General features: G+C 47.0%; 42 protein-coding genes (1 of these 42 cut by a window edge). 34 read left to right on the top strand and 8 right to left on the bottom strand.

Going from position 1 to position 42,730, the window contains the following annotated elements:
- The 3 genes from U4956_RS14135 to U4956_RS14145 form a co-directional block, all read right to left on the bottom strand.
- On the bottom strand, nucleotides 1-16 hold the beginning of the coding sequence (locus U4956_RS14135; protein ID WP_323091366.1) for an ATP-grasp domain-containing protein. The gene continues 1,181 nt to the left of window position 1, outside the view; only the first 16 of its 1,197 coding nucleotides appear in the window; it begins with the start codon at nucleotides 14-16; its stop codon lies off the left edge, out of view.
- Between the two features lie 104 nt (nucleotides 17-120).
- Nucleotides 121-654 carry an NUDIX hydrolase gene (locus U4956_RS14140; protein WP_323091367.1) on the bottom strand — a complete coding sequence of 178 codons (534 nt, stop codon included), beginning with the start codon at nucleotides 652-654 and terminating at the stop codon, nucleotides 121-123.
- Nucleotides 655-999: 345 nt separating this feature from the next.
- Nucleotides 1,000-1,725 carry an N-acetylmuramoyl-L-alanine amidase gene (locus tag U4956_RS14145; RefSeq protein WP_323091368.1) on the bottom strand — a complete coding sequence of 242 codons (726 nt, stop codon included), beginning with the start codon at nucleotides 1,723-1,725 and terminating at the stop codon, nucleotides 1,000-1,002.
- Between the two features lie 807 nt (nucleotides 1,726-2,532).
- On the opposite strand from U4956_RS14145, the gene U4956_RS14150 reads away from it, so the two are divergent.
- From U4956_RS14150 to amrS, 11 genes are all read left to right on the top strand, one after another.
- A complete protein-coding gene (locus tag U4956_RS14150; RefSeq protein ID WP_323091369.1) occupies nucleotides 2,533-3,297 on the top strand; it encodes a segregation and condensation protein A in 765 nt (254 codons plus the stop codon).
- Nucleotides 3,246-3,935, top strand: a complete 690-nt coding sequence (gene scpB, locus U4956_RS14155) for an SMC-Scp complex subunit ScpB (RefSeq protein ID WP_323091370.1) — start codon at nucleotides 3,246-3,248, stop codon at nucleotides 3,933-3,935. The genes U4956_RS14150 and scpB overlap by 52 nt, the downstream gene beginning before the upstream one ends.
- A 544-nt stretch (nucleotides 3,936-4,479) precedes the next feature.
- Nucleotides 4,480-5,208 (top strand): pseudouridine synthase, encoded by a 729-nt coding sequence (locus U4956_RS14160; RefSeq protein WP_323091514.1) that lies wholly within the window; start codon nucleotides 4,480-4,482, stop codon nucleotides 5,206-5,208.
- Entirely contained in the window at nucleotides 5,205-5,984 is a 780-nt protein-coding gene (locus tag U4956_RS14165; RefSeq protein ID WP_323091371.1) for an RsmE family RNA methyltransferase, read from the top strand. The genes U4956_RS14160 and U4956_RS14165 overlap by 4 nt, the downstream gene beginning before the upstream one ends.
- Nucleotides 5,985-6,414: 430 nt before the next feature.
- Nucleotides 6,415-7,731, top strand: a complete 1,317-nt coding sequence (gene mtaB, locus U4956_RS14170) for a tRNA (N(6)-L-threonylcarbamoyladenosine(37)-C(2))-methylthiotransferase MtaB (protein WP_323091372.1) — start codon at nucleotides 6,415-6,417, stop codon at nucleotides 7,729-7,731.
- On the top strand, nucleotides 7,709-9,184 hold the full coding sequence (locus tag U4956_RS14175; RefSeq protein ID WP_323091373.1) for a UDP-N-acetylmuramoyl-L-alanyl-D-glutamate--2,6-diaminopimelate ligase: 1,476 nt from the start codon (nucleotides 7,709-7,711) through the stop codon (nucleotides 9,182-9,184). The genes mtaB and U4956_RS14175 overlap by 23 nt, the downstream gene beginning before the upstream one ends.
- A gap of 326 nt (nucleotides 9,185-9,510) precedes the next feature.
- A complete protein-coding gene (locus U4956_RS14180; RefSeq protein ID WP_323091374.1) occupies nucleotides 9,511-10,053 on the top strand; it encodes a hypothetical protein in 543 nt (180 codons plus the stop codon).
- A gap of 327 nt (nucleotides 10,054-10,380) precedes the next feature.
- On the top strand, nucleotides 10,381-10,560 hold the full coding sequence (rpsU, locus tag U4956_RS14185) for a 30S ribosomal protein S21 (RefSeq protein WP_323091375.1): 180 nt from the start codon (nucleotides 10,381-10,383) through the stop codon (nucleotides 10,558-10,560).
- Between the two features lie 215 nt (nucleotides 10,561-10,775).
- Nucleotides 10,776-11,732 (top strand): PhoH family protein, encoded by a 957-nt coding sequence (locus U4956_RS14190; protein ID WP_323091377.1) that lies wholly within the window; start codon nucleotides 10,776-10,778, stop codon nucleotides 11,730-11,732.
- Between the two features lie 161 nt (nucleotides 11,733-11,893).
- Nucleotides 11,894-13,294, top strand: a complete 1,401-nt coding sequence (gene amrA, locus U4956_RS14195; protein ID WP_323091378.1) for an AmmeMemoRadiSam system protein A — start codon at nucleotides 11,894-11,896, stop codon at nucleotides 13,292-13,294.
- Nucleotides 13,284-14,099, top strand: coding sequence for an AmmeMemoRadiSam system radical SAM enzyme (gene amrS, locus U4956_RS14200; protein ID WP_323091379.1), 816 nt, complete (start codon nucleotides 13,284-13,286; stop codon nucleotides 14,097-14,099). The genes amrA and amrS overlap by 11 nt, the downstream gene beginning before the upstream one ends.
- A 200-nt stretch (nucleotides 14,100-14,299) precedes the next feature.
- On the opposite strand, the gene U4956_RS14205 is transcribed toward amrS, so the two are convergent.
- On the bottom strand, nucleotides 14,300-15,271 hold the full coding sequence (locus U4956_RS14205) for a hypothetical protein (protein ID WP_323091380.1): 972 nt from the start codon (nucleotides 15,269-15,271) through the stop codon (nucleotides 14,300-14,302).
- A gap of 661 nt (nucleotides 15,272-15,932) precedes the next feature.
- Complete coding sequence (locus U4956_RS14210; RefSeq protein ID WP_323091382.1) at nucleotides 15,933-16,358, bottom strand: Spx/MgsR family RNA polymerase-binding regulatory protein; 426 nt, start codon at nucleotides 16,356-16,358, stop codon at nucleotides 15,933-15,935.
- A gap of 430 nt (nucleotides 16,359-16,788) precedes the next feature.
- On the opposite strand from U4956_RS14210, the gene U4956_RS14215 reads away from it, so the two are divergent.
- The gene (locus U4956_RS14215) at nucleotides 16,789-17,511 is read left to right on the top strand and encodes a YebC/PmpR family DNA-binding transcriptional regulator (RefSeq protein WP_323091383.1); all 723 of its coding nucleotides are present in this window, start codon (nucleotides 16,789-16,791) and stop codon (nucleotides 17,509-17,511) included.
- Between the two features lie 271 nt (nucleotides 17,512-17,782).
- Here the strand turns inward: U4956_RS14215 and U4956_RS14220 are convergent, their stop codons facing one another.
- Nucleotides 17,783-18,577, bottom strand: a complete 795-nt coding sequence (locus tag U4956_RS14220; RefSeq protein ID WP_323091384.1) for a tRNA lysidine(34) synthetase — start codon at nucleotides 18,575-18,577, stop codon at nucleotides 17,783-17,785.
- Nucleotides 18,578-18,956: 379 nt separating this feature from the next.
- Here U4956_RS14220 and glmS point away from each other — a divergent pair, with 379 nt between their 5' ends.
- From glmS to U4956_RS14330, 22 genes are all read left to right on the top strand, one after another.
- The gene (gene glmS / locus U4956_RS14225; RefSeq protein ID WP_323091385.1) at nucleotides 18,957-20,795 is read left to right on the top strand and encodes a glutamine--fructose-6-phosphate transaminase (isomerizing); all 1,839 of its coding nucleotides are present in this window, start codon (nucleotides 18,957-18,959) and stop codon (nucleotides 20,793-20,795) included.
- 223 nt (nucleotides 20,796-21,018) lie between these two features.
- The gene (gene truB / locus U4956_RS14230) at nucleotides 21,019-21,843 is read left to right on the top strand and encodes a tRNA pseudouridine(55) synthase TruB (RefSeq protein WP_323091386.1); all 825 of its coding nucleotides are present in this window, start codon (nucleotides 21,019-21,021) and stop codon (nucleotides 21,841-21,843) included.
- Nucleotides 21,844-21,845: 2 nt separating this feature from the next.
- Complete coding sequence (gene ribF, locus U4956_RS14235) at nucleotides 21,846-22,826, top strand: riboflavin biosynthesis protein RibF (RefSeq protein ID WP_323091515.1); 981 nt, start codon at nucleotides 21,846-21,848, stop codon at nucleotides 22,824-22,826.
- A gap of 14 nt (nucleotides 22,827-22,840) precedes the next feature.
- Nucleotides 22,841-23,170: an Asp23/Gls24 family envelope stress response protein gene (locus tag U4956_RS14240; RefSeq protein ID WP_323091388.1), complete on the top strand. Its 330-nt coding sequence runs from the start codon at nucleotides 22,841-22,843 to the stop codon at nucleotides 23,168-23,170.
- Nucleotides 23,171-23,212: 42 nt separating this feature from the next.
- On the top strand, nucleotides 23,213-23,806 hold the full coding sequence (gene nusB, locus U4956_RS14245) for a transcription antitermination factor NusB (RefSeq protein ID WP_323091389.1): 594 nt from the start codon (nucleotides 23,213-23,215) through the stop codon (nucleotides 23,804-23,806).
- Entirely contained in the window at nucleotides 23,793-25,208 is a 1,416-nt protein-coding gene (gene xseA / locus U4956_RS14250) for an exodeoxyribonuclease VII large subunit (protein ID WP_323091392.1), read from the top strand. Before nusB ends, xseA begins: the two co-directional genes overlap by 14 nt.
- Before the next feature lie 347 nt (nucleotides 25,209-25,555).
- Entirely contained in the window at nucleotides 25,556-25,768 is a 213-nt protein-coding gene (xseB, locus tag U4956_RS14255) for an exodeoxyribonuclease VII small subunit (RefSeq protein WP_323091393.1), read from the top strand.
- Nucleotides 25,761-26,615, top strand: a complete 855-nt coding sequence (locus U4956_RS14260) for a farnesyl diphosphate synthase (RefSeq protein ID WP_323091394.1) — start codon at nucleotides 25,761-25,763, stop codon at nucleotides 26,613-26,615. Before xseB ends, U4956_RS14260 begins: the two co-directional genes overlap by 8 nt.
- A 405-nt stretch (nucleotides 26,616-27,020) precedes the next feature.
- Complete coding sequence (dxs, locus tag U4956_RS14265; RefSeq protein WP_323091395.1) at nucleotides 27,021-28,895, top strand: 1-deoxy-D-xylulose-5-phosphate synthase; 1,875 nt, start codon at nucleotides 27,021-27,023, stop codon at nucleotides 28,893-28,895.
- Nucleotides 28,870-29,598 (top strand): TlyA family RNA methyltransferase, encoded by a 729-nt coding sequence (locus tag U4956_RS14270; RefSeq protein ID WP_323091396.1) that lies wholly within the window; start codon nucleotides 28,870-28,872, stop codon nucleotides 29,596-29,598. The genes dxs and U4956_RS14270 overlap by 26 nt, the downstream gene beginning before the upstream one ends.
- Complete coding sequence (locus U4956_RS14275) at nucleotides 29,591-31,231, top strand: DNA repair protein RecN (RefSeq protein ID WP_323091397.1); 1,641 nt, start codon at nucleotides 29,591-29,593, stop codon at nucleotides 31,229-31,231. Before U4956_RS14270 ends, U4956_RS14275 begins: the two co-directional genes overlap by 8 nt.
- A complete protein-coding gene (gene dinB / locus U4956_RS14280; RefSeq protein ID WP_323091398.1) occupies nucleotides 31,224-32,546 on the top strand; it encodes a DNA polymerase IV in 1,323 nt (440 codons plus the stop codon). Before U4956_RS14275 ends, dinB begins: the two co-directional genes overlap by 8 nt.
- Nucleotides 32,536-33,243, top strand: coding sequence for a tRNA1(Val) (adenine(37)-N6)-methyltransferase (locus tag U4956_RS14285; RefSeq protein ID WP_323091399.1), 708 nt, complete (start codon nucleotides 32,536-32,538; stop codon nucleotides 33,241-33,243). Before dinB ends, U4956_RS14285 begins: the two co-directional genes overlap by 11 nt.
- A gap of 134 nt (nucleotides 33,244-33,377) precedes the next feature.
- On the top strand, nucleotides 33,378-34,340 hold the full coding sequence (locus U4956_RS14290) for a tyrosine-type recombinase/integrase (protein WP_323091401.1): 963 nt from the start codon (nucleotides 33,378-33,380) through the stop codon (nucleotides 34,338-34,340).
- Between the two features lie 322 nt (nucleotides 34,341-34,662).
- On the top strand, nucleotides 34,663-35,532 hold the full coding sequence (locus U4956_RS14295) for an Mrp/NBP35 family ATP-binding protein (RefSeq protein ID WP_323091402.1): 870 nt from the start codon (nucleotides 34,663-34,665) through the stop codon (nucleotides 35,530-35,532).
- Nucleotides 35,513-36,043, top strand: a complete 531-nt coding sequence (locus U4956_RS14300) for a tetratricopeptide repeat protein (RefSeq protein ID WP_323091403.1) — start codon at nucleotides 35,513-35,515, stop codon at nucleotides 36,041-36,043. Before U4956_RS14295 ends, U4956_RS14300 begins: the two co-directional genes overlap by 20 nt.
- A gap of 425 nt (nucleotides 36,044-36,468) precedes the next feature.
- A complete protein-coding gene (locus U4956_RS14305) occupies nucleotides 36,469-37,038 on the top strand; it encodes a TetR/AcrR family transcriptional regulator (protein ID WP_323091404.1) in 570 nt (189 codons plus the stop codon).
- Nucleotides 37,028-37,645: a TetR/AcrR family transcriptional regulator gene (locus U4956_RS14310; protein ID WP_323091405.1), complete on the top strand. Its 618-nt coding sequence runs from the start codon at nucleotides 37,028-37,030 to the stop codon at nucleotides 37,643-37,645. The genes U4956_RS14305 and U4956_RS14310 overlap by 11 nt, the downstream gene beginning before the upstream one ends.
- A gap of 245 nt (nucleotides 37,646-37,890) precedes the next feature.
- Nucleotides 37,891-38,406 carry a hypothetical protein gene (locus U4956_RS14315; RefSeq protein WP_323091406.1) on the top strand — a complete coding sequence of 172 codons (516 nt, stop codon included), beginning with the start codon at nucleotides 37,891-37,893 and terminating at the stop codon, nucleotides 38,404-38,406.
- Between the two features lie 25 nt (nucleotides 38,407-38,431).
- Entirely contained in the window at nucleotides 38,432-38,953 is a 522-nt protein-coding gene (locus tag U4956_RS14320) for a DUF3284 domain-containing protein (protein ID WP_323091407.1), read from the top strand.
- 153 nt (nucleotides 38,954-39,106) lie between these two features.
- Nucleotides 39,107-40,456, top strand: a complete 1,350-nt coding sequence (locus U4956_RS14325) for an exonuclease domain-containing protein (RefSeq protein ID WP_323091409.1) — start codon at nucleotides 39,107-39,109, stop codon at nucleotides 40,454-40,456.
- Nucleotides 40,457-40,682: 226 nt separating this feature from the next.
- Nucleotides 40,683-41,687: a tyrosine-type recombinase/integrase gene (locus U4956_RS14330; protein ID WP_323091411.1), complete on the top strand. Its 1,005-nt coding sequence runs from the start codon at nucleotides 40,683-40,685 to the stop codon at nucleotides 41,685-41,687.
- 135 nt (nucleotides 41,688-41,822) lie between these two features.
- On the opposite strand, the gene U4956_RS14335 is transcribed toward U4956_RS14330, so the two are convergent.
- Together U4956_RS14335 and U4956_RS14340 are read right to left on the bottom strand one after the other, a co-directional pair.
- Nucleotides 41,823-42,269 carry a hypothetical protein gene (locus tag U4956_RS14335; protein WP_323091412.1) on the bottom strand — a complete coding sequence of 149 codons (447 nt, stop codon included), beginning with the start codon at nucleotides 42,267-42,269 and terminating at the stop codon, nucleotides 41,823-41,825.
- Nucleotides 42,266-42,730, bottom strand: a 465-nt coding sequence (locus U4956_RS14340; protein WP_323091413.1) for a PIN domain-containing protein, incomplete at its 5' end; no start/stop codon positions are given. The genes U4956_RS14340 and U4956_RS14335, both read right to left, overlap by 4 nt.

A 42,730-nucleotide genomic window follows, 5' to 3' on the forward strand; every position in this document is an offset into this window, starting at 1 on the left:
AAACAAAATTCTCCATTCAGTACACCTTTCTTTGTATTCTTATCTTTCTTCTTATCAAATCAATCAAGATTGATTCCAAAATTCACTGCTTCCTGTTTCTGGCCGAAAACAGGAAGTCTTTTACTTTTCACGTATGGCTTCAAGTTCCTGCAGCTTTGCGTGATAAATGGCCAGAATAGTTTTGCCATCACGAATCTCGCCGCCAGCAATCTTCTGGTACGCTTCTTCGAGATCCATCCAGACCAGCGTGATATCTTCTGTATCATCCATGGCCAGACGGTGTTCTGCCTTGGAAACACCATGCGCCTGATAGACATAAATGACTTCCGAATCGTAGCCTGGAGTTGGCCAGAAGGCTGTGATCAGCGATAAAGATTCGGCTTTGCAGCCGGTTTCTTCATTCAGCTCACGATTGGCAGTGACCATTGGATCTTCACCGGCATCAATCGTTCCCGCCGGGATTTCCAGAGTCTGCACATTGCCGATCCCAGCCCGGGTCTGCCTGACAAGCAAAATCTTGTGATCCACAATCACACTGATGGCAGCCCCCCCGGGATGAATGACCAGGTCGCGCCACATCAGAGCGCCGTTGACCTCCATTTCTTTCTGGACAACGGAAAAAATCTTGCCATCAAAAATTTCTTTGGTACTCATATCCACCTCCGTATCAAATCAATGGGATCTGCCTTTTCTGCCTTTTTGCTGTGGGAGTTTTCTAGTCTGAAAATTGAATGCTTTTGTGCTTTCTTTTTTTGCAGTCATTTCTGACTGAATCCCCCGCCCGGGAAAATCGGCAGGATTGATGCGGCAGCAGTTATGCATCAATGCCTTAAAATCATGCATTCTCGCAAAAATGCCTGAAAAGTATATTTCAAGAATACAAAAATGCCAGTCAAAAAAAAGAAAAAATTCAGTTTGCAAACAAATCAGACGCAAAAAAGAGAAAAGACAGTCCATAAAAACAGCCAGATGAGCTTTTAAGCCAGTCTGGTTTTCTTGCTAGTCAACCGAATTGAGAAATGCCTGGGTAATGGCATTGGCAATCCGGGTCTGGAACTTGGTATCCGAGAGCTTGGAATAGTCGGTCGGATTTGTGATATAGCCAACCTGAAGCAGAATCGAAGGAATCGAAGTGTCTTTCAGGATGGCAAAGGAATCGTAGTGATCTGTATCAATTCCTTCAAAGCGTGAATAGCTGGTCGCCTGAATCTGATCTGCAAGCTCCTTTGTCAGATCATCGAGCTGGGGATTATTCGGCTGGGTAAAGATGGAAAAGCCGCGATGCAGGGAAGAGTCCTGGTTCATCGCAAGCGACAGCACATAGTCCGCCTGATCAGCTTTTGCCTGTTCGAGACGTACGGTTTCGCAATTGTCTTCACTTGAACAGGCTGGGACATCGTCGTACCATCGTGAGTATTCCACCTGGTATCCGGCTTTTTCAAGTGCGCTGCCAATGGTGACGGCCAGCTGCATCAGCAGATCTTTTTCAGACTGCTGGTTATCGATGGTGTAGCCGACATCACTGCCCCCGCGGGCCGGATCAATATAAATCAGCGCTTTGGATCTGGAACGGGGTGTTTCCACATCCTCGTTGGTCTGAAGCGGTTCGTCTGGATTGTAGACCGGAACCTTATCTTCTTTGGCCATCGGCTGTCCACCCAGATTGGGTTCAATTACCAGAAGGATGAACAGAGCGGCCAGTAAAAACAGAACAGCACGTTTCATAACGTCTCCTCCTGCTATGGATAAAGACCGAATCGAGGGATCCGGTCACCTAGAATTTTAAACAATCGAAATGCAAGGCGCAAAAAAAGCTCTCTAATTCTGGGAGAATCATGGAAATCTATACTCATCGAAAAACCAGCCCGTTCTGAAAGCGCATAAAATTATGCAAAATCTAAATCGTTGATTTTCGTCCACGCGGGGCTTGAAAATGGTACTCTGAATTCGCGAAGAAAGATCTGCATCAGTCAGCGCTCCAATCCAGCAGTCAGGCTATGCTGGCGGAAAAACCAGAATATCCTGCCAGACAGACTATGGTATTTGTATATCAATAATGAGCAGGCCGTTTGACTGGATTCTTCTTTTACAAAATACCCAAAAGAAATAGACAGAATGGAAACCGGAATGCTTTTCTTTAGGCCGTTTGAAATTTGATCCAGATTCTGCATACAATATTCAAATTGAATTGTTGGGCCTTTAGATTGAAAAATCATACAGATCAATTCATAGGCGAGAAACTCCTGGCCAGAAACCACCCAAAATATTCATTCCGCCTGCCTTCTTTCCAATAAAGAGAAAGAGCCCAGACAGAAAAAAGGGCCAGAAGTTATAGTGCCTGGCAGATCAGAATCAGAAGGCAAAGAAGGAATGGAGAGCCTGCCTGCCAGGAAAGAGCACGGAAAAGCCGGACAGAAATGAATGGACAGAATGTAGCGACAAATCGTACAAAGAGGATTTGACGAATTGAACAGAGATGGAATCCATTGGTGCTGCGAGATTTTATCCATCAAAAAAGAAGGAGGCAGGGACATGGAATTTAATGTATCGCTGGACCAGTTTGAAGGACCATTGGATCTGATGCTTCATCTGGTCCATACCAATAAACTGGATTTATTTGAACTCAAGCTCGATGTTCTTGCCACCCAATACATTGCCTATATCCGTCATGCCCTCAATAAGGGCCTGGATGTGAGCAGTGAATATCTGGTTGAATTTACATCGCTGATGGAATACAAGTCCCGCAAACTTCTGCCCAAAAAGCAGGAAATTGAAATGGATGAAGACTCTTATCAGGAAGATCCGGCCCAGGCAATGGCCAGACGACTGCAGGAATATGAAAAATGCAAACAGGAAGCCGCGATGCTTTCAAAACTTCATGAACTCCGCCAGTCCCAGTTTGACCGGGCTCCGGCCAGCCTGATTGACGAATGGTCGGCCCATCCAGATCCCAGTGTAAAGCTGCATTTAAAAAGTGCTGATTTACAGAAAGCCTTTGAGCGTCTGATGCGCCGTTATGCCATTTTAAAACCCTATGAAACGCAGGTTGAAGTGAAGGAACTGTCCGTGGAAGAGCGGATGGAACAGATTCTAAAGATGGATGTCTTTACGAATACCCCATTTCCATTTGAACAGCTGCTCGAGGATACGAAAACCCTTCATGAAGTCGTCGTGACCTTTCTGGCGATTCTTGAGCTGGTCCATGATGGTCTGGCGGCTGTCTATTGTAGTGAAGAGGAGGAAATATGGATACAGAAAATCTCTTTGAAAAAATCCGACCCATCCTGGAAGGATTGATTTTCACCAGCGGAGAAGAAGGTCTCTCCCTTGTCCAGATTCAGTCGGCTTTTGAAGAATGCACACGTGATGAACTTGGCCAGGCTCTCGAACTTCTTCGAAGAGACTATGTATCTGAATTACGGGGGATTGAGCTGGTCAAATATGGCGGACGTTGGAAATTTGTCGCCAAAGAAAAGGTCTATCCGTATGCCTCACGCCTGTATTCCAAAGCGAAAAGCAGTTCTTTATCCAATGCAGCGATGGAAGTTCTTTCGCTGATTGCGTACCGCCAGCCGATTACCCGCGTTGAAATCGATGAAATTCGCGGCGTATCGAGTGAGCTGATGCTCAAAAAGCTGCAGGCCAGAGATCTGATTGAAACGTGCGGCAATAAAGACACCGTCGGCCGCCCGCTTTTATATCGGGTTTCCAGTGCTTTCTACGATGCTTTTGGGCTCGAAAGCCTGGCTGATCTTCCGGAATGTGATACAGATCCGAAAACGAGTCCGCTTTTTGAACGAGAGGAAGAATCTTCTTCATCCGCTGATGGATCAAATGAGAATGGTGCCCAGTCAGAACAAGATGGCGAACCATTTGAAACTGCTGGCCCTGCCAAAAAGGAACAGGCAGAGAGCAACAAACAAATCAGAGAATAACGAGCAGGCGATCGAAGCCGGGGAATCTGCTGGCCAAGCACTCAATTAGAAATCGTCCCACAGAAAAACCACAGATATTTATACCGCAGACGTCAAAACTTCAGAGATCCAAATTACAGGAAATCAATCAACTCTGCCAAGTTTCTGGATGGATATCCGGCTCAAGCCACTCGATGAAGGGGGTTGGCCAAGAAATCCGTCTTGTCCGGGTTTCTTTTCGGTTTGTTTCTGGCTCTTCTGGTCTAGACAGGTCACAATTTTGCCAGGATAAAGGATAATAGAAGCGCGAGGAAACCAGAGTAGATTCTGGCTTTCCAAAGCGCTGATCGAAATCTGAAGATTAAGTTTTATTTCAAATTTTATTTCGCTGCTGATCTCTGAGAGGTTTTATGCAGAAAGACTGCGAATGGTCAGACCTCTTATTACTGATTCATGGCAGCGCCAATTCTGGATTTCAGGCTTTGTTTTCTGATCGGGAAAATGAGGTCTTAAGCAAAATTAAATCAATCAGACAAATAACAAAAATGGAAAGAGAGGCATGATGATGGAAGAACGTTTACAGAAAGTCATCGCGCAATCTGGAATCTGCTCACGCCGTAAAGCAGAAGAGCTGATTCTGGCTGGAAAAGTGAAAGTCAATGGCAGCACCATTACGACTTTAGGGACCAAGGTCGACAGCCGCGACCGGATCACGGTCAATGGCAAGACCCTGTCCAAAGAAGAAAAAGTCTACTATGTCCTCAATAAGCCAAAAGGTTGTGTCACGACGGTGAAAGATGATAAAGATCGCGACACCGTCATGAACTATGTACCGGCCAATCCCCGTGTGTTCCCGGTCGGACGTCTTGACTACGATACCAGCGGGGTTCTGCTGCTGACCAATGATGGCGAGTTTGCCAATCAGATGATGCACCCGCGCTATCACCTGCCAAAAACGTATGAAATCAACCTGCAGGGCATGTTGACGGAAGACGATGTCAAAAAGCTGCGCAAAGGTTTTACCTATCAGGGAGAAAAATATTCTCCGGCCAAAGTATTCATTAAGAATAAAGACTATGCAAGAGATCGTATGCTGGTGGATCTGACCATTTATGAAGGCCGCAACCATCAGGTCAAAAAAATGATGGAAGCATTAGGCCATGAAGTGCGCAGGCTGAATCGTTCCCGTTTTGGATTTGTAACCGTGGACGATCTGAAACCCGGTCAGGCAAGACGGCTTAAACCATACGATGTTCGTAAATTAGTTGCCATGGCTCAGGAAGAATCCAAGTGAAACAGATTTTTACTGACGAGGAACTCCATGTCGGCAAGATTCTGACGCTCGATGAAAAGACTGCTCATCACCTGTTCCACGTCACCCGCACCACACCAAAAGAGCGCATCCGCATCATTTCCAGAAACGGCCGCGTCTATCATGGCCATGTCCAGGAGCGTCCGCATGTATATGTCAGTGAGGAAACGGACCAGACAAACGATACGCCGCCTGAACTGACTTTATGCGCAGCCTTGATCAAGGCGGACAAATTTGAGTGGATGCTCCAGAAAGCCGCCGAACTGGGCGTTACCCGCATTGTGCCCTTTACCAGTGCAAATACCATCATTGCGCTTGAACCCAAGAAAATTGACAAGAAACTGGCCCGATGGGCCAGCATTCTTGAAGGGGCCTGCCGGCAGTCCAATCGGACCAATCTGGTGACCATTGAAAAGCCAGTCCGCCTGCAGGATCTGAGTCAGTTTCAGTCCGAACTGAATCTCTGTGCCTGGGAAAAAGAAAATGTCAGCCAGCATCTTTGCTGCAGCCTTGACAGGATCGATCATTCAGCAACCTTTGTCATTGGCCCTGAAGGCGGCCTGACGGCTGGCGAAGCGGATTTTCTTGAACAGGAAGGATTTATTCTCTGCTCGCTTGGAAACCGGATTTTAAGAGCTGAAACAGCCGCCTGCTATATGCTGGCCTGTGCAGATTACGCCTGGCATGCCAATCATGGCCTGTGTCAGACAGACCAGAAGCCGGAATCCAGCGAGAATGGAGCTGCATCTTCCAATTAAGATCTCCGTTTTCTTGCCGGATGGACCAAAGGGAAAGGAAGATTTCTTCTTCTGAACTTGTTAATTGACTCGTTTACTTTTGGATGTGTCTTCGTCTTTGCAAAAAAAGGCATCTGGATACCGCTCGTATCCCCATCCTGATCGTTTTTAGGTCAGTGGTGGGGATTTTTCGTTGCTTCTCATGTGAAAATGCGGCAGAGCGTGATAAAACAGTCCTGTATACTCGATTGTTATCACTTTCAGGATGCTGCTCAAAATTATGATCTGTTGTCTTGCCTTCTTTTTCGATAAAATCATCAAAGAGCCAGAACTGTCATCCCTGGAACCAGAATGAATGCATATCTGTTCAACACAGACAGAAAAAACAGCCTGCCTGCTTTTTTCTGTTCGTCTGGGCAGGAAAAGGCCAGACCGGGAAGGAGAGAGAAAAATGAAGAAATTTGAAATTGAAACCCTTGGCTGCAAGGTGAATGAATATGAATCGGCTTTCTACGCTTCCCAGCTTGAAAAAGCCGGATTTGAACGTGCCACAAAAGGGGAGCCGGCTGATGTGCTCATTATCAATACCTGTACTGTGACCAATACTGCCGCGGCCAAATCCCGTCGCCGGATCAATCGGCTTAAACGGGAAAACCCAAATGCTTTTGTCGCTGCCGTGGGCTGTTATACGCAGATGCTTGAGGCTGCAGAGCGTGAAGCTTTGCATGTCGATCTGATTGTTGGTGCTTCGCATAAAGACGAGCTTGCACAAAAAGTTATGGAAGGCATGAATTTGCACACTTCACAGGATCTTGTTGAAGAAAGCCGCGATCTGACGCGTTTTGAGTCGATGCCGATTGGTTTTTTTGAAGGGCAGCACCGTGCATTTTTAAAGATTCAGGATGGATGCAACCAGTATTGTGCCTATTGCCAGATTCCATTGGCCCGCGGCCCGGAAAGAAGCCAGCTGCCACAGGAAGTCGTCAAGAGCGCTCAGATGTTAGCTCAAAACGGCCATCTTGAAATCGTCCTGACTGGCATTCATACCGGCCGCTACCACTTCAGACAGACCAATCTGACCGATCTGCTGAAGATGCTGCTGGAAAACACACCGGAAGATGTGTGCTATCGGTTATCCAGTATTGAGATTACTGAAGTCAGCGATGAGCTGCTTGATCTGATGGAGAAAAATCCCCGGATCCTGCCGCACCTTCATATTCCGATTCAGGCCGGCGATGACAGGACTTTAGCGCGTATGAAACGTCCGTATACTGTTGCCCAGTTTGAAAAACGGCTGGAAGACATCCGAAAACGCATTCCTGATATCTCGATTTCGACCGATGTCATTACCGGCTTTGTCGGCGAAACGGATGATGAATTTGAGACGACAAAGAAAACGCTGTCTGAGTGCAGGTTTTCTTTTCTGCATGTGTTCCCTTATTCGAGAAGAAAGGGAACAGCAGCGGATAAAATGAGCGGATTTGTCGATGGCAATACGGCCAAGGCGCGTACTGATGCTTTACTGGCTCTTTCCAGAGAGCTGCGCCATCAGGACATGGCCCGCTTTGAGAGAAGTCAGATGCTGATTGAGCGCGAGGAGCCCGGTCATGAAAACTGGTACATTGGCTACACAAGCCAATACCATCCAGCCCGGATTTATTCCCCGACTCCCCTTAGCGGCCGAATCAATGTTAGAATGACGGAAAGTGCACAGGAACGATATACAGTCGTTGCAGAGGATCAAGATGAGATTATCAAAAATGTTTAAGAATGTTCCGACTACCAATATTCAGGGACTTTCTTTTGATTCCCGGAAAATAAAACCCGGTGATATGTATTTCTGTATGCCCGGGCTTACCTTTGACGGGCATGATTTTATCGATCAGGCCATCGATAAAGGAGCGATCGCGATCGTTCATTCTAAACCGGTTGAGCACCCAAGGGGCGGAGCGGTGTATATCAAAGTGGATGATACTGTCGATGCTCTCAATCAGGCAGCCCGAATCTTCTATAACCGACCATCGGACCAGCTGCTGATGTATGGGATTACGGGAACGAATGGTAAAAGTACAGTAGCCAATATTATCCGTCACTTTGAGCAGCCCGAAACGCCATGCGGCTATATTGGCACGATTGCGATTGCCTATGGAAACTGCACATTTGCTCCAGATCTTACCACACCCGATACCGTGTTCTTGCAGAAGACCCTGCGCAATATGGTGGATGCCGGCATGCAAGCCTGCGCCATGGAAGTCTCCAGCCATGGCCTTGCCCAGAAACGGGTCGAAGGCATTGATTTTGATTGCGCGGTTTTTACCAACTTTACCTATGACCACCTTGATTTCCATGGCACCATGGAAAATTACTTTGAAGCCAAATCCCGTCTGTTTGCAAAACGTGTCAAAACAGATGGTGTATCCGTTCTGAATGCGGATGACCCAAAATACCAGGAACTCGCTTCTCTTTCTGCGGCTCGCACAGTCAGCTACTCGACCAAACAGGAAGCCGATTACCGGGCAATTAATATCAAGATGGATCAGGGATCCATTTCTTTTGATCTGGTCTATGGAACCAAAACCTATCCAGTGATTTCCAATCTGGTTGGTGAATTCAACTTATATAACCTGTTAGCTGCCATTGCGGCGGTTCATGAAACCAGCTCTCAGCCTTTAGAAGAAATCATTGCCAAAGCCAAGACGATTCCGCAGGTTCCAGGCCGTATGGAACAGATTCATGAAGGCCAGAACTTCAATGTCATTGTTGACTTTGCCCACACTCCAGATGGCATGGAAAAGATGTTCAAATTTGGCCGCATGATTACCAAACCAGGCGGTCAGCTGATCGCTGTTTTTGGATCCGCTGGTAAGCGCGATAAACCAAAACGGAAAGTCTTTGGCGAACTGGCTGAACGCTATTGCGATCAGGTCTACCTGACTGAAGATGATCCGCGCGACGAAAATCCGCAGGACATTGCCCATGAAATCCGTTCGGGGATGAGCACCGTTCGTTCGGTCTTTGTTCCAGAACGCTATGAAGCCATCCGCCAGGCGATTGAATCAGCCAATGAAGGCGATACGGTTCTGCTGCTGGGAAAAGGCGATGAAACCTTCATGTATCATGAAGAAGGCCGGGTTCCCTGGATGGGCGACAATACAGCAGCCAGAGAATGTCTGGACCGTATTCTCAAACCAGAAGACCACCATACATCTTCGGCTTCTTGAACTATTTCTTGAAGTCATGCTGTCGGAGTCAGGTATACGGGAGATTAAAAAAGAAGTCACCTTCTCGGCCATTGAATGACCGAGGATCCTTGCCCAGCAGTCCTGAATCCACGCTGCCTGCGCTTTGATTTTTCTGATGAAAAACGAAGTCAGGCAGCTTTTTCTTTGAAAAAAGGACAGATCAGAGGGCATGGTCATTGAATTTATGATCAGTTGTCCTAAATATGTGGTATAAGAATATTTCTGGAGCATTTTCTTTGGATGGCTTCAGCTTTTGAGTAATTTGTTTTTGTAAGACTGGAAATATCCATCAAGGAGGGATACTCATGGATCGCAAACCAGATCCCGGCCAAGCATCAAGCAGTAAACGGCCGCTCAAAAAGCTCTATATTCTCAGCGGCGCTGCAACAGTCAAGAAAACGGGTGTCTGTGAACAGCTGAAAACAACGCTGGCCAATTCGGTCTATCTTGACGGAAAGTGGTGCTGGAATGCCCACCCCATGGTGGATACGGTTGAAACCCGGTATATGGTTTTGCAGAATATCTGTTTTCTGCTCAACCAGTTTCTGGTCTGTTCAGCCTATGACAATATCGTTTTTGGCTGGGAGTTTGACCAGACGCATACCATTGAAAGCATACTGGGTTCACTCGATAAGCAGGACTGCACGATCCGGCTGATTCATTTAGAAGAAAACAAACAGGTTCTGGCAAGTCCGGCTGCCTCAAAGCAGGAGGATAAAGGTCAGTCTGCTTTTCCTTTCAATGGTTTTTCAGATCCTGATATCCTGCAGGTGATCAGCCTGGATGTTGCCACGATGGATGTCAGTCAGATCGTCCAGCAGATTTTGCAGACGCCTGATCCAGCCTGAATTGAACAGGACTGGATTTTTTAAGGATTATTGTCTAGAATGAGTAACGGTCGCTTTGGGATTTTTTTTGCAAGAGCAGGTCTTGGCAAGAAAATAAATTTGACCCTTGGATTTTTGACTGGCCCAAAAGTGCTTTTGGAACGCTGAATTTTGAAGAAAACCTGCCAGATTCAGACTGTAAATCACTATAAATGCCTGCTCAAAACAGGAATAGAGCGAAAAGTGTCTGCTTGGCCTGTGAAAATCACTTTTTTTTGGATAGAGAGTTGAAATCCTGAGCATGATCAATATAATAGGTATTGTTAATTCGGGAAGGGGGGTTGTAGTATGCCAAAAGTAGTCTTGAAAGAAAATGAACAGCTTGATGATGCACTTCGCAGATTCAAACGTCAGGTTTCACGCAACGGTACCCTTGCTGAGGCTCGTAAAAGAGAATTCTATGTAAAGCCGGGCGTAAAGAAAAAACTGAAATCTGAAGCTGCCCGTAAAGCTAGAAGAGGAAAATAATCTGCTTAACGCAGATTTTTTTTTGCCAGATTTTCGGCTTCCTCCTCCTGATCAGCAAATTAGAATGACCAGACGCTTCATCTTTTCCATCGTACGCCATTGCGGCTAAGATAGAAAGGAACCCTGGCCGATTCTGTTCAATACCATTCGATAGAAATAGATAGACAATCTTCAAAGATAAACTCACGACAGAGACAGTGAAAGGATGAGAAAGAGTGGAATTTTTTCTGGATTGCAGTGAACTTCCATACGAAGTTCTGACCGCTCTTCCTGGCTTTCAGGATGAGCATTTTAAAGTCATTGAAAAGAAGTATCCCGTCCAGCTGTATTTAAGATCTTCGGATCTGCGCCTTGTGTGTGACAGCGAAGCGGTATTTCATAAAGTAGAAAATGTTCTGGATGGCATGGTGCAGGCCATTGCTGCCAATGGAGGCATTGAAAACAGCGAAGTTGAACGATTGTGCCTGGTGGCTGCCAAAGGACAGAATGCAGCAGCAGACTATACTGGTGAGGATCCCGTTGTCCGTACCCGGAATGGCAAGATGATTTATCCAAAAACCGAAAACCAGAAACGGCTGGTCGATTCTTTTCGGAATTCGAAGATCACGTTTGCTTCTGGTGTAGCCGGAACGGGTAAAACCTATCTTGCGGTCGCTTATGCGGTTGACCAGCTCAAAAAGGAGAAGATCAGCAAGATCATCCTGACTAGACCTGCGGTTGAAGCCGGCGAGTCTTTAGGTTTTCTGCCGGGCGATATGAAAGAGAAGGTCGATCCGTATTTAAGGCCGCTCTACGATGCACTCAATGAGATGCTTGGGCAGGAGACGGTGGAACGTTATCAGGAAAAAGAAATCATTGAAATTGCGCCCCTGGCCTTTATGCGCGGGCGTACACTCAATGATGCCGTTGTCATTCTTGATGAAGCGCAGAATACAACCAAATCGCAGATGAAGATGTTTCTGACCCGGATGGGTAAAAACTGCCGCATGATCATCAATGGGGATATTTCCCAGATCGACCTGATTCGCAAAGCGGATTCTGGCCTGATTCATGCCTGCTCCATTTTGCAGGGCATTGAGGGGATTGCCATTCAGTATCTCGACCAGAGCGACGTTGTTCGAAATCCTCTGGTTCAAAAAATTATCGAACGTTATGAGCAGGCCGAAAATTAAGCCTGCTTTTTTGCGCAGGATGAAAATCTGATCTTGAAAACTCTGACTTTCTTTCATTTCGGTGACCGTTGCTTATAAATCCGTTTATGATGAAAGAGAATCGTATGACTCACAACTCACGAACCCGAGTAGAAAACTCGCGTAGGAAAGAGGATGAACGTATGTCAGAAACTACGAATATTCAAGGCGGAATCATGGTCTGCCATCCACCGCTGATTTTACCGAACATCGGCCGCGGGGAAGAAAAGAAAATCGCTGAAATCATAACTGCCTACAAACAGGCAGCAGATGAAATCCGAAAAATGGATCCAGACACCATCGTGATTATCTCTCCCCATGCCCCAAGCTACATGGACTATATCCAGCTGTCCAAACCAGCGGTATCCAAAGGAAACATGGCTCAGTTTCGAGATCCGATGGACGCATTCGTGATTCATAACGACACCGAACTGGTCGATGAAATGGAAAAACTCGCTAAGGCTGAGGATTTTCCAATGGGAACGCTCGGTGTTCAGAATGGCGATCTTGATCATGGAACGATGGTCCCACTCTACTTTATCCAGGATCTGATCCAGGACAAAAAAGTTGTCCGCATGGGCATTGGTGGTCTGAGCAATCTCGATCACTACCATGCTGGAAAGATCCTGGCCAAAGCCGCCAATAAACTTGGCCGGAAAGTGGCCATCATTGCTTCAGGTGACCTGTCTCATTGCCAGAAAGCAGACAGCAGCTATGGCTATAAGCCCTGCGGCCCGGCCTATGACAAAGAAATCATGGAAATCATGGGCAATGGCGACTTTTTGAAGCTGGTCGAAATGCCAGAAAAAGAAGCGGAAGAGGCAATGGTCTGCGGACACAAACCATTCTGTGTCATGGCAGGCAGTTTTGATGGACTCAAACCAGAGTCCAAAGCCCTGGCTCACAGTGCAGAATTTGGTGTTGGCTATGGCATTGCCACCTATACCGATTTAAAAGAAGATCCTTCCCGTCATTTCTATGAAAAAGCCAGTGCTGACAAGAAAGCGGCCTGGCAAAAAAGGCTGGCCAAAGAAGATCCATATATTCAGCTGGCCCGCAATACGATCAACACCTACATTCAGCAGGGCATGATGCCGCCACTTCCCGATACGCTTCCCAAAGAATTGTATTCGACGCAGGCCGGCGCCTTTGTCTCCTTGCATGAAGATGGCCAGCTGCGCGGCTGTATTGGCACAACCGCGCCAACCCAGAAAAATCTGGGCCGCGAGATTCAGATGAATGCCATCTCCGCCTGCTCTCGTGATCCCCGCTTTTATCCGATACGCCCCGATGAACTTGACAAGCTGGAAATCAGTGTGGATGTGCTCAAAAAACCAGAACTTTGCACGCTTGAAGATCTCGACCCAAAACGCTATGGTGTCATTGTTTCCAAAAACGGAAAACGCGGCTTGTTGCTTCCACATCTCGATGGCGTCGACACCGTTGAACAACAGGTTTCCATCGCAAAGCAGAAAGCCGGCCTGAAAGCCGATGAGGCAGGCTGCAGCTATGAGCGCTTTGAGGTGATTCGCCATGAAGTGTGAAGTCTGCTTTCGGCATTGTGACCTGAACGAAGGGCAGATTGGCTTCTGTAAAGGACGGATCAATCAGGATGGCCGGATCGTTGCCCGCAACTATGGCAAAATCACCAGCGCGGCTCTTGATCCGATTGAAAAAAAGCCGTTAATTGATTTTTATCCGGGCAGTATGATTTTGTCGGTGGGCAGCTATGGCTGCTCCCTTCGCTGCCCATTCTGCCAGAACCACGAAATCTCGCAGGTCGATCTCGATTCTCGCTGCGAAGACATTACGCCCCAACAGTTAGCCGACCGGGCGCGGGAGCTGGTCCCCTATGGCAATATCGGCGTGGCTTATACCTACAATGAACCAATGGTGGGCTATGAATTTATTCGGGATTGCGCAAAACTCGTTCATGAAAAAGGGTTGAAAAATGTCGTTGTCACCAGCGGCAATGCCTCGATCAAGACACTCGAAGAAATTCTTCCCTATGTCGATGCACTCAATGTCGACCTGAAAGGATTTACGCCCGAATACTACAAGTATGTGGGCGGGGATCTGAAGACAACCAAGGACTTCATCGCCCGAGCGGCAAAAGACGCTCATGTCGAAGTGACAACCTTGATTGTTCCCGGAAAAAATGACTCGCCCGAAGAAATGGATGCCATGGCTTCGTGGCTTGCTTCCATTTCGCCTGATATTGTTCTGCATCTGAGCCGGTATTTTCCGCGCTATTACGAAACTACGCCGGCCACACCGGTTGAAACGCTTCAAAACTTACAGAAGATCGCCCAAAAGCATCTAAAAAAAGTCGTCCTGGGCAATGTCTGATCTCAGGTCAGCTGTTTTCATCCTGAAAACAGCCACTGGATTGGATTTATTCCATAGGCATTGCCGACCTTGCCGAGGCCAGATCCTTCTTGAACCACCCGTACAAAAGCGGACTTTCGCCTGAATACGAAAGTCCGCTTTTCGTGTGCTGATTTGTCTGTCGTGCTTCGTGCTGATAGCCGAAAAGCTGATACATAAGATTAGACAACAGACTCAGGTCTTGAATCAATCTGAGAGTCGAAAGGTTCTGGATTGGTGCTTGTTTCTTCTCCTTTGGATTCCAGAGCTGCATGGCCTGCAGCGTTGGGGGCAGCCTGCAAAACCTGGGAAGCCGTCAGTTCCAGAAAACTGGCCATTGTCCATTGCGACCATTTAATCAAAAGCAGCTGTCTTGCATGATCATCTGTTTTCAGCAGGTGAAACAACCGGCCAAGGGAGGCATCATAAAAGTCTTCTTCTCTTTGGACAAACCAGTCATGAACGAAGTTAAACCGGTCTTCTTCCAGGCCCAGCCAGTCGACATCCTGCAAAAGATTTGGATTATCCGCTTTCCAGAAGGGACAGGAAAGCTCGACATTGGCTTTGGATGAAAAAGACAGGTCTTTGGTCTTTGGACAATAGAGATCCTCGAAAAATGATGGGAAAGGATCCTGCCAGGGCAGGCAGATCTGATAGTTTCCATAAATCGGGATGGCTGGCGTTTTGAGATCAATGCGAAAATCAAAGAGCAGCAGCTGCGTATTGACTTCGAGCCAGCAGGGCGAGCGCAGGGAAGCCAGATCAAATTCAAGGGCGTAATTGTCGAAGTGGACTTTGAGCATTCGTTCGAGCAGTCCAGGCTCCAGCGTGACCATGGAAGCCAGAAAGAATGGATCATTCAGACAGAGCCGGTCAATGGCTTTTTCGACACAGTCTTTGGCTTTTGCCAGCAAGTCTTTTGCCAGCCTGGTGCTTTGGGCCAGCTGATCCAGATCAACAGTCGTATTGAAAAGGGCCGGCAGATAAGAAGTCAGGCAAAGAGAACTGGCTGGCAGCGATTCGAAAACATCCATGGCCAAAAGCTGCATTCCCAAACAGGCGGATGGGGCGGGAGATGGTTTAGGCCAGTCAGGCAGCCTCTGATCGGTTTTGACAGGTGTAAAGCGGGAAGATAAGGATTGGGCATGGTACATGATTTTCTCTCCTTCGGGTCGTTTTGGTGGCGGGATTCAGGCAGGCCCAACGACCCACGAATTGGCTTGTCTGAACCAGAAGAAGATTCATTGACAGAAGATCTTCGTTGCGGGCAGACACTTGGATATACGCAAAAGCAAGACAACTCTCCAGACAAATTCGTTTTTAAAAGGAAAGACAAGGAAAAAGGATGAGGATTGACTGCGCTGGGGCCTGGGCATGCCTGGATATCTTTTTCGGTGAACAGAGAACAGGCAATTTTGATGCACCTTTTTAAACCGATTTTTCATTTTTTCTCGACAAAGGCAAAAGACCGGGGACCAAAACTGTTTGTTTCTGGCAGAACGACTGGAAAATGTGGGAGAATCCATGGAGAACTCCTGGTGTTTTCCAAGCCTAAAGTTACCAGCCAGGATCTTGAGCTATATCCTGAATACTAGGAAAAAGTATCTTTTTCCGGTTATAAAAAATTGCAGAATTTGTTGAAGAGGGATAGAAATCAGAAAATCAAAGAAGAGTAGAAATAATGATTGCATAAAGGAGAATGACTCAATGAAGCAAGCATCCACAACCCCAAGACCCGCGAGGGATAAAAAAGCAGCCTGACCGGGCGAAGGTCAGGCTGCAAAAGAAAAGAATTCTGATTTGGTCAATTGAAAATCAGTTAAGAGTGCCTCGGGACAGGCGTGGCTGTTCAACTCCAATCTGGAAAGCAGCGCGTCTTTTTTCTAAAGGCATCATGGTTGTAATCTCGTCATGGTCATACCCCACGGCCATGTTGCGGCGGCTGAGAAGAATCGGGCGTTTCAGAACAGAAGGGTTTTTCTGAATGAAATGCGTCAGATCGTTAACGGACATGTCATCAATGACTTCCTTTAAGGAAGCATAAGCTTTAGAACGGGTGGAAAGAATGTCCTCAGTTCCATTTTCACAGCGGGCGAGAAGATATTTGACTTCCTGCTCAGAAAGCTCATTGTTGAAAATGTTCTTTTCTACGAAATCAATATGATTATCTTCCAGCCATTTCTTGGCTTTTCGACAATTTGCACAGCCAGGGGAGGTATAGAACAATACCGATGCGTTCATTGGGATCTCCTTTTATTGTTCAGATCACAAATACTCGATCTTTAGAACGCCTTAATCCTACTCGTATCCAACCGAAATGCAATAAGTATTTTTTAATTTTGCATTTTTGATCGGATTCTGATACTTTATAAAGATTCTCTGGATTCTAAGACTGTTGCGATCTTCTTTATTTATATTCGGATTGATCCAAAGGTAAAGAGAAAGTTTCACAAGCGTTTTCATTGTTATTTGTTTGATGCATACAAAATGCAATCGAACCGGCTCTTTGTATGAAATCGGGCAGTTTATGAATTCAGAAATCGCTGTTGAAAGAGCTTTAGGAAAACAGATTGGAGTCATTTCCAGGAAAATGAGCGACTTTTTTCCTTCAAACTGCCTTGAAACAAAAAACGTGCTATATTGATGAAGTTAAAACTTGAAAGGTGAAATTATGGGAAGACATTTTGAGGTGCGTGCAGCAGCTATGGCCAAAACTGCCGCCGCCAAAGCCAAGGTATATTCCAGATATTCCAAGGAAATTTTAGTGGCCGCAAAAAGTGGCGTTCCAGACCCGGATATGAACCAGGCCCTGAAAAAAGCCATTGCCAGAGCAAAAGCCAACTCTGTCCCCAGTGATGTCATCAAACGCGCCATCGATAAGGCAAAATCCTCTGCAGACGAAAGCTTCTCCGAAGCCCGCTATGAAGGATTTGGTGCTGGTGCCGGATCAACAATCATCATTGACTGCCTGACTGACAACGCAAACCGTACAATCGCGAACCTGCGTTCCTGCTTCAATAAATCTCATTCCAAAATGGGAGTCAATGGTTCTGTATCCTTCGGATACGAAGATCTTGGTGTCATTGTTGTACCTTTTACTGACGAAGACGCAATGATGGAAGCCATGTTAGAGCATGACATCGACCTGCGCGATACCGAAGTGGAAGATGGCTACATGACCGTAACCGTAGATCCAACTCAGCTCGATGAAGCGAAAGAAGCCGTTGACGAACTGATTCCAGACGTAAAATATGAAGTCCTCGAACGTCGTATGGTTCCAAATGAAACCGTAACGCTCGAAGGTGAAGATCTTGAACTGTTCAAACGTCTGCTTACATTACTGGACGATGTTGACGATGTACAGAACGTTTATCACAACGTAGATAACATCTAAGACCGCCAATTCTGACTTGATTGATTTGATCGATTTGATATAACTTCAAAATAGTGAGGCTGCCCGCAGAGAAAATCCCGGCAGCCTTTTTTTGATGCTGCACAAAAAAACTGAATCCAGAAAAAAGGATTCAGGCTGGAAAAGTTCAGTTTTGGTCTCTATGGCTTGCTTTGGTTTATATGGCTTGTTGTGGATCCTTTATGGCCTGCTGCAGCTCTTTGTCTTGCAACCGCCTGAAAGATTGCGGCTGTCCACAGCGTAGCAGCTGGTGTCAGCAGGACTGCTTTTGGTATTGGTCAGTGTCGTCGGCACAAGTCTGCCCGGACTCCCTGACTTTTCTGGGATCCCACAAAGCATCGGCTTCCCGGTTGGTCAGGGCTTTCATGAAGTTTTTGTGGGCATCGGGATATTGGCGGTAGATGCTTTCCAGCATTTCTTTCATGGTCTGTCTTTCGGAGTGGCCATCATTGGGGCAGACGGGTTTCACGCTTGGAATCTGGTTGATCCGGCAGACTTCAATGATCTGCTCTTCGGTTAAGTACACAAACGGACGGATCATCGTCATATCCATTCGGGACATGTACTGTTTGGGAGAAAAGGTGGAAACTCTGGCGCCATGGATCATATTCATCAATAAAGTTTCCATGGCATCATCGCCATGGTGGCCGAAGGCAACTTTATTGCAGCCTAGGTTTTTGGCGGTTTCCATCAGAACACCCTTTTTCAGGTTGGAGCAAAGGGAACACTGAATGCGCCCGTCTTTCATGTTTTTTTCCATATTGAGAATGTCATAGATTTTTGTCTTTTCAATGTGCAGATCCAGATGATACTTGTCGGCAAACTCCTGCATGAGCTTATCCTGCTCTGGATGATCAGCAATGGAGACATGAATTCCACAGAGCTCAAAGTCTTTTCCTTCAAATTTCTGGTACATGGAAAGTGCAAGAAACATCAGCATGGAATCTTTGCCCCCGGAAAGGGCAACTGCTAATTTATCTTTAGGCTCAATCAGGCTGTAATCCTGATCGGCTTTTCGAATGGCTTTTAAAATGGTCTGTAACTTCATTGGAAAATCTCCTTTCATCTCCACTTCAGTGCCATTCAACGTGCAGACGGCACTGGAAACATAAATCCAATAAAAGAGAGCAAGATTGAACGAATTCGCACACGATTGAAGATTCGTTCTCTTTTTCTAAAATAAACCTCAGTCCCCCAGTACAATAAATACATCTTTAGCATCTCCCCGAATATTCGAAAAGAAGGTGGTTTGCAAAGAGTGAAAGAGCTTTACTGAAGCATGAAAATCAACAAAAAATAACGATTGGACCCAACTGGAAAGAAAATTTCTGAATTGTCTGGATCAGCCAAATCTGGATGACTTTTCAGCTTTTTGATTGGGTTGTTGACATGGTACAGTATAGCAATCAAAAAAGTGAGGGTTTACCATGTGTGGAATTGTAGGATACGTCGGCAGCCGGCAGGCCGCGCCGATTTTACTGAACGGATTGCGTCATCTTGAATATCGTGGGTATGATTCAGCGGGCACCGCTGTCTTTGAGCCAAATGGAAAAATCCAGGTCGTCAAAGCCAAAGGGCGCCTGAAAAATCTGGATGAAAAGCTGGACAGCGGCCGGGCGCTGCCGGGTACAACCGGGATTGGCCATACGCGCTGGGCGACGCATGGCGAACCCAGTGAATCGAATGCCCATCCTCAGGTCTCGATGAACGGAACGGTCGTTCTTGTCCATAACGGCATTATCGAAAATGCTGAAGAACTCAAGGCCAAACTGGAAAAAAGCGGCTTTACGTTCACCTCCGAAACGGATACTGAAATTGCGGCCAACCTGATCGAGTACTATCAGAACAAATACCATCTTGGCCCAGTTGACTCCATTGCCAGAGCCATGCTGCGCATCCGCGGCTCCTATGCATTAGGAATTCTGTTTGCCAATGAACCGGATGTCATTTATGCCGCCCGCAAAGAATCACCGCTGATCATCGGTCAGAATGAAGGCGAAGCCTTTCTGGCCAGCGATGTTCCGGCGATTCTCGACCAGACGACGCATGTCTACTATCTGGACAATATGGAGATTGCCCGGATCACCAGCGAGAATGTTGAGTTCTTTAATATTGAACGGGAACCAATCGAAAAAGAACGGGTCACGGTTGACTGGGATCCAGAATCGGCTGGTAAAGATGGCTATGAGCATTACATGATGAAAGAAATTCATGAACAGCCCAAAGCTGCAGCAACCTGCCTGAACCACTACATCAAAGAGGGGATTGTTGAATTCGAAGAAGATGTCCTGGCTCTGCTTGATCCAGACAAGATTCATTCGATTGTTATTACTGCCTGCGGTTCGGCTTATCATGCAGGTCTGGCTGCCCAGTATGTGATTGAATCCCTGGCCAGAATTCCGGTTCGTGTCGAGCTGGCCAGTGAATTCCGTTACCGCAATCCTATGGTGGATGAACATACGCTGGTCATTGTTCTTTCTCAGTCTGGAGAAACCGCCGATACGTTAGCTGCCTTACGCCTGGCCCAACAAAAAGGGGCTTCGGTTCTGGCGGTTGTCAATGTCCTTGGAAGTTCGATTGCCCGCGAAGCCAATGCGGTGATCTATACGCTGGCGGGTCCGGAAATTGCGGTCGCTACAACGAAAGCCTACTCCAACCAGCTGCTGGTGATGGATCTGGTGGGTCTGGTTCTGGCCTGGAAAAAGAACCTGATTGATCTTGATACCTATAACCGGATGGTGGCCAGTCTGCTTCGTCTGCCGAATCAGATGCAGTCCGTGCTCGATGACAAGGAACGTCTGCAGTGGTTTGCGGCCAAGTATTCCCGAGCCAAAGATGTCTTCTTTATCGGTCGGGGGATTGACTATGCGGCCGTGATGGAAGGTTCTTTGAAAATGAAGGAAATCTCTTATGTTCACTCCGAAGCCTATGCGGCAGGAGAACTGAAGCATGGCACAATTTCTCTTGTCGAAAAAGGAATTCTGGTCATTTGTACCCTGACCCAGCCGGCTTTATACGAAAAAATGATTTCTAATATGCGCGAAGTCAAAACCCGCGGCGGCTACTTATTCGGCCTGACCCGGCGCGGAAACTATAACATTGAAGATACCGCTGATTTCAGTGTGTACCTGCCCGTCAACGAAGATCTTTTCATGCCAAGTCTGGCGATTCTGCCTTTACAGTTGCTTGGTTACTATATTTCTGTTGCGAAAGGTCTGGATGTCGATAAGCCAAGAAACCTGGCAAAATCCGTTACCGTTGAGTAAGAAAATCTGGATGGTTTGATCTGTCTGGCTTCATCCCTCTTTGCTTTTTCTTCTTTTCTGGCCGTTATCTGCCAGAAGCCGGGTTTTCAAAATAAAAAAACCAAAACGCTTTCAGCTGCCATGGAGTCGATCCATGGCGTTTTTTTGATGCCCTGAAAAAATGTTGGCCGCCAAAGAAGCCTTCAGGCTTTATCCATTGTTTGAAAACCCATAAAATAAAGGCATGAATGGAATTTTAGTCTTGAATAAGCCAGCGGGCATGACAAGCTTTGATGTGATTGCCAAGCTGCGCAAAAAATATAAGCAGAAAAAATTTGGTCATGCCGGAACACTGGATCCGATGGCCAGTGGTGTTCTGGTGGTTCTGGCAGGATCGGCAACCAAAGTCCTGCCCTTTTTAACGGACACGGATAAGGAATACCAGGCAAGTATCGCTCTTGGTGCGAAATATGATACCGATGACGTATTCGGAACAGTGGAGCAAACCCGAGAAATCAATCCGGACTTTGACTTTGAAGCGACTTTGAAAAGTTTTGTTGGCAAGCAGCATCAGAAAGTACCCAAAGCAAGTGCCAAGAAAATCAATGGTAAAAAGATGTACGACTATCTGCGCTCCGGACAGGAAGTGCCGGAGGTTTATACGGATATTGAAATCTATGACATCAAGCCGATCGACGAAAACGAGCTGTCCTTTGATGTGAGCTGTTCTTCAGGAACCTATGTACGCTCAATCTGCCGGGACTTTGGCGAGAAAACAGGCAATCTGGCCGCCATGAAAAGCCTGATCCGCAAGAAAGCCAACGGCTTTACCCTGGATGAGGCCCAGGAGATTGATGCACCCGAACATACTTTTTATCCAGTACAGCGGGTGCTCAATCTGCCAGAAGTTCAGGCGGAAAATCCGGCCGATATCCGCAATGGCAAAACGATTGTCCTGGAAAATAAAAATGACCGGGTGCTGATGATGGACGGCGATCAGGTTCTGGCCATTTACGAGCGGAAAATGCCAGGAAGCAAAGTGTTTCGAAGTGCAAGGGGGCTGTGGTGAAGATGAAAACAATCCGCATTGATTTTAAAAAGATCCCGTCTTTACCGGCCTCTGTCTGTGCCCTGGGCTATTTTGATGGTCTGCATACCGGTCATCAGGAACTGATCAGCACGGCCATTGCCCAGGCCAGAAGGTATGGTCTGGAAAGTGCGGCCCTGACGTTTGATCCCGATCCCTGGAAAGTGCTTCGTCCCAATGCCAATCTGGACCATCTTTGCGATCTTGATGACAAAATCCGGCTGATGGAGGCTTCTGGTCTGGATCTGTTCTATATTGTTGAATTTACGCATGAATTTGCAAATCTGTCGATCGATCAGTTCCATGACTTTTTAAAGTCGCTTCATATCAAGGAGATCGTCTGCGGGTTTGACTATACCTATGGCAAGATGGGCAAGGGAGATGTAGCCAGCCTGGAATCCTGTCCGTATTTTACGGTGGACGTCATTGATCAGATCAGTGATCATGATGAAAAGATTTCCTCAAGCCGTATTGAAAAACTGATCCAGCAGGGCAATGTGCTGGAAGCTGGCAAACTGCTTGGGTATATTTACTCCATCAAAGGAAGAGTTGTTCATGGCTATGAGCGCGGCCGGATTCTTGGTTTTCCAACCGCAAACCTCGAGCAGGTGCCTGGAAGCATTGTGCCTGGCGGCGGTGTGTATGCCGGGTATGTCCAGGTGGAGGACCGGATGATTCCGGCCATGATCAACGTGGGCACCAATCCAACATTTAATAACAAAGGCGTTACAATTGAAGCTAACCTTCTGGACTTTCAGGGGGATCTGTACGGGAAAACGGCACGGTTTTTCTTTGCAAACTTACTTCGAGGGGAGCAGAAATTCGCAAGTGTGGATGATTTGATTGCTCAATTAACAAAAGATCAGAGAAACACGCCTCAAGCACTGATTTCCTCCCATAATCTTCTCGGGCGTACAGCCAAAATATGGTCATTAAAACCCGGCGATGATATAATCGAAAAGTAAAGTCAGGTGAAACTATGTCAAATGAAACAAACGAAATGAAAGTTGTTGACCAGTACGGCTCAATCGTCTACAACCGTTCAGTTTTCTCGGCGATTGCCAGAAATGTGATCGATGAAAGCAAAAATGCCAAAGTGGCCGAAACTTCAAAGCTTTACCGCTTTGACAGGCTGTCCTGGATTGAGGACGGAAAACTCTATGTGTCGATTCCGGTCCGTGTGAACTGCAACGCCAACGTAAGTGACGTCTGTGCTTCCTTACAGAATAAAATTTACGAAAGTATCGAATACATGACCGACTATAAGCCTGAATCTATTGAGATTAAGGTAGTTGGATTTATCTTCTAAGGGAAATCCTGCCGGATTTCCCTTTTTTTGGAAAGGATCGCTATGAAAGAAAAGAAAACGCTGGCTGATGTCAGACCGATGAGTGAGGCGGAACTGAAAAAAGGAATCGAAAATCTGTCTCCGTTTATTTACGATGCCATTAAAGACCGTCTCGATGAAATTCCTGTCAATATTCAGGAAGCGCTGGTTCAGAAAATCCAGCTGCCAAGACGCGCCATGCTGGATTACAAAATTCCATTTAACCGTCATCAGATGCGCGAACTCGCTATTGAAGCTATCTATCAGAACTTATTGCTTGGCAAGGACATCAAAAAGGCTCTGTACGACGTTCTGTTAGGCAGCAACGAAGTTAATGGCTATCTGTACTCGCTGACAGTTGGAACCATTGAAAACAAGGATCGTTATATCGATCTGCTGTCGAAAAAACTGCGTTCTGACTGGAGCTGGGAGAGACTTTCTTTGCTTGAGCAGGCGATTTTACTGATGAGCTGCCAGGAAATCCTTGAAAATGGAACACCAAAATCGGTGGCCATCAACGAAGCTGTCACACTCGCAAAAGAATATTGTGACGAACCGGCCAGAAAGCTGGTCAATGGTATCCTCGATACGCTGGATACCAGCGATGCAGACGATTAGTGTCGGCGAGCTGACCAGAAAAATCAATGCGTTTATCACACGCGGAGTCAATTTATCCAGTGCGATGATCAGTGGCGAGATCAGTAATTTTCGAAGATCTCCAAGCGGCCACTGTTATTTCAATCTCAAAGATGACAAAGGACAGCTGTCCTGTACTCTGTGGAAAACCCAGGCTGATAGAACTGGATTTGACCTTGGGGATGGGATGGCTGTCCTTGTTCATGGTGAGCTGACTTTTTTTGAAAAAAGAGGAACTCTCCAGATCAATGTCGATCATGTCGAGCCTGCCGGACTGGGCACGCTTTATCTTGAGCTGGAAAAACGCAAGAAACTTCTGGAAGCCCAGGGCTGCTTTGCGCAAGAGCGCAAAAAGCCCAAACCTGCCGAAATCAATACCATAGCGATCGTCACGGGCGAAACGACCGCTGCTCTTCAGGATGCTTTAAAGACCATCCGGCTGCGCTGGCCGATGTTAAAAGTGAAATTATTCAAAACCCCGGTGCAGGGCGAAGAAGCACCGCCCAAAATTGTCAGGGCTCTTCAGGCTGCCGACCAGAGCGGGGCCGATGCCGTTTTGCTCATTCGCGGCGGCGGAAGCTTTGAAGACCTGTTCTGCTTCAATGATCCAAGAATTGTCTATGCCCTCAACCAGATGAAGACCTATACCGTGACCGGCATCGGCCATGAAATCGATACCTCCCTGGCTGATCTTGCTGCTGACCATATGGCACTGACGCCAACCGCTGCCGCCCAATGGGTCACCCCGGATCAGCATGAAGTGAAAGCCCGTCTGGATTCCTTGCAAAAGCAGCTGATTCAATCGGCCAGAGCGATCTTTAATCACAATGCGCAAAAGCTGATGTATTTACAAAGCGCCTCAGCCCTGGCCAATCCGCAGGCTTGGATTGATCAGCGTAAAAATTACCAGCAGCTTCTCTTACAGCGTCTGATCCAGCTTTCGACAAGCCGGATGCATCTGGTTGAAAACCAGCTGAGCGCTTTAAGCAATGCCCTGGTGCAGTCCATGAATGATGATCTTTCCAAAGCTGACCGCAGACTTCAGTCCAATACAGGCCAGCTGCTGCTTCACTCACCTATGGGCCAGCTGCGCCTTTCCAAAATGGAACTGGAAAGAAATATCCAGAGTCTGCAGACTGCTTTTGGCTACCAGCTTGATGGTGCAAAAAACCAGCTCGATAAACTGGAGGGCATGCTTAAGGCCCTCTCCGTGCAGGGGGTTTTAGAGCGTGGATTTGCGATTGCCTATCTGGAGGGAAAGCCGGTTCGTTCGGTGGATGAACTGAAGAAAGCGGATCTGGTTTCTCTCCAGTTTGCGACTGGAATGGCAAAAGCTGAAATTATGGAAACAGACCTCGCAAAGACGGATGAGCAGGCGGGATAGATTCTGATTTTGATCGGCTTGTTTCCAGATTCAGACTGAATGTTAATCTGCTTGATCCGTTCTGTCCGTTTCTGTTCACCCTGGTTTTATCCGTTGCTTTAAACAGCGACAATCCGCCTAAAAGAGCAGGAGACCGATTCAACCTTATGGAATCTGCTCACTGCTCTTTTTCTCTTTATTTTTCACTTGAAGCCATTTTTGATCAATGAAAGACCAGAACAGGAATCCCCTCGAACCGCCCGTCCTAATGAAATCATAAAAATACAGCCTAAATGCAGCTGAACACTAGAGCAGCTGAACACCAGAATGGCCTGAATCTGGCCATCGTTATCTACAGGAGACCAATTATGCCCACTCAAAACCTTACGTTCCAGCAGTCGATGAACCGCCTGGAACAGATTGTCAATGAACTGAACAACCCTCATGTTGAACTGGAACATGCCATGTCCTTGTTTAAAGAAGGACTTGAGCTGTCCAAAAGCTGCCAGAGTCAGCTGGAAAGCTTTGAAACGCAGATGAATGAACTGATCGCAAAGGATGTGAAGCCAGCTCATGAGTAATCCATTTGAGACTCTTCGCAATCAGTTTGATTTGTATCTCGATACCCAGACCAACAAACTGCCAGAATCCAGATTGAAAGATGCCATGCGCTACTCTTTGTTAGCAGGGGGGAAGCGCGTGCGTCCAATGCTTTTATTTGCGGCTCTGGATGCCTATGGCCTGCCGGCCGAAGAAGGCTTTCCAATGGCCGCAGCCATTGAAATGATTCATACCTACTCCCTGATTCATGATGATATGCCAGAGATGGATAACGATGATCTGCGGCGGGGAAGAGCGACCTGCCATCGGGTCTATGGGGATGATATTGCCCTGCTTGCCGGCGATGGTCTGCAGGCGTTTGCATTTGAACAGCTGAAGGATGTCTCCGATCCGAAAAAAGCCATTGATCTTTGTGTGCTCTTAGCCCGTATGGCAGGACCGGCCGGGATGTGTTATGGTCAGGACCTTGACCTGGATGCAGATGGTGCCTCGTCACTTGAAGATATTGAACGCATTGAAACCTATAAGACGGGCTGTCTGATCGCCCTGCCGCTTTGTTCTGCAGCCATTCTGGCTGGCCATCCAGAAGACGTCGACAAGTGGCAGCAGATCGGCCACCAAATTGGCATTCAGTTCCAGATTCAGGATGATCTGCTGGAAAAAACATCGAATGCAGCCATCATGGGGAAATCTTTGTCCGATGAGCGCAATGAAAAAGCGACTGCCTTGACGTTCTTTGGCCTGGAAGAAGGAAAAGCCAAAGTGCTTGAGTATGAAAAATCCATTCTGACCAAGCTTGATGAATTCGATCTCAATGATGATCTTCTTCGAAGTCTTATCGAACAATTGACTCACCGCACCCATTAATTCATTCATCCATCTATCCATTCATCCGTCAGTCTGATCACCAACCTGACCAGAGTCCGGTTTCTGGCGTTTCTTTGAGTCGGTAAAGAATGATTGTCAGGATGCTGCAGCCGTTTTGCTTTGGAGACAGGATTCAATCTGTTGTATTTTTTTCAAGGATTCATTTTCAGGATGCGGTATGATGAAGATACTCTCTAGGATACAAAATCCTAAAATTTTTACAATTATCCGTGCAATTTGCACGCACCTCATTTAGAATACTCTCACACTTCCTCATTTCGCGGACTCCTTGCGCAATCAGAACGGGGTTGAGAGCATTCTTTGCCTGTTAGAAGCATGTAAGCCCGATTGACCGTGCTGGCAGCAGGTGCAATTTCGTTAGAAATTCTGGAAGGAGGAAATTGTTTGTTACTGACTCAGCTGAAAGATCCAGCCCAGCTAAAAGATCTGAGCGTTGAAGAACTCGAAGATTTAGCCCGACAGATCCGGTTGTTTCTGATTCAAAGCATTTCCAGAACTGGTGGTCATCTGTCCAGCAATCTTGGGATCGTCGAACTGACTCTTGCCTTACATACCGTCTTTAATTCACCTAAAGATAAAATTATTTTCGATGTTGGCCACCAGAGCTATACCCATAAAATCCTGACTGGCCGAATGAACCAGTTTAAGACTCTGCGCCAGTTTCATGGCCTTTCGGGCTATCAGAAACGGGCCGAAAGTGAGCATGACGGCTGGGAAGCCGGCCATTCTTCAACTTCGCTTTCAGCAGGTCTTGGCATGGCGATCGCAAGAGATCTGCAGGGTGGGGATTTTGAGGTTGTCAGTGTCATTGGCGATGGAGCTCTTGGCAGCGGCATGGCTTTGGAAGCCTTAAATGATCTGGGCGCCCAGCATCGCAAGATGATCATCATCTTCAATGATAATAAGATGTCGATTTCACCCAATATCGGTGGGATTGAACGTTCCATTACCAAAGTCCGGACTTCAAAAGTGTACCGGGAAACGAAAAAAGATCTTTATGATACGTTGATCGCTTCGAATACAGGCAAGGAAATCCTGAATTTTTTACGGGACTATCGCGATCGAATCAAAGAAAAGGTCATTGATGCGCCCTTATTTACCTCGTTTGACCTGGACTACATTGGTCCGGTCGATGGATCCAATATTCCAGAGCTGATCGATGCTTTCCAGACCGCAAAAGAACATGATGGCCCGATTGTCGTTCACGTGCTGACCAACAAAGGAAAAGGATATTCCTTTGCGGAGCAGGATGAAACCGGCGTGTGGCATGGTGTGGGACCATTTGATATCCGGACCGGTAAATTTCTGGGGGAAAAAAAGCCAGATCAGGTCAGCTGGTCGGAAGTCGCAGCCAGAACGCTGTACCGACTTGCAGCCCAGGATCAAAAACTCTGCGTGATTACCCCGGCAATGGCTACAGGCAGTGCCCTGCTTCCATTTGCCCATAAATATCCGGATCGCTTCTTTGATCCAGGAATTGCGGAAGAACATGCGGTGACCATGGCAGGAGCCATGGCAGCCGGCGGTCTGCATCCGTTTGTCTCGATTTACAGCTCCTTTTTACAGCGGGCGTATGATCAGGTACTCCATGATGTAGCGCGTATGGATCTGCCGGTTGTCTTTGGCATTGACAGGGCGGGACTGGTTGGCAGTGATGGCGAAACCCATCAGGGGATTTATGACATCTCTTTTCTGAATACCATTCCCAATGTGGTCCTCTGCCAGCCAGCTGATGCTACGGAAGCCCAGAATCTGATTTACACCGGCTTTCAGTATCGTCATCCATTTTTTATCCGGTATCCGCGCGGTAAAACACATTTCCAGCCCAATGCCAATCTGGAACCCATTGAAATCGGCACCTGGACATCGACCGAAACGGGAACTGGAACCCCAGAGCAGATCGTGATTGCGTATGGCGAGGATGTAAAGAAAATTGAACAGCGGGCGGCCAGAGAGAATCTGAATCTGAAGGTCGTCAATGCCCGCTTTCTGATCCCGCTCGATACTGCGATGCTTGATATGATTTTTGATTCTGGACTGCCGGTTACGATCTATGAAACGGACAGTCCATTTGGCGGGCTTTCGACGAGTATTGCCCGTTACCTTGAAACCAGACACCAGGACTTTGATCTGTTAACGCTCAAAGACGGTTTTATCCCGCAGGGATCGATCAGTGAACTGCGCAAGGATCAGCAGATCAGCCTGGACGATTTATTTGAAAGGTTGGATGCGCATGCGTCTCGATCAGAAACTAGCTGATCCACTTGGCTCCCGGACTCGGGCAGCTGATGCCATTAAATCCGGACGGGTGACTGTCAATTCGAAAGTCATTACCAGACCGGCCTATGAAATTGAAGAAGGGGATGTCGTTGAAGTCGCCGCCGTTGACCACGATTATGTCTCCAGAGCCGGCGGCAAGCTTTTAGCCGCATACGATGCCTTTGATCTGTCAACTCAGAACGAGACTGTTCTTGATATTGGCGCCAGTACGGGCGGCTTTACCCAGTGTGCTTTAGAGCATGGAGCCTCGAAAGTCTATGCATTGGATGTTGGCCATCTGCAGCTGGCTCCTTCTTTAGAGGCGGATCCTCGCGTGGTCAAGATGGAAGGGGTCAATGCCAAAACCATCTCGAAAGACTGGTTTCATCCGCCCATTGACTTTGTGTGCATGGATGTCAGCTTCATTTCCGCGATCAGCATTCTTGAGCCTTTATTCACCCAGTTTGTTCCGAAACATATGGTCATTCTGGTCAAGCCGCAGTTTGAATGCGGTCCGAAGGCTCTGAATAAAAAAGGCGTCATCCGCCACCCGAAATATGAAAAAGAAGCCCTGGAAAAGGTCAAAGCCTTTTTAGGGCAATACTACCAGAATCTGCAAGCCATTCCCTCTCCGGTCGTCGGCCGGAAAGGGAATCAGGAATATGTAATTTATGCATCGAAAAGGAGGGAACGATTTGATTGATCAGCTGATGGTTCAGGACTATATCCTGTTTGAAAACGCCCAGATCGACTTTAAAAATAATATGTCGGTGATCACTGGTGAAACCGGAGCCGGTAAATCTCTGCTCATCGATGCCATTCATGTCATCTCGGGCGGCCGGGTTTCCAAAGGTGTCGTTCGCAAGGGCAAAGACAAAGCCGTTTTACAGATGATTCTTTCCGGCCCGGATGAGACCGTCCGCTCCATGCTGGAAGAAAATGGTTTTGATCCTGACGAAGACATCATTCTCACCCGCATCGTGAACGCCAATGGCAAAAGCCGCATGCTGCTCAATTCCCGCACGACAACCAATGCCTTTGTCAGTGAACTTGTCAGCCGGATGGTGGATATTCACTCCCAGATGGATACGGTCCGCCTGATGGATCCCCAGCTGCAGCTTGATATGCTGGATCGGTTTGCCAAAACCGAAGAGCTGCGCCAGAAAACTGCCGATGCGTATGCAATCCTGCATAAAAAAGCAGTTGAAATCAAGAAACTGAAAACGCAGACGTTCTCAGATGCTCATCTTGAAGCCATTACCCGTCAGCTCAATGAAATCAGTGCGGCAAAAGTCCAGGATGGTGAGCTCGAAGAGCTTGATGCCCGGATTGAGCAGGCTGAAAAAGTGGTGGCGGCTACGGAAAACCTCTCTGAGGCTTCCTATTACTGGAAAAAAGAAGGTGGGATTTCCGATCAGCTGTATACTGCTCTGAAACTGCTTGAGGATGCGCCAACCAATGAAAACTATGGCGACAAGCTCCATGATTTGTACTACCAGCTTCAGGATCTGTTTGAAAACATCTCTGATGCGCGAAGTGATGCCTCTGAAGATGGCCAGTCTCTCGACCAGCTTCATGAACGCGAGTTCTTAATCCGTCAGCTGTTCAAAAAATATGGTGGGAATTATCAAGCGCTGATGGAAACGGAAAAATCGCTCAACCAGCAAGTAGATCTGATTTTGCACCGGCAGGATCTGTTTGAGAGGCTGGAAAAAGAAAAGAAAGAAGCCGCCAAAGTGTATACTGCTCTGGCCAGCCAGCTTCATAAGCAGCGTCAGGATGCGGTGCCGGAACTCAAAAGCCTGATCGAAGCTCATGCCAGAGATTTGATGCTGGAGCATTGTGTGTTTGATGTTCATTTTGAAAAGAAAAATCCATCCAAAGACGGCATGGATCTGATTGAATTCCATGCCAGCATGAACCCCGGCCAGCCGCTCACCCCGCTCAAACAGTCTGCCAGCGGCGGGGAACTTTCCCGGCTGATGCTCGCCTTGAAGGTGGTTTTCCAGGCGGAAAATGGAATCGGGACCCTGGTCTTTGATGAAATCGATACGGGTGTTTCCGGGAAAGTCGCCCTGGCGATGGGAAGTAAGATGCATGCCCTGGCAGACAACTACCAGGTGCTTTGCATCACCCATTTGCCTTCGGTTGCCGTCTGGGCAGATGACCATTACCGGGTGGCCAAAACAACCGATGGGACGACGACTTCGACGCATGTCAGTCTTCTAAGTGAGGAAGAACATTTTGAAGAACTGGCGATCATGGCCAATGGAACTGCTGAGCCAACGGCAGTGGAAAGCATGAAAGAACTGTTCCACCGGGTGCGCCATGGCTAGAGTATTATTCCATATCGATCTCAACGCATTTTTTGCCTCGGCTGAAGAACTGCGTCATCCTGAGTACAAAGACAAACCCCTGGCGATCGGATCCAATTCCGCCAGGGGTGTTCTTGCGACCAGTAACTATATTGCCCGCAACTATGGTGTCACCTCCGCCATGCCAACCCGAATGGCGCAAAAACTCTGCCCGGAACTGGTCATTCTCAATTCCGACCATGATTACTATCGTCAACTGTCCAGCCAGTTCTTCGCGTATCTGCGCAAATTTTCCGGCAAGCTGGAAATTCTCTCTATTGATGAGTGTTTTCTGGATGTGACCGAAGTCATTGCCCGTTATCCCCGGCCATTGGATCTGGCGGTTCAGATTCAGCGCGGCGTCCTCGATGAGTTGGGACTGAAGTGCTCGATTGGCGTGGGTCCGACCCGTTTTCTGGCCAAAATGGCTTCCGATATGCGAAAACCGATGGGCATTACTGTGCTTCGCAAGCGCGACATCCAAGCCAAGCTGTATCCGCTCCCCATTGAAAGCTGTATCGGGATTGGCAAGAAAACCGTTCCGAAGCTTAAGGAAAAGGGAATTGAAACGGTTGGGGATCTTGCAAGTGAAGAAAACCGGGCGGTCTGCACCCAGATTTTGCAAAATTCCTGGCCTGAAGTCTATGCGAAGATCACTGGCCAGTCTTCTGATCAGCTGGTGTACTCCACGACCCGCAAATCGGTTTCTCATTCGAAAACCTTTTCCCATGATTTGTATACCCTGGAAGAAGTGCTCGAACAGGCTTCACTTCTGACCCGTCAGATTGCAGAGGCCATGGCCCGCACGCATAAAAAAGGGGCCTCGATTTCCGTTGTGCTTCGGGATGGAGATTTCCATAACCAGGTTCGTTCGGCCAGACTGCCGTCCATGACCAATGATTATTTCATCCTGATCGAAAAAGTCAGAGCGCTCATTTACCGTAATTTTGAACCTGTCGGCTATCGGCATATCGGCATTTCCGTTGGCTCTTTGCAGGATGAAGACCAGATTGTCCTGCAGCCAACGCTCTTTGATCCATCTGTCAGCGGATCAGATGCGGTGATTCGATCCCTGAATAAACAGCTTGAAGGGGCGGGTCTGATGAAACTGAGCGATCTGATGAAAAAGAAAGAAGCCCAAAACGAACAGGAAAGCGCCGCTGACCACATATCAGCAACTGACCAATCCAGTTTGGCAGGTCATGAACCCGATCCTGACAAAAATGGCCAGCCGGCCGATGACAATACGGCTCGTCAAACTATTGCAACCAGCCTGGAGGTCAGCGATGAACAATGAACTTGAAGGCCTGCTTGTCGAAAATGGTCTGGATCCAGAAAAGATCCGGGAAGATTATTTTATTGATCCCGAGTGCCGGATTTTACAAAGCAAGCAGCATTTCTGCTTCAACTCTGACAGTACAGATCTGGCCAGACTGTGCCGGGTGTATCCGCATGACCGGGTCTGCGAAATCGGCACGAATAATGGCGCTTTGCTTGTTTATTTAGATCGGTTTCAGCCGGACTATCTTTGCGGGATTGAAATTCTCGAAGAACCCGCAAAACTGGCACGGCTGAATCTCGATCGTTCGGTTTTGTGCAAGCATGAGATCTTTGTCGGCTCCGTGGAATCCTTTCCAGAAGGACAGTTTGATCTGGTGCTCTGCAATCCGCCTTACTTTGAACTGCCCAAGGACCAGAATTTTGTTTCTCAACTCTCTCTTCGGCAGCAGGCCCGGTTTGAAAAGAATCTGGACTTAAAAACCATGATTGTCCAGGCTTCCAGACTGCTTCGTTCAAATGGCCGGTTTTGTTTTGTGCATCGCCCAGAGCGGATAGCCCAGGCCATTGTCGAGCTCAATGCAGCCAATTTTTCCATTTCCAGGCTGCAGATTGCCTATGACAAACGAGATGGACAGGCCAAGGCCATTTTGATAGAAGCCATCAAGGAAGGAAACTGTCGGCCTCAGATTCTTGAGCCGATTGTTCGAGAATAGAGTCTGGAGTCTCAGGTGGATTCTATCCCAGGCCTGAATTCATGCTTCAGCTTCAGGCTTTTTTTACAGAAACAGAGACGATAACTGAGCAATATGAAAAATGCGAAAGAAAAATATGAAAGAAGGGAAAAGAAATGGATCTGGATTCAGTCATTCGATCCTTTTCAAGCTGGGCTGAAAACAGCCAGGGCAAAGCCCGCTCCTCCGTTGATAGCCAGCGTCAGGATCTGATTTTACTCAAAGAATATCTCAAGGAGCAGAAAACACAGATCGAAGAGGTCGATGGCCTCTTCTTACAGGGATTTCTGGATGAACTTTCACTGCGTTACGCCCCAAGCAGCATTGCCAGACTGACCAGCACCCTGCGTTCTTTTTTTGGCTACCTGAATCTGATGTATGACCTGCCGGATCCCAGCACGCTGTTAAAAGCGCCCCACATCAGCCGTCATTTACCCGTCTGGGCTTCTGATGCTGAGATGGAGGCGGTACTGGCCGATTTTGACCAGTCCGATAAGGGAATTCTTGATAAGACGATTGTGACGGTCCTGTATTGCTGCGGACTTCGCGTGAGTGAACTTTGTACGCTTCGGACCAATGATGTCCGCCTGGACCAGAAACAGATTCGTGTATTGGGCAAAGGGGATAAGGAGCGGATTGTTCCCCTGGTGGACGAATGCATCCAGCAAATGGCGCTCTATTGGAATGTCGTCCGCCAGCCCAAAGCGAGTGCGGCCAGCTATTTCTTTGTTTCCCTGAAAGGTCTGCCGCTCAACCGGCAGTATGTTTACCGGCTTACCAAAAACAGTGCGCTCAATCACCAGCTCTCGCCCTCTTTTTCCCCACACTCTTTGCGCCATTCGTTTGCGACCCGGCTGATCGAAAACGATACGGATCTGCGAATGGTGCAGGAACTGCTTGGTCATGCCGATATTTCCACGACCCAGATTTACACGCATGTTGATACAAGCCGGCTGGTGGCCAGCGTGGACCAGGCTTTAAAGGATCCAAAACTGGCTTTTGACAAACGGCCTGCAAAATCTGCCGCAGCGAATGGCCTCAAATCCGATACACAATCTGATCGTGAAAATAAGCAATAAGGACTTGACAGCTGTGCGATGATAGAAAAGGCAGACAGAAGCCGATGAATCTTTCAAAGCTGGATGCACTGCCGACTCATCTGTCAAAAAAGCTGCCGGATCCTGACGATCAGCCGCTAAAATGCGAAGAAATCCGGCGATAAGCCGGAGCGTGATAGAATAAAATCTCACAGACCAACAGGCCCAGCCAAGTCAGATTTTCTGATGAATTGGGCCTTTTATCTGAGTTCATACAGGACTTGTGAAGAGATTCCTATTTCTTTATGAGTTCAGTTCTCACACAAAATCATAGAGGCAGCTTTGCTGCCAAGGAGGAAAGAACATGAGTTGTGAAGGATGCCCATCTGCAGGAAACTGCTCCAAAGATCCAGGTTCTTGCAAAATTAAAGAAAATCCAAATAACCATATTAAAAACATCGTAGCCGTAATGTCCGGCAAGGGTGGTGTCGGCAAAAGTACCGTTACGGTGATGTTAGCCCGCGCTTTAAGCCGGCTTGGCTATTCCGTCGGCATTCTGGATGCCGATATTACCGGTCCATCCATTCCCCGTTTAATGTCTCTTGAACATGAACAGGCGTATGCGGATAAAAACCAGTACGTTTTGCCTGTTGTTTCTGAAGACAACGTCAAAATGATGTCTTTAAACTATATGCTCAGCGATGAAAACGATCCTGTGATCTGGCGCGGTCCAATCGTTTCCAACGTTTTAAAACAGTTCTATACAGACGTTCTGTGGGGCGATCTGGATGTTTTGCTGATTGATATGCCGCCAGGAACAGGGGATGTGGCGTTAACGATCTTGCAGGAACTGCCTGTTGATGGCGTCATCATGATTTCTACGCCGCAGCCAATGGTTTCCATGATCGTGACCAAAGCCATCCGCATGTGTAACAAAATGAATATGCCAGTGCTTGGTGTGGTTGAAAACATGGCCTATCTCAACTGCCCGCATTGCAATGAGCGCACAAACTTCTACGAAGAAGAAGACCTGGAAGAGTTCAAGAACAATTCCGGTTCCAAAATTTACACAACCCTGCCAATGCTTGACCTGCTTCGCAATATTAACAAATACGACACATTCAATCTGCGCCAGCAGGAAGAAATTGCCGGCTTATTCGATGAATTTGCCAAAGAGATGATGGAAGATCTTGCTTTCGTGAAGGAAGAAAAAAATGGACCAGCAGCTGCTTGATCAGCTCAAAACTGAATATCATGCTTTGCTTGAACAGGGCAGACTTTCTGATGCGCTGCCTTTAATCCGCCAGGCTGCCCACTGGGCGGATGAAGAGTCTCAGATTCTGGCGGAACGGATTTACCTGCACGACGCCTATGGTCATCTGCGACAGGATCTTGCAGGCTATGAATACGCCATGCTGGCAGCCATGAATGGCGATGTGACCAGTATGTACGATCTGGCTTTTCTGTACCGTGATGGCAAAGGGACTGTCCATGATGCGGCTAAAGCTTTCTATTGGCTGACTAAAGCAGCAAATGCCGGGGATGCCAGAGCAATGGATGAACTTGGTCTTTGTTATCTACAGGCCAGGGGAGTGGCACGCGACCTTGACCAGGCGGTTTCTCTGTTTGAAAAAGCCAGAGAAGCGGGTGGTCAGGATGCCGATCTGCTCCAGTCCGCCAACAGGCACCTGTTCATGGCTCAAAAAATGATTGAAAAAGAGAAAAACAAGAAAGCCGAAGATTAGTTCGAATCTTTCCATCTCCTGCCTGGATACTTGTCTTTCCGGCATGGTTTGCAAAACGCATTCTCCAGAAGCATGCATGACCGCTCAACTCAGAATGTCGATGATTTCATTCGACAGCCCCTGTTGGGCGGTCATTTTTAGTTTTTGCAAAGGCTTGATGGGAATAAATTTGAAAAATGCACCATCATTTTTCAATGATCGATTTTAAAACCGTCTGATTTGTTTGTTTGGTTTTGACCCACTCTTTTTTAAGAGAGCTTGGGCTGCTTAAAAAGAACAAATGCCGGCACTTTATAAATCACTTGTTTTGCTACCTGAAATGTATTCATTTTTCCTATGAATAAGGTGTAAAATGGCCATAATATTCCGCAGAGCCGTTAGGAAGTTCATTGACGGGTATGGTACAATTCACATGAGGGATGAGTATGAAACGAAAAGCTGATTTAAACCAGATCTATCAGAACTCTCGCGACCTTTTCATCCGCAAGGGCTATAAAGCGGTCAAGATGGACGAGATCTGTGCCAGTGTCGGGATCTCCAAACCGACATTTTACAAACTGAAAATCAATAAGCGCGATCTGCTGATCCATGCCTACAAAGCAGCTGATGAACGCCTGCAAACAGATCCGGAAAATTTGTCTGCCCAGCAGATTCATCAAGAGATTTTCAGGGTTCTGGATCTTGTTATTGAGCAGATCTTTGGCAACGGGCCAGATATGCTGCGTGATCTTCTCCGCCTGCATTTTGAACAATCCTGCCTGGATGAGATCTTGACTCCAACCTGGCGGGGCACGATGATCTCATTGATTAAAGCCGGCCAGAAAAAGGGTCTGATCCACAATCTGCGCAATCCACTGACGATTACGAAAGTCATTGGCGCCTATGTGACCGGATACAGTTTCCAGTTTGCGATGCAGCAGGCGGAAGATAACCGTGAGAATCTGCATGAAGGCGTTGATGCGATTCTGCATATTGGAGAAATCTATGAAAGCTGAAAAGAAAAGGCAGGATATTATTGATGCCGGGATGAAGCTGTTTCGCAAAGATGGCTTTGACGAGGTTTCGGTGGATGATATCTGTGATTCGCTGGATATTTCCAAGCCGACACTTTACAAATATGTTCCCAAAAAAGAAATGATTCTTGCCTATTACTATAAACAGCAGTCCGTTGACTCGTTACCGTCGACGTATGAACTTCTCAACCAGAATAAGCCGGCGGCGGCTTTGCATAACCTGTTTAACCGGCTTCATGAGACCATTTACACTATGGGGCCGGAACTGTTTGCGCCGTATAGAGCTTATGCCCTGACAGACCATAATTATCTGGCTTCTTACAGCCGCCCCCAGGTTGAAGTCCTGGAGCGGATCTTAAAAGAACTCGAAGAGCAGGATTTCATTACAGCCAGGGCCACACCGCATAAGCTGGCGGTAATGCTGATGGACTTGAATGAAGGCCTGAGTATTTCCTGGGCGAGCCGGAAAGGTGATTTTGATCTGGGCAAGACATTCCAGTACTACACCCGTATCATGCTGGGAGTTAAAAAGGGTCCGGATAAGGATGTTGAATTTGAAATTGGGGCAGACAATCCAATTGGTCCCTGATTTCATTGTGATCTTCACCTTTCAGGCTTCATGCCAAGAAAATTTTCGACAATAGAAGTGTTTTTCAGATCTGGAGAAACCAACAAGGAAAGCGGGCAGAGATGTCCGATCCATTTTCAGATTATCAGGATCGGTGGGATTCCGGTCCTTTTTCTGTGTCTGCAAACCGGTGGATTTTCCACAGGAATCGGGCAGAATTTCTGATTGATGAATGAACAACTTTTAAACCTGTTACAATGGAGGGCATGAACCAATCTGTAACGAAAACTCTGATTATTACGGCGATGGTGCTTTGCGGCGGATTTGCCATCCTGTGTTATGTGCAGTCTGATCCAAGCTGGTCTTTATGGCTGATTGCCTGCTGTGTCGTTGCCTGTATTTATTTTGGAATTTACCGCCCGAAAAAGAAGGCGCATAAAGAACCAGAAGTCCAGTCTATTCTGCCTGATTCGGCCAGAGAAGCGTTGATGGCCGGCCAGAAACCTCAAATTGGCAGCTCATTAAAGCTGAAAAAAGGCGAACACCTGTATTGGGCTGACCAGATGCGCACCGACTATTACAATTCCAAACCACGTATCTTTTATCTGACCAATGAGCGGCTGGTCTGCCTGGATGACGATTTTCGTTTTTCACATCCAGTTTCCAGCATGATCATCACCATCAATTCGGATCTGATTCGGATTGAGCAGGGAAAGAGTAAAATGACATTTCGCTGCGCCAGTCCAGAGGCCTTCATGGCTGCATGGAATCTGGTGAAATAAGAAGAAAACCAGAAAGGGAAATACGATGCAAGTTGAAGTAACCAAAGAATTCGATGTCACTGCCGAACAGTTTTATGACTTTATGGTCAAAAGCATCTGTGAGCAGATTCAGGAAGAGCTAAATCTGGAGGTAGATCCAGCCCAGATTAAAGCTGGCTATACGCATAAAGTGAAATCGACGACGAAAGATGGAAATGTAGAAAAGATCCGCTATACCATCAAAGAAGCCAAACGGGCAGAAAAGTTCGTTACCGTCTTTACCTCCGCCAAGCGAAAGACCCGCTGCTCGTATACCTTTATTCCAACCGATAAAGGCTGTAAGTTTATCTATGTGGTCGATATCAATTTTGCGGATTCCAAATATGAACCCAAAGGATTCAAAGGGAAAATGGCGATGATCTCCGCTCGAAATCGTGCTGCCCGTCAGGTGAATGCCTCTTATGATGCCTGCAAGAAAGATCTCAAAGAACAGGCCAAAGAAAATAAGAGACTGGCAAAAGAAGCCCGTAAAGAAGCGGTCTGCGAGAATCAGAAAAGTGAAGCATAGCCCTTCTTCTGCTACAATGAATTTACTTTGTCCCTGCATGAAGGCAGGGATTTTCTTTGCCTGTAAAAAAACAAAGCCATATCCTTTTGAGATGAGCATTTGAGAACCTTTTTCGACCATTTCGGCCCATGATACAGGAGATGAGGTGTAAGCATGGCTGATTTTCCATACCCAGGGAAGTTCACATTTGTCGATGTAGAAATCCCGAATCTGAATAATGACTGTATCTGCGCGATTTCCATGATCGTTGTCGACGAGGGAGAAGAAAAACTCCGGGTCACGGAACTGATCAATCCCCAGACGTTTTTTTCCGCAAATAATATCAAAATCCATCATATCCACCGTAAGGATGTGCTGGATTCCAGAACGTTACCCCAGTTCTGGGCTGACTATGGGCAATATTTTGAAGAGCCGTATATCATTGGCGCTCACAATGCGATGAGCGATATCAGTGTTATCAATAAAGACCTGGCCCGGATCCATACGGAAATTCATGCCGTTCAGTATGTCGATACGATGGATATCATGGATCAGTTTTACTATCGCGGCAACCAGGGCAAGGGGGATCTGAAGCTTTGCAACATTGCCGAACACCTGGGCATTGAACTCGACCATCATAACCCTCAAAGTGATGTGAATGCCTGCTACGAGATCATCCGCTATATGTACAATCACTTCGAAATGGATCTGGAGCCGTTTATCAAAAATATCAAGAAGACAAAGTTCCGTCCAAAGAAGCATACAGCGGTTCCCTCGAGCCGGCAGATGAAGATTTTTCTTAATTATGTCCGCAAGCAGATCAACCGCAAAGCCCCATCCGTGGATATTTCGGTTCTGAAAGCCAAAAAGCAGGGGGATCTGGCCTATGAAGAAGGCGACTATGAAGGCGTTATTTTCAACTACGAACTTGCCGCAGCCAAAAACTGGCAGTCCGCTTCCGTCTACTTACGCCTGGCAGAAATCTATGATTCTCTGAATATGACCTTCGATGCCAATCGAATTCTTGAAAAAGGTATCCGCAATCTGAAACGGACCAACCGGAACTGGCGGATTCTCAAGTCAATGGCTTATAACCTGAATCGCAAACGCCGCAAGCCGGAAAGCCAGGAAACTGAAAAACAGAAAGATGCTTCGACACGCAAAAAAGGTTCCCCAAAATACCCGCAACTGGCGGGTAAAAAAACGGAGACTGGATCTGGGCGTTCGCAAGCCTCTGCCAGGATCCCTGATCAGCCTTCTGTTACCGCTGCCCCAGTCGAAACCGGATTGGAAGTCCAGAATTCGGATGCAAATCAAACCGCTCCAGCAAGTTTGCAAAAGCCAGGAAAAGCCGGTTCTTCAAAAAACAAACGCATTCGAAAAGGGAAAATTTCCCGCCGAAACCGTAAACTGAAAAAGCCAGCCACAACGACTGCGGATAGAAGCAATGGATCTGCTTCAAAAGCAGAGGAATCCAGTACCAGTCAGGCGACAGCCGTTCAGAGTGCGGATCTGGTTTGCTGAATTCAAGGATTCAGAAAAAACTGTATTTTATACTGCTCCAGGGAGTTTTCATACAAGATAGAAGACTCCCTTTTTCTTTTCGGTCTTCGATCCTGATCAGATCATCAGCCAGAATGAAGGTTGAATTCATAAACCGGTTAACATCAGGCTGGAAACTTTCGTTTTTTCACGACGATGACAAAGATGCTTGTTGAGTTAAAATAAGACAAGATCTGGAGGAAACGAAATGTCAAATGAAAAGAAGTCACAACAGGAAGTTCAGGTTCTGCCTGTCCAGATGGCCAGAACACCCCTGGTTTCGAATGCATGGAGTGATCTGGACGAAATGGCCAAAGAATGGCTGGCTTATGTTGATGTCTCGCCAAATTCAGAGCTGGTCTATCGAAAATCACTGGGCTACTTTTTTCAATGGATGATTGATCATCATCTTTCAGATCCAACAAGAGCTGATATCATTCACTATCGCAATGATCTGATCCAGCAAAACCTTTCCGTCAGTACCATCAATCAGTACATTCGGGCTGTGAAATCATTTTACCAATGGCTGGATCACCTTGGGCTGCATCAAGATATTACCGAAGGGCTGAAACATTTAAAAAATGATTATGGATTCAAGAAAGGCTATCTTTCTTTTGAGCAATGCCGCAAGGTCCTGAATACATTTAAGGATCTTGAAGCCAACGAAAAGAATCTGCGCAATCAGGCCATTCTGGGCCTGCTGATCACGACGGGACTGCGGACGATTGAAGTGTGCAATGCGGATGTCGGAGACTTTGAAACACGCGGCGAGATGCGGATTTTGCGTGTCAAAGGGAAGGGGCATCATGAAAAGGGTGACTTTGTTAAAGTGCCTGATCAGACCTGGGCTTTGATCAGGCAGTATCTGGATGTTCGCAAAGAGGTAAAATCGGGCAGTCCATTATTTGCGGGACTGGATCATCGATTTCCCGGCCGGCGTCTGACGACCAAATCTATCCGGAAAATCTGTAAAGAGGCCTTTGCGGCGGCTGGTATTGATGCTCCCAATCTTTCTGCCCACAGTCTGCGTCACACCACCGCGACCCTGGCTTTAAAAGAAGGGGCCAATATTGAACAGGTCCAGCAGACTTTGCGTCATGCCTCGATCGAGACAACCATGATTTACGTTCATGCCATCGAACGCGAGAAAAATGCGGCGGAAGACCTGGTTGCCCAGCTGGTCTTTGATTCTAAAAACGAGGACCCCTCCTGAGTCTGGCCTGAATGCGCTCACTTCTATGCAGACCATTCATATCCTATATATCTTTTATATCTTTTCGAACACAAAACGTCCGGAACTCTTTATGAAGAGCGTCCGGACGTTTTTTTGCGTGCTGGCCAATGTGGATCAGGAATGCAAAGAATTTTTCTTAGAGGCATTTTCTGGTTCGATCAGGTTCAATGCTTCCTGGATATTCTGGCAGCATTTTACGCTTCCATATTGTTCAGATGGAAAGAGCACTTCCAGGTTCTTGGCAGCGGTATGCAGTCTTTCATCTTTGGAGATGAGATATAACGGAAGCAGCTTGCGGGTGCGTACTCTTTTTCCGAGCAGTCTTCCTACTTCGTAACAGATGACGCCGTCGCGGTTTGACTCCTTCGCATCAATTTGCACCCAATCGATTTTATTGCGGGCCTGCAATGCCCAGATGAGCAAAGAGACGGGGATTGTCTGCCTGGCTTCTTTTGAGCAGAGAAGAGTGATTTTGCACTCTTCAGGAAGCTTGGAGATTTGTTCATATTCTTCAAAGCCAAGCGTATTTGTATCAAGATAGATCTGAATGGTCGTTTTCATTGTTCGTTTACCTGTTTTTCAATGGATTGTTCATCGGGCTGCATCGGAATGGATGGCAGCTCATTTTCTTTGCCTGCAATCATGTCCTGGATGGCTGGGTAGCGTTTATAGCTTGTTTTTGCTTTTCGCGGACCGGCAGTGCTGGATTCGATTCGTTCTTTTAAGATGTCATAATTTTTGTTAGTTGAAATCACAATCACTTCAAGAAAGCTCCCTGCAAAGGCCTCCATTTTCTGCCCCACCAGCATACATAAAACATTTCCAAGTGAATTTTCTCCTGTATAAAGTACTTTTTTGAAAATTCCTGTTCCAAGATCACGTACTGAATTAAGCAGATCAATGGAAACATATGGCATGTTCTTGCTGTAAAGAACGACCAGTTCATCCGAATTTTCGATTTGATCCAGCTTTTCAAGCCCTGCTGTTCCCACACTTTCGTAATCAACGAGAATATATTTCAT

The organism is Allobaculum sp. JKK-2023, assembly GCF_034745455.1.
Classification (GTDB): domain Bacteria; phylum Bacillota_I; class Bacilli_A; order Erysipelotrichales; family Erysipelotrichaceae; genus Allobaculum.

Excerpts from the sequence above, each read along its gene's own strand:
- U4956_RS14270 (WP_323091396.1), top strand. The coding sequence starts at position 28,870 with ATGCGTCTCGATCAGAAACTAGCTGATCCACTTGGCTCCCGGACTCGG.
- U4956_RS14315 (WP_323091406.1), top strand. The coding sequence starts at position 37,891 with ATGAACCAATCTGTAACGAAAACTCTGATTATTACGGCGATGGTGCTT.
- U4956_RS14320 (WP_323091407.1), top strand. The coding sequence starts at position 38,432 with ATGCAAGTTGAAGTAACCAAAGAATTCGATGTCACTGCCGAACAGTTT.
- ribF (WP_323091515.1), top strand. The coding sequence starts at position 21,846 with ATGAAAACAATCCGCATTGATTTTAAAAAGATCCCGTCTTTACCGGCC.
- dinB (WP_323091398.1), top strand. The coding sequence starts at position 31,224 with ATGGCTAGAGTATTATTCCATATCGATCTCAACGCATTTTTTGCCTCG.
- U4956_RS14335 (WP_323091412.1), bottom strand. The coding sequence starts at position 42,269 with ATGAAAACGACCATTCAGATCTATCTTGATACAAATACGCTTGGCTTT.
- mtaB (WP_323091372.1), top strand. The coding sequence starts at position 6,415 with ATGAAGAAATTTGAAATTGAAACCCTTGGCTGCAAGGTGAATGAATAT.
- rpsU (WP_323091375.1), top strand. The coding sequence starts at position 10,381 with ATGCCAAAAGTAGTCTTGAAAGAAAATGAACAGCTTGATGATGCACTT.
- U4956_RS14220 (WP_323091384.1), bottom strand. The coding sequence starts at position 18,577 with ATGAAGTTACAGACCATTTTAAAAGCCATTCGAAAAGCCGATCAGGAT.
- U4956_RS14175 (WP_323091373.1), top strand. The coding sequence starts at position 7,709 with ATGAGATTATCAAAAATGTTTAAGAATGTTCCGACTACCAATATTCAG.
- xseA (WP_323091392.1), top strand. The coding sequence starts at position 23,793 with ATGCAGACGATTAGTGTCGGCGAGCTGACCAGAAAAATCAATGCGTTT.
- U4956_RS14145 (WP_323091368.1), bottom strand. The coding sequence starts at position 1,725 with ATGAAACGTGCTGTTCTGTTTTTACTGGCCGCTCTGTTCATCCTTCTG.
- U4956_RS14205 (WP_323091380.1), bottom strand. The coding sequence starts at position 15,271 with ATGTACCATGCCCAATCCTTATCTTCCCGCTTTACACCTGTCAAAACC.
- U4956_RS14330 (WP_323091411.1), top strand. The coding sequence starts at position 40,683 with ATGTCAAATGAAAAGAAGTCACAACAGGAAGTTCAGGTTCTGCCTGTC.
- U4956_RS14295 (WP_323091402.1), top strand. The coding sequence starts at position 34,663 with ATGAGTTGTGAAGGATGCCCATCTGCAGGAAACTGCTCCAAAGATCCA.
- U4956_RS14150 (WP_323091369.1), top strand. The coding sequence starts at position 2,533 with ATGGAATTTAATGTATCGCTGGACCAGTTTGAAGGACCATTGGATCTG.
- U4956_RS14240 (WP_323091388.1), top strand. The coding sequence starts at position 22,841 with ATGTCAAATGAAACAAACGAAATGAAAGTTGTTGACCAGTACGGCTCA.
- truB (WP_323091386.1), top strand. The coding sequence starts at position 21,019 with ATGAATGGAATTTTAGTCTTGAATAAGCCAGCGGGCATGACAAGCTTT.
- U4956_RS14260 (WP_323091394.1), top strand. The coding sequence starts at position 25,761 with ATGAGTAATCCATTTGAGACTCTTCGCAATCAGTTTGATTTGTATCTC.
- U4956_RS14310 (WP_323091405.1), top strand. The coding sequence starts at position 37,028 with ATGAAAGCTGAAAAGAAAAGGCAGGATATTATTGATGCCGGGATGAAG.
- U4956_RS14160 (WP_323091514.1), top strand. The coding sequence starts at position 4,480 with ATGGAAGAACGTTTACAGAAAGTCATCGCGCAATCTGGAATCTGCTCA.
- U4956_RS14140 (WP_323091367.1), bottom strand. The coding sequence starts at position 654 with ATGAGTACCAAAGAAATTTTTGATGGCAAGATTTTTTCCGTTGTCCAG.
- U4956_RS14210 (WP_323091382.1), bottom strand. The coding sequence starts at position 16,358 with ATGAACGCATCGGTATTGTTCTATACCTCCCCTGGCTGTGCAAATTGT.
- amrA (WP_323091378.1), top strand. The coding sequence starts at position 11,894 with ATGTCAGAAACTACGAATATTCAAGGCGGAATCATGGTCTGCCATCCA.
- U4956_RS14290 (WP_323091401.1), top strand. The coding sequence starts at position 33,378 with ATGGATCTGGATTCAGTCATTCGATCCTTTTCAAGCTGGGCTGAAAAC.
- xseB (WP_323091393.1), top strand. The coding sequence starts at position 25,556 with ATGCCCACTCAAAACCTTACGTTCCAGCAGTCGATGAACCGCCTGGAA.
- U4956_RS14305 (WP_323091404.1), top strand. The coding sequence starts at position 36,469 with ATGAAACGAAAAGCTGATTTAAACCAGATCTATCAGAACTCTCGCGAC.
- glmS (WP_323091385.1), top strand. The coding sequence starts at position 18,957 with ATGTGTGGAATTGTAGGATACGTCGGCAGCCGGCAGGCCGCGCCGATT.
- U4956_RS14180 (WP_323091374.1), top strand. The coding sequence starts at position 9,511 with ATGGATCGCAAACCAGATCCCGGCCAAGCATCAAGCAGTAAACGGCCG.
- U4956_RS14325 (WP_323091409.1), top strand. The coding sequence starts at position 39,107 with ATGGCTGATTTTCCATACCCAGGGAAGTTCACATTTGTCGATGTAGAA.
- U4956_RS14215 (WP_323091383.1), top strand. The coding sequence starts at position 16,789 with ATGGGAAGACATTTTGAGGTGCGTGCAGCAGCTATGGCCAAAACTGCC.
- nusB (WP_323091389.1), top strand. The coding sequence starts at position 23,213 with ATGAAAGAAAAGAAAACGCTGGCTGATGTCAGACCGATGAGTGAGGCG.
- U4956_RS14300 (WP_323091403.1), top strand. The coding sequence starts at position 35,513 with ATGGACCAGCAGCTGCTTGATCAGCTCAAAACTGAATATCATGCTTTG.
- amrS (WP_323091379.1), top strand. The coding sequence starts at position 13,284 with ATGAAGTGTGAAGTCTGCTTTCGGCATTGTGACCTGAACGAAGGGCAG.
- scpB (WP_323091370.1), top strand. The coding sequence starts at position 3,246 with ATGGATACAGAAAATCTCTTTGAAAAAATCCGACCCATCCTGGAAGGA.
- U4956_RS14285 (WP_323091399.1), top strand. The coding sequence starts at position 32,536 with ATGAACAATGAACTTGAAGGCCTGCTTGTCGAAAATGGTCTGGATCCA.